Consider the following 44,708-nt stretch of genomic DNA (forward strand, 5'->3'; position numbering starts at 1 on the left):
TGTATCCATTCACTGCCTTGCCCAATAGCATAATTTCCGGCAGCACACGCTGTAGGGATTGTAGTAGAAGGCCCTTCCGCTCCCAGATGCCTGGATACACTGGCGGATATATAGGGTTCCGGGTGTGCAAAGATCGGTGGAGGCACCCTACTCGGGTGATTATTAATTCTAATATCGTGATCATCTTCAACTACGGATTGGTTTCCCATCGTCGTTCCTATGCATACACCAACTCTTGCTTTATCCGTAAATGACGTTATATTCGCATCATCTTTAGCCATTTGAGCCGCAGCAACTGCTAGCTGAGAAGTTCTGGCTAAGTTGTTGGCATGGGTACTGGACAGGAATCGAACGGGATTAAAGTCTTTAATTTCCCCCCCGCGAGTAACCGTGAAATTGCTTACATCAAACGCTGTAATCTCTGCTATTCCACTTTGTCCCTGACAAAGCTTATCCCAAAAATCCCGAACTCCCGCACCTGTAGGCGATACTACACCTAGCCCGGTTACTACAACTCTGTTAGCCATTATAAATCCCCCGCAAATTTTAATTTTCAATCCAGTTTCTGACTAACCATACTGACGACATCATTCAGAGTCTCCATTTCTTTGATGCGCTTTGCCGGTATAACCACTTTGAGTTTTTTCTCGATTTCATAAACAATTTCCAACGCCACCATGGAATCTACACCCAAATCCTCCACAAAATTGTCATCATCCGCGAATTCATCGATTTCAATAACGGCAGCGATCAGCTCTTTCAATTCATCTCTTAATTCTTTTGTTTCCATGCTTAAATCCCTCCAGGTATAAAATTCATTTATAATATTTATGAGCAAAACCGCCATCTACAGTTATTACAGATCCTGTTATATATGAAGCCTGATCTGATAATAGAAAACAGATTACATTTGCTACTTCCTCCGGGTCTCCCGCCCTTCCCAGAGGAATATGCCTTTCAGTAGATTGTCTAAATTTCTCACTCAAATCCTGATACATATCCGTATTGATAAAACCAGGAGCAACAGCATTAACCCTGATGTTGAATCTTGCTATTTCAAGCGCCAATGACCTGACCAATGCAATTTGACCAGCCTTGGAAGCTGCATAGTTGGCTATTCCAGGCATTCCAACCAACCCTGTTATTGAACTAACACACACGATTGAACCTGAACCTTGACGAATAAACTTATTGGATGCGGATTTCAGATAATGGAAGGTCCCCGTCAGATTAGTAGAAATCACCTCATTCCAGCTATCCTCATCCATCGTTACCAAATTACTATCTCTATTGATTCCAGCGTTAACCACTAAACCGTCCAGTTTAGCAATATCTTTGCGGACCGTCTCCAATACTTGGGAAGTGGTTGAAGAATCTGCTGCATCAGCTTGAATACACTCTATTTTTCCGCTTCCTTTTCCAGCGTGACCACACAATTCCTTTGCAGCAGCTTCATTATCTTTATAAGTAAATGTAACATTAGCTCCTTGTTCCGCCAGTTTTTTAACCGTTGCTCTTCCTATACCTCTCGATCCGCCTATTACTAAAAAATTTTTTCCGGTTAAAATTCTAATCCCCCCATCCACTTCAATGTTCCGCTAAATAGTCATAAACAACGTCCGGCATGGATAATTCCAAATCGGTAACAATATGCGAAGCTGAGACAACCTCAAGCACAGGAAGATCCGACAACGGGGCCAATGCATGGGCAAACAATTGCAGCCGGGCCGGGGCCGTCCAGGCACCATGAATCGTCACATTTTTGATTTGAGTACGCACCAGTCGGCATACCTTCTGTGTTCCATCATACTTCGGTACAATTTTGAGCATGAATGTCGGCTGGCAAATTTCTTGACGAGCCTGCTCCGGGTCGAGAGCCTGATGTTTATAACCCATTGTAGCCACGGCCACACGTAAAGACCCGTAGTCCAGAGTTCCAACTAATGTGTCCGAATCAATATACAATTGTGGAGAGCCCAGTTTTTTGGGGTATGCGCTGAGCTCACGTCCGGCCGCGATCGCAGGATGACTGTTAAGGTACATCGCGTGCTGGTACTCACCCTTCTCCCCATTGAAGCTCACCGGTATCAACTGACCGGCTTCTATATAGGTCCCCAAGCCAGTAACATCACCCATGTTCATGATCTCGAATTTGACTAAAGGCTCATCAATTTCAAGCGGCTCAGGCACTACACGTCTCAAGGCTTCCATATCCGTACGATATAGAATGTTCAGGTACTCCCGATTATGAAAGTAATAAGGTCCAACAGGAAAAGCAGGAGCCCCCAATGGGGTTGAAATTTGCTTGCGCACCTCATGCAGTTTCAATTTTTATATCCCCTTTCCTTTTGGAAGGATTCACTTCTCCCGCCTTCTCAATTTCCATAAAAATAACAACCTCGTATTTTTCTACAAAAATATCAACATTATTAATATTTTCTTTTGGGATATCTTCTATTAACTCTTGCATTTGTTCCTTATTTCGATAAATGAGCCACCAATCCAATGCAGCTTCCATATAAGCAATAGTGGGGGTATTCGGAAGCCAGTTGGCAATGAACAATCGACCACCGGGATTAAGTAAATTAAATAATTCGCTAGTCAGTTTTTTAGCAACTCCGTCTGGCAGATAATCAAATACACCAACGCTGTATATAAAATCAAATTGAGGAAGAGGTACTTCATTCATAATGATGTCAACCACAGAGGCAGGAATCGTTTCTCCAAAGCCCTTTATAATTTCTGCAGCAACCGAAAGAGCTTCCTGATCCTGATCAATTGCAACAAATTTTCCAATGCTTTTGTTCTTAAACGCAGCACTATCTTGTACTTCTCTCAAATGGCCACAAGCGACAGAGAGAATATAAGGATTCGTAACCCGTGCTGCTGTTTGATCAATCTTGCTGGAAAATGTACGTTGTCTTTCGCGAACAGCATCATTTCCACTACTTATGAGGTTAAATTCGTAGTTTAGAAGATGGGAAATGTCTGTTTTTCTTTCCTCGTAAGATGGGGGTGCTGCTTTATCAAAGTCATAGATGAAGTCCATCATTACGGGATCACCTGCATAACCGCGCGGTTTTTCAAAAGCTCGACGAGATAATGGTTCTTGTAAGAAAAAGCTATTTACTGCATGTTGACGATATTGGGCAATAAATTGCTTCCAATCTTCTTTTGAAGAATGTCTGCGTATGCTGTCTAAACCATGATAAAGGGCATGAAATGCTTCAGAGAAATGACCTTGATTAATCTTCATTTCCACATCATCAAGTAAATGATTTTTATCAACTTTGTTCATTTCCAGTTTTTCCTCCCAAGAAGACATTGCTTCAGACAACGGATATTACCTGACCGTTTCTCTCCAAATTGGATCGGACGTTTTCAGAAGAATTTCAGGAGACAGATGGCACAGCTTTGTGTTTTTTCACCTCCCTTGGCACCTCTCCTTAAACATTTCGTTACACAGATTATAAAATTATACCTTCACAAAAAAAATACCCATAATTGGGTATTTCTTTTATTCGATTATTGAGGAATCATGAAGATGTTCGTCAGAATATTTTAGGGAGGAATTCATGATGAGTAGTAAAAGAGTAGCTGTTATCACTGGAGGAACACGTGGCATAGGAGAGTGCACAGCTTATAAATTTGCGCAGGCAGGAGACCAAGTCGTTATAGCCGGTCGCAGCGAGGAGCATGGTCAAGCCGTGGTTCAAACCATTAAGTCAAACGGAGGAGAAGCGATTTTCGTAAGGACAGATGCTTCAAAATACGAGGATGTCGAAGCCTTGGTTGAAGCAACTGTTGAAACTTACGGCAGTATTGATGTGATGTTTAATAACGCCGGGTATGGTTCCTTAATACCATCATTATCAAATATGCATCTAGAGGAATACCATAAAACGATTAATGTAAATCAGCATGGTACGGCTTATGGAATTCTCGCAGCTGGCAAGAAAATGATAGAACTGAATAAGAGGGGCATCATCAACAACAACTCATCTGTATTCGGATATTTGGCAAGCCCTGGAACCTTTCCATATCACGCGACCAAAGGAGCAGTCAACATGATGACAAAATCTGCGGCGCTCGAATACGCCCCTTACGGTATCAGAGTCGTTGCAGTAGCACCGGGTTTCGTTGACACGGACTTAGTGTTGTCATGCTTGACGACGGACATGCCTCCTTTAAATAAGAATGCTGTTGTTTTGGTATAAATAGAACTGATACTTCCCCTCATCCCAAGCTACTCGCTTTAGGATGAGGGGAATATATTTTTTAACAAACAAAAATACCTATAAAAGGGCATTTTATGCTTATGTATTTCTGTGTGTATTTCTGTGTGTTATGAAAATTTCTTAAGAAAAGCCCCTTTATGATTGACTCTCGTTTTTGCATAGATTTTTTTGATAAAAGTACGGACCGTGCTTTCACTGATCCCATAAATATCCGCAATTTCAGGTACGTTTTTATTCTCCAGCCACCCATAGGCGATTTCTTTCTCACGGTTTGTCAGTTCATATTGATCAAAGAGAGAATAGGTCAGTTCTTTTTGTAGAACGGGGTCCTTTTGAGGTAATTTTTCTTCAATATTCCTTGCCAGATGTTCAATGAGGGGCAGTGCAAATGTAACCTCATGAAAATAGTGAAAACAGAGACTAAGATAGCCTATAATAACATTTTTTATTCGAATGGGCGTACAAACCCAGGACAACTCGGCAAACAATTTGTTGCTATGCTCGTCTCCAATGACGACAGAAACCGCTTGATGTTCCATGGATAATGATATGGCATTTATTCCTAAGTATTCCATCGCGAATGATGTGCCGTTTCTTATATTATTTCTTTCAAAATAACCTTTTAACGAATCGGTACCGTAATAATCGACAATGGTTCCATCCGGATTCGCAATCACAAGTAAAAAGGGTATCGACAGCATGTCGTTCATACTCCTGGTTTCCTCTTGCAGTAAATGCAGGATTTCTTTTCGTTCAATCAACCTTTCTTTAAATTCAGACATGCTGAGAATATTAGGAAAATGATCATTTACTTCCAGCAATATTCTTTGGTCCATTATTTTCCCTTCTTCCCTCTAAGAATAAGTGATTTATACTGAAATCGATCTCCTATTCACCGCTGCTGCCGAATCCGGAAGCTAATGGGAAAATGAAAAAGCCCCGTCTATTATTATGATTGCCATAACAAAATAGACGGAGGCTCCCGTCGTATTCGGCAACTGGCTGGCATAGTGATCTACGATCTCACCTTAGCCCCTATAGCTTTGCGTCGCCACCTTTCAGTGGGTTTACTATTATCGTACGAAATATGAAATTGTATGAAATACATAAAATTGTCGATTGGTGTAGTAATTCTCTATACCAGCTTACAAATAAGTATAGAAACCGACTTAAACAAAGGAAATACCCAGAATTGGGTATTTCCTTTGTTCGCTAATTGAGGAATCATGAAGATGTATGTCAGAATATTCAAGAAGGAGTTCCCGATGAGTAATAAGAGAGTAGCTGTTATCATTGGAGGAACACGTGGAATAGGAGAATACACTGCTTATAAGTTTGCACAGGAAGAAGACCAAGTCGTTATAGCTGGTCGCAGCGAGGAGCATGGTCAAGCCGTTGTTCAAACCATTAAGGCAAATGGAGGAGAAGCGATTTTCGTAAGGACAGATGCTATAAAATACGAGGAGATCGAAGCCTTGGTTGAAGCAGCTGTTGAAACTTATGGCAGTATTGATGTGATGTTTAATAACGCCGGGTATGATCCCTTAATACCATCGCTAGCAAATATGAATCTGGAGGAATACCATAAGACGATTAGTATAAATCAGCATGGTACGGCTTATGGAATTCTCGCAGCCGGCAAGCAACACATTGATGGATCCAAAGCAAATAGCTGATGCTGTATATATGATTTCATTGGATGAAGCCAGAGCTATTAACGGGAGTGTTCATGCTTGACGACGGATATGCCTCCTTCAAATAGGAGTGCTATTGTTTTGGCATAAGACAAACAATAGTGTATTTTCTTATTATTTTGCAATGCCATTTCATTACACCTCATAAAAGGAATTGTGTCTTTTTTCTTCACCGCAACGAGATAATTATCTGAGGGCTTTATCTTATCTGCATTTCTGCCCCCTGCTCATTCATCAATTTTTTCAACTTCTCTTCCGTGCCTGTATCCGGTGTATAGATGCTGCAGCGCAGATCATGCTCGCCATAAACCTGCAGCGACGTAAGCTCGAATACCATCTTGCCCGCCTTGGCATGTCTGAACTCCAGATGCACCTCCGGCGCGTAGCTCACTCGGCTCTGCTCCCACATTTGCTCAAAATCTGCAAAACGCTTCTTCATCTCCTCCAGAAAATGATCATACCATTCGTCTTCCACATACTGGCCATAGTACGAACGGAACATCGCAAGATAACCGCTGGCGAAATGCTCCCAGTTCACCGCCAATCTTTTGAACTCCCTGCGCGAAAAGAGCAATTCGATCATATTGCGTTCTTCCCGGGGAATCAGCTCAAAATCAAGAAATACATAAGCAGCTGCAAGGTTCCAGCCCACAATATGACAGGTCCGATCTGAAATAATCGCCGGGCAATAGCGCAGCTCGGTTATAATTTTGTCCAGAGAAGGAGTAATGAGCGGCACTTCCTGTTTTGCCAGATAGGATGCTGACAGCCCGGGTTCTAACGCGAGCGAAAACAGGTATTTTCGCTCATCGGCTGTTAGCTGGAGCGCTGTGGCCACACAATCCAGTACAGACGGGGACACCTTGATGTCGCGCCCCTGCTCCAGCCATGTATACCAGGTGGTGCTCACCCCTGCCAGCTGCGCCACCTCCTCCCTGCGCAGCCCTGGAGTTCTTCGTCTTGCGCCTCCCGGAAACCCGGCCCCTTCGGGAGAAAGCTTGGCACGCTGGGCCTTTAAAAAAGCGGATAACGCCTGCAGCCTGGTTTGGGAATTCATTCGCCTCTCTCCTTTTGCAACGATGTATAGAGTTATTATGGTAGTAATTATACTAGCATAAACTATATCTTGTAATAGGATAATTTTCATGACATTCTATCCTTATCTACAGAATTTATTCAGCTTCAGGGAGGTATCCTGTTATGGAAAAAGAAAGAGTCGTAATCACCGGTATGGGTGTTATTACGCCACTGGGCAATCATGTGGAAGCGTTCTGGTCCGGCCTTGTACGCGGGAAATCCGGAATTTCGCAAATAGATTCGCTGGATACATCAAAGCAAAAGGTGAAAATGGCGGGGATTGTACATGATTTCGATGCAAATGCGCTTTTTGGCACTAAAGAAGCCCGCAAAATGGACCGCTTCTGCCAGTTCGCTCTGGCCGCTGCGGATGAGGCCCTACAGCAATCAGAACTCAAGCTTGAAGAGATAAATAGGGAGCGGTTCGGGGTGTATGTCGGCTCCGGTACAGGAGGTATTCAAAGCCTGTTGAACCAGAGCGCCGTTCTCGCCGCACGCGGACCGGAACGGATCAGTCCCGTTCTGGTGCCCATGATGATTTCCAATATGGCAGCCGCCATGATTAGCATCAGGTATGGCGCGCTTGGCCCGTCCATGTCGCCGGTGACCGCCTGCTCCATTGGAAACACTGCTATTGGAGAAGCATTTTTCAACATCCAGGCCGGGCGTTCGGACATCATGATCGCGGGCGGCACAGAGGCGGCCCTAACGGATATTGCCCTGTCCAGCTTTGCCAATGCAACCGCCCTCTCCACCCGCAATGCCGAGCCTGAGCGGGCAAGCCGCCCGTTTGACGCGGAACGGGATGGATTTGTCATGGCGGAGGGGGCCGGCATCCTTGTTCTGGAATCTCTCTCCCATGCGCAAAGCAGAGGCGCCACCATTCTGGCAGAGGTGATCGGTTACGGGGCGAGTTCAGACGCCTACCATATGGTAGCCACCCCTCCGGACGGAAATGGGGCGGCCCGCGCGATGGTTGCTGCATTGTCCGAAGCCGGTATCTCTCCGGAACAGGTGGACATCATTAGCGCCCATGCCACGAGCACGCTGATCGGGGACCGCTCGGAGACCGCCGCGCTCAAGCAGGTATTCGGGGATCATGCTTACAATATGCCCGTCACTGCGAACAAGTCCATGACTGGCCATATGCTGGGGGCATCAGGCGCCGTCGAAGCGGTTGCGTTGGTGAAATCGCTGCAGGATGGCATCGTCCCGCCGACCATCAACCTGGAGACGCCTGACCCGGAATGCGACCTCGATTATGTGCCGAATCAGGCAAGGAAGGACGAGCTGGCGATCGGCATGTCCAATTCCTTCGGCTTTGGCGGGCATAATTCCGCTATTATTGTCAGAAAGTTTATGCCGTAATGTATCATCCTCAATGGCCGTCCCCTCCTAAAAATCTGGGGCGGTCTTCCTCTTTTTCCTCCTCCACTTTCCCTAGTTTTTGGCATGCAACATCTCAGTTAACAAAGTCCTAATGCCCTTGAAGCTTGGTATGAAATAAACCACATTGTTACAAGTTATATACAAACGGAATAGTGGAGGAAAAGGAAATGAAAACCAAGTTACAAATCGCTTGTATGACTGTGCTTGTCCTTGTTTTTATGGCCGCTGCTTCCCAAGCCTCTCCCGCACATTGGACCTATGAAGGCGATACCGGGCCGGAGCACTGGGGCGAGCTGGATGAAGATTATCTGGCATGTAAAAACGGAACACAGCAGTCCCCCATCGATATTAAACACTCCGAACTGACAGCTTCTGACACTATCCAGCCGATGGAGGTTCATTATGGCAAAACGGAAGCAAATATACAAAACAACGGATATACGATTCAGGTTGGTCTGAAGGATCACCAAAATTATATCGTCCTGGATGGAACCAGGTTTATGCTTGCCCAGTTCCATTTCCATCACCCGAGCGAGCATCAGATCGACGGGCAACATGCGGACATGGAGCTGCATTTTGTCCATAAAAGCGGGGATGGCAAAACCGCAGTGCTTGGTGTTCTGATCAAAAAGGGTGCTGAAAATAAGGCGTTCGAGAGCATATGGAGCAGCATGCCTGCCACGGAAACAGAAGAAGCAGTTGAGCTGGAAGACACCGTTGATCCCGCCTCCATGCTTCCGGCAAACCTGCATTCCATCCGGTACAGCGGCTCGCTCACGACACCGCCGTGCACCGAGGGTGTAAGCTGGATTGTACTGGACAACCCGATTGAAATGTCGCAAGCGCAAATTGACCAATTTGCAGCCATTTTTCCTGACAATCATCGTCCGGTACAGCCTCTAGGAGATCGTAAAGCAGTGAGCGTAGAGCACTGAATGGATATAATTGTAAGGATGAACCTCAAATAACCGGCCTTAAGTTCGAAGCCGGTTATTTGAGGTTTCCTGCGTTCTTTTATACGTCAAGACTGACTTCTTCCTTCACGAATAGCTCAAGCTCGGCAAAGCTTTGCTCTCCGATTTGAATCCGCACGATGGAATATACCCGCCGGGTCAGACTGGACATGAGCCTGTCCCCTGTACTGACGTCAAATTCCACTCTGTAATCACCCAATTTGTGAAATCCGCTGGACATATTGATCCATAATCTGCCGCCTTTTCTGCGCCCATTAACTTTCATTTCACCTTCACCCGACCTTCCCCGATGTTCTATTTTTTTATCGGCATACGGGCCGATTTTCATGTGCCTTTGGCCGAAATTTCCTCCATGCCCAAACATCCACTAAAGATATTTTGTTAGCGCCTATGCTAATGTACTCCTGTAACTGATATATCTACCAATCAAGGAAGTGAGATGACTCATGAAAAAACTGGTTACTGCCGCTTTAACGATCTCGACGCTTTTCTCTGCTGTTAGTTTCATAACTCCAAGTTCCGCTTCGGCCTCCGATTCCGCATTTGATTCCGCCCAGGAATTTTCTGCAACCAGCGGACGCAGCATCGTCAATACCGCCAAGTCCTATCAAGGCAAAGTTACATACAAGTTTGGTGTTCGCAATCCTTCCAGGCTGATCTTTGATTGCTCCTCCTTTACCCAATTTGTGTTCAAGAAGAACGGAATAGATCTGCCCTGGAGCTCCAAAGCCCAGGCCAAACGCGGGAAAGCAGTCAGCAAGAGCAAGCTGTCCGTCGGTGATCTTGTGATGTTCAGCGTGGACAAGCCCGGTAAAATCGATCATGTCGGCATTTATATCGGAAACGGCAAAATGATCAGCAACATGCCGCACAAAGGTGTTTCCATCGCCAGTATTAATACTGGTTACTGGGGCAGCCGCTATATTACTGGACGGCACTTTTAATTTTTAATATCCAGATATCCGGGGTGTCCCATAAGGTCCTTTGACCTGGGCACCCCTTTCGTATGCTGTACGGCTCCTGATATAACAAAAAAGAAGTGGTATTTTGTAATCCCGCTTCGTATTTTTTATATGGAACCGTTTTCTTCACAATGTTAATATAACCCTGAGGCAGCAACCATCAGATTCTTGAGAAGGATTTAAAGCGATCAGGGAGGCGACAACGTTATGGACTATATTTCAATTGAAGGAACTCGTAAACCGGTGTCACGGCTGATTAAAGGCTCCGATTATTTTACCCATGAAACCTATGATACGGCCGCGCGCAATCTGGATGCTTTTCTGGCAGCCGGCGGCAATACAATCGATACGGCTTATATTTATACCGGCGGTCAAAGTGAAGAAGTCATCGGCAGATATATGCAGGAAAAGGGAAACCGCGATCAGTGGGTGATTCTGACCAAAGGGGCGCATCATGATCAGAACGGGCCGCGTGTAAACCGTGCAGCCATTGATGCGGATCTGGCCCGCAGTCTGGAGAGGCTGCAGACATCCTCGGTAGAGCTCTACGCCCTGCACCGGGATGACCCCTCCGTCCCTGTGGGGGAGATCCTCGAAGCTCTGAACCGTCACATTGAGGCCGGAACGATTGAAGCCATCGGCGCCTCCAACTGGACATGGCAGCGGCTGCAGGAAGCGAATGAATACGCAGCGGCTCACGGATTGCAGGGCTTCTCCTTCAGCAGCCCGAACCTCAGTCTGGCCAAAGCCAATGAACCCTTCTGGCCAGGCTGTGTCTCTGCCGATCAGGAGACCTGCGATTGGCATGAACAGCAGCAGCTTCCGCTGTTATCCTGGTCTTCGCAGGCCAGAGGCTTTTTCACCGGGCAATTCACACCGGAGCGGCGGGATAATGAAGATTTGGTGCGCGTATTTTACAGTGACGATAACTGGGAGCGCCTCCGGCGCGCGGAGCAGCTTGCAGAGCAGAAGAATGCCAGCACCATTCAGATTGCCCTTGCGTATGTGTTGAATCAGCCGTTCCCAACCAGTGCGGTCATTGGCGCCCGCAACCCTGCGGAGCTGGATTCCTGTGCCGAAGGTGCGGAAATTAAGCTGACACAAGAGGAACTCGAATGGCTGGATCTGCGAAAATAAAGATTCCCCGCCAGTCTGGGCTGACGGGAAGCCAAATTGTGACCATATTGATCCCGGAAATTAAAACAGCGATCGCCCAGGACGAGAACAATCCCGGGCGATCGCTGTTTTAGTTAAACCAACGTGCTGAAAAATCTTGTGTATCCACTTGTCAAATGAACTTATTTGGAGTAATTTAAACTTATATAAACTTTATTTTAACCAAAACGAACATGAAGGAGACAGTAATTATGGAAAACCGCCACGCCTCTCATCCCAATGAAGTGAAAGCCTTCGACACGGAGCGCCTTCGACATGAGTATGTCATTGAGTCTTTATTTGTGCCCGGTGAGCTCAAGCTGGTCTATTCCCATGTCGACCGCTACATCATCGGCGCAGCCGTTCCGGTTCAGGAAGCGATAGAACTGAAAGCGGATTCCAAAACCATTGGCGCAGACACCTTTCTGGAACGCCGCGAAGTGGGAATCATTAACATCGGAGGCCCCGGTACGGTAACCGTAGACGGCAGCGATTACGAATTGGACACGCGGGAGTGCCTGTATGTAGGGCTGGGAGCTAAGGAAGTGCTGTTCAAGAGCAGCGATGCCGCCAATCCGGCCAAATTTTATTTGAATTCGACACCGGCCCACAAAACCTACCCAACGGCGAAAACAGGTCCTTCCGATGCGTTTAATGTTCATCTTGGAGCCATTGACCACTCCAATGAGCGGACGATTTATCGTTATATCCATGATAAAGGCATTCAAAGCTGCCAGCTCGTGATGGGCATGACCGTGCTGGAGCCGGGCAATATGTGGAATACGATGCCAGCTCATACTCATAACCGCCGTTCCGAAGTCTATCTGTATTTCAATCTTCCGGACGATGCCGTCGTATTTCATCTCATGGGAGAACCCCAGCAGACACGCCATGTCGTTATGCGCAATGAACAGGCAGTTATCTCCCCCAGCTGGTCCATTCACAGCGGCGTAGGCACTCATAATTACACATTTATATGGGGAATGGCCGGGGAAAACCAGATTTTCGAGGATATGGACGGCGTGGCCATGGACGAGTTAAGATAAAGTTTATACATTCTAGAATCTTAAGCAATAACAGAACGGATGACTGCTTTATGAACCCTCTAAGAAGATATGAGGTTATTATGGAGGTCCTGCTGCGTGACAAAGAAGTGACGGTCAATGAGCTCAGCGAGCGCCTGAATGTCACCGGCAAAACGATCCGTGAGGATCTTACCAAACTGGAGGAGCAGGGCTTCGTCGTGCGTGTCCACGGCGGGGCCATGCTGGCTAGCCGCGAGCAATACGGGATTCTGCCCGAGCAGGAATCGCAAATCAAGCACCTGTCCGAAAAAAAGAAAATCGCCGCTGCTGCCTCGTCACTCATCGTCGAGAACGATATTATCGCCCTGGACGGCGGCAGCACGACACTGGAAATTGCGAAGCAGCTGGGACCGGAATCAATCACGGTCATTACCAATGATGTATATATCATCAGCGAGCTGGCTCCAAAGGATCATATTCGCCTTGTTGTACCAGGCGGTTACCGTGTCCGCAATGTGCTTGCAGGTCCGGAAGCAGTGGCCTTCATACAGGGCCTGAATATCCGGAAAGTATTTATCTCTTCTACCGCCATCCACCCGGAGAACGGTTTGTCCGTGTATACAAGCGATCTTATTGATTTCAAGCGGGCGCTGATCGCGGTCTCCAAAGAGGTGTACGCCGCTGTGGATCATCACAAATTCGGACAGACTGCCCTGCGTACCTTCGCCCCTCTGTCGGATCTGACAGCCATTATTACGGACCGGATTCCGGATAGCGAGCAGGGCCAGCGTATTAGGGAGACAGGCGTCCGCATAATCAGTAACACCTGATTCTATCCATCCGACATCTGTATAAAGGAGTGTCATTATTATATGCAATGGTTTCAGCTTGAAGGAAAAACGGCGCTCGTCACAGGCAGCTCCGGCGGAATCGGGGAAAGTATTGCGATTGGTCTTGCTGAGGCGGGGGCCAATGTCGTTACCGTATCCAGATCAGGCAGCGAGCAAGCAGTTTCTGCCGTTCGTAATCTGGGAAGACAGGCGCTCGATATCAAGGCCGACCTCGGCAAAACCGACGGTATTGAGCAGGTGTTCACTGATGCCCTGAGCTTAACGGGAAACATTGATATTCTCGTCAATAATGCAGGCACGATTCGCAGAGCTCCAGCGGCAGAGCACAGTCTGCAGGACTGGAACGATGTCATCAATTTGAACCTCAACTCTATTTTTATCCTGTCACAGTTCGCCGGACGGCATATGATCAGCCGCGGCAGCGGCAAAATCATCAATATCGCCTCCATGCTCTCCTTCCAGGGCGGCATCAACGTTCCCGGATATACCGCGAGCAAGCATGGCATTGCCGGTTTGACGAAAGCGCTGGCCAACGAATGGGCGCAAATGGGTATCCAGGTCAACGCTATTGCGCCAGGCTACATCGATACGAACAATACGGCGCCCATTCTGCAGGACCCTGACCGGACACGTTCCATTACCGAGCGCATTCCGGCAGGACGCTGGGGCACGCCGGAGGATCTCCAGGGGCCTGCCGTATTCCTCGCTTCCGCTGCCTCCGACTATATGAACGGACATGTTCTTTGTGTTGACGGCGGCTGGATGGCCCGCTAACTCTCTGAATTACTGGTTTTAGAATAGAAAAAAGGTTTCCGCTGGCTTGAGTTAGCGGAAACCTTTTTTCTATTCCCAGTATTAAAGATAGGGGTTATTCTTCCAAAAATTGTTCATTCAGTTGAGCAAGCAATACAACCGCATCTGTGCGGGTAAGCTCATTATAAAGATTCGAAGAATCAGGTTTAAGGAACCCGACATTCAGGAAGTAATGGATGGCTTGCTGAGCATATCCCGGCACATTGTTCAATGCAGCGGCATTCAACGAGCTCATCTCTTGCGGGTTGGATATCCGCCCTTGATGATTCAAGTATCTATAGAACATCACCAAATAATCCAATTTGCGAATTTTGCCCGCAGGGTTAAACCTGCCGCTGCTTGTTCCGTTGACCAGACCAAGCTGATTTGCCGCGGCAATATCGTTGGCATAGTAGCTGTTCGGCTTGACATCGGCAAAGCTGGTCCCGGATTGGCCCGCAATGTTGAACAACCGGTTCAACATGATCACGGAATCCGCGCGGTTTAATTTGCCGTTGCCGTTGAACTTGCTTCCGTCTATACCTTTAATGACACCTTTGTCAAACATAGATTGAAGCGCATCGATCGCTTGGAATGAAGAGTCGATGTCGGTAAAGACCGATTCAACCGCTGTGCTTGGTTTTGCAGGCTGCTCATCGTCATCTGCCGGTGTAGTTTCCGGGTTGGTTTCAGACCCGGCGCCAGGCTTTGATTGTTCCTGTCCCGGTTTCGAAACTGAACCATTGCTCGAACTGCCACCCGAGGATGAATCATCCGAATCATCATCATTCGAATCATGCGGTTTCGGCGTTGTCGGCGTTCCCGGAGTTTCTGGAGTTTCTGGAGTTTCTGGTGTTGTCTTGGTGGTAATTTTAAAGTAAATCCGCTCGGTATTTTCCTGATAACCGCCGTTGAGCAGCAAGGTCACAAAATATTCGCCTGGCGCAATATCCGCCATGGTGGCTACTTTGCCCTCGCTGTTGTCATCCAATGTCAATTTACCGTCAGGCTGACTCGGCACATAGTCCCATTTTTGTGAAGCAGGACCGCCTGGACTTTCATCCTTCTTATAGATCCCGATCCAATCCGTCAGGCTTTGGGCACCTTTATAACTGACTGTAATCGGTTCGCCATGAGCGAAAACGTTTTTTTCCAGACTTATCGTCGCTTTTTCGATTTCTGGATCTTTCGGCAACTCCAAGTCATTGTAACTGCGCGGAGTTACGGTGAAAGTCGAAACCACAGCTCTGTGGTCGGATACCCAAGTATCCAATCCCACGTCGGCTTTAGTAAAGGAACTGGAGTTGCCTCCGGCAACCTGTTTCTCGCCATAGACTTGGCTGTTCTTTACAACAGCAGGGCCGTGACTGTATACATAATCGATCCGATCATACATTTCTGGATTCTTCCATTCCGTTCCTTCGGCAGCCCAAGTAATGGTAGGCTCCGCTACAGGATCGGAATGGACGACACGATAGGAATCCTGGAAACCAAGTTCCTCCAGCTTCTTGGATACCGGCCATTCGACAGTTTGACCACTATGGCGATTTTTATTGCCTTCAACCCAATCCAGGTGTGACGGAACGTTGAAATCGCCAGTGAGGAATACGGGCATTCCTTGCGCGGCCAAAACCGGGAGCTTGTTGAACATACTCTTCATTTCCGTCATATGATACATATTCTCGTTCTGCAAAACTGCTTCGACCGTTTTGCCCTCCTGGATATCGTATGGACCATAAGGCGAAGAAGACAAATGGATATTGCCGATGGCCACCGCTTTGTCCGGCACGACTTCGATCAGATAATAGTCATTCGCTTCATCAACCTCGATGATTGGATATTTGCTGATCAGACTGAGGTCGCTGCCAGATTTGACAGCCGCTTGATACCCGAGCAATTGCGCTGCTTTGACGACGATATCTCTGTCCGTTTCTTGAATGCCCGCCACATCGGCTCCGCTTTCACGGATGGCATTTGCGATATGCTGCGCGGCACCGTCAACGCCGTATTTGGATTTGACCGGTCCTTGCCAAATATTAAAGCTCATCACGGTCAAATCCACCTCGTCCGGGGTCACATATCCGGGAAGCAGCGCTCTCGCAAAGGATTGTGATTGCAGTCCTTCATGTTCGGAATAGGCCAGGAGTGAAGTAGCTCCTTCTGGCACGACGGTACCCGGTTGAAACGTGAACATGACATCCTTCTGATAAGCAGCGTATGTTACCGTGGTCACTTCAGGTACGCCAGGGAGCATACCGCTCGTTCCACCCCAATACAATTTATAATTTTGAATGACCTTATTGTTTGCAGGCGGTGTAATCGTGACATCACCGGTAATGTTTTTATCGCCGCCGATCACTGCGTCCAGAGACAGGCCGGAAGGTGCCGGCAGCGCTTCAATGGTAAACGAGGTACTTTCCTCAACTTGATAGCCGTCGTTAACCAAAAAACGAAGAGTATAGTCCCCCGGTTTCAAGGAAGAAGTATTGAATGTTAAGGTACCTTCTCCCGTTCCCGTATAATGCCACTCCAGGTAGTTTTTCAGATTATCATTGGAAGCTTCGTATACAGCTATCCAATCTTTTTCATTAACAGCTCCGGAATAGGTCACTTCAACACTTTCACCCTGCCAGTAAACGGGCTTGTTCGCAGCCATCGTATAATCGGCCGCATGAGCCTTTTGTGCAAATAGACCTAGCATCGGCAGGCTGAGGACGACTGCAAGCATGGCGCATATCAGACGACTAAATAATGATTTCACTTGAGACACAGTATGTTTCCCTCCCTTTCAGGTCCTTGTCATATTCTCTTAGTTGTTCAGGAAGATTCCTAGACATCTGTTTCTAGCTTAAAGTCGAATGCTCAAGTCAATATAAAATACAAGTGAATAAATTGTTAATTTTTCCGTTTATTTTGACCTTACGTAAAAAAGCAAAAAGCCAGCAGACACAAGATACGTGTTCGCTGGCTAAGTGGCTGTCGGCCGATAATCTGCCGTTATCCTCCTATTCTTGGCTGACTGGACCGACGGCCACCGCTTCGTCGGTTGGGGTTATCGGCTAGGTATTTTTATAACATATCGCGGATCAAAAACAGGGTACTCCACTACGGAGCACCCTGTTTTTTTTACTCTTCGGCAAATACATCCCACCTGCTCCGAAACTTCTCAAGTCGTGGATGGACGGTCTCCGGGCCGGTGGACAAGAGCAGTCTAAGCTGCACGATCCACTCTTCAAACGTGGAAAAGGAAGCGAATAAATTGGCCATTTCAGGAGTCATATAGAGAAAATACGGTGACGGATACACCTCGGTCAGATAACGCAAAGCAGTATCGATCGGTGTGTATTTTTTGCGTTTGCCGTCCCAATTCTGAATGCTGACTGTGGAATGACCGGAATCCAGCTTCCATTCCTCCAAACTTTTTTGCCGTTTATGAAAGGCGCTGACTGGCTCCTTCCACATTCGCCGAACCGTCTCTTCATGCAGCGGATACAGCACCAGCTTGGCAAAAGCACGCCGCTCAAAGGCCGTGAAAGCCCGCTCCAGTTCAGCATCTGTTACATCCTCAAAAGAGTCATAAAAAATCAGCGTCCCTTTGCGGCTCTCTTCAGGTGATTCATATCCGTAAGGAACTCTGATGTTTTGTCTTGCTGCCATCCCTTCTCCTCCTTTGCAGATTTCTTTCAAAAACTCGCTATTTATATAGTGTCCCTTTTAAACTCTACTGTAACAAAAACAGCTGTCGATTAACAAAAAATCCGCGCATAGGCGCGGATTTCCACTTTTCAAAATATTCGATTACCTATTTCAAATCGGAAAGCAGATTTTTCATTTTGGAATAATAACCGCTCACCCGGTCAACGGTGTAGTTGTACAGTAACTGGTTCTCCGCCAGCGCAGACATCTCCTTATCGATATCCACATTGTTTTTGTTGTTGTTCATTGTTGTGTTCTGATCTTCAACAACCTTAAACTCCACCTGATTGGAGGCGCTCGGCATGGGCAGATGTCTCGGGTTCGTACGCTTCAGGAGAAGCTGACCCCCTGAGCCGCTTTCCAGCTTGCGCTTCAGCTCTTCTTCAAATTCAACAGACTGGGCCTTGTAATACGGCGTATCGGCATTGGCAACATTGTTCGCGATCACGCGGTTTCTGGCATTCAGCGCGACCAGCAGGGACGCGTTCAGCTCATTATTATTGGAATGAATCATGGTGACCTTCTCCTCTTCATTACAGATCAAAAGAGACAAATATAAGTTCTTTATCGGCTCCTTCATTGCAAAAATGAAGAGCAAACACTGTGATTTAGAGAATTTTTTAAAAGTCTTAAAAAATTATCGTGGAAAACCGTACCTTCTCGCACTCCATACTGTAATCAATGCAAGCACCAGCAGAAGCCAGCAGTACCCCTGGAAAAGCCTGCACACTAACAAGCTCTACCAAAATACCGCCCACAATTCCACTAACGTTCGCCTGCATTTCCCTTATCGGAATCAACTGCTGAAGTAATCGGATATTGTTCCCCGTCCACTTCAACCGTGCTCCCTCCCTGAATGGAATAGTCTTCATTGAATGTAACCAATACCTTGTAAGGATAGGAAGGCGGCTTCGACCCGGTCTCGCTCTTTGACTGGGTGCCTTTTCCGTCCCCGTTCGAAGCATCCGGCGTCATCGGCTCAAGCAAAAAGTCTTTAAGTTCATGCCGGTTCCCCTCCGGGTCCGTGATGTTGATCGACTCCGGTTCAAATGTCTCCTGCCGTACGACGTCTGTGAATGCAAACAAAAGTTTTAACCCTTTCGCTGTTGAGCCTTCCTCTCTCGCCAGCAAAGTCACTTGTACTGCCGGAACCTCCTGCGGCGAGATCGGCTCCGTTTGCGTTATAGCGACGGTCGACGTATGATTCGTCTGGGCCTTCTGCAAAGAGGTGTCTTCCGGTTCCGGGCTTAACAGACCGGAGGCGAAAACGACCACTGCCGCAACCAGAGCGCCTGTAGCAAGCAATACCAGCAGCGCTCTGCCCTTGCGCAGCTTACGCAGCGTTTGCAGCAGCGGCGGATCGGTTGCCCGTTTCGCCTTATTGTAAAAGGCCAGGTAAGGACCTTGCGCCGGCTCGAAATGGCGCCGCCACAGCGATTTCTTGTGCAGGCCCTCCTTACCTTCCTCCTTGAAGAACACCATCAGGCTCTTCTGATAATCCGGATGGAAGCCTGTACGCGGGTTGCCGAATTCCGTATGCTGCTCGCTCCAGCGGATAAAGCGGCATACGAGCTCAGTGTCCCCTGCCCAGCTCCGCACATCCTTCAGCAGCGCACCGAAATTCAATACCCTGCTTCCTTTCTCCGGCAGCTCAATGTAAGCAGGAAGCAGCCTGGCATAATTTCCGTTTTGCAGCTCGGCTGGCAGCCAGCGCATGGCCCAGCCGCGCACATGCTCCCGTTCCTGCACCGCAAGCTCCATAAGCAATGATGGCTCCGGCTTCTCCGTTGTGAACCAATCATAGGCCGCCACAAATTCGACAGCCAGCGACTGCAGCCTTGGCGGGAGCTGGGCTACCCATGGTCCAAGATCGGGGCGGGTGCAGAAGCCCAATTGCTTCAGTTGGGCTGGCGTGATCTCCTGCAGCTTAACCTCCGTCAGCAGGAAACGCTCCCCCGCTTCAAAGAGCCTGTCCAGCAATGCTTCTTCAGCGGGTGTGCCGAGCCTTTCATGCATCATGTTCAACACACTTTGCTGAAAATGTACCGTTGCTTCGTGCCGCTGCGGCATGGAACGCAGCCGGTCCATGACCGCCGCTTCCGCCCGCTTCTGGAACTCCGGACGATTCAGCAGCTCAGGCTGAACTCTGCCCCAGTCCCGGATCAGGTCAAGCATATCCTGTACGTCCGCAGCCCTCGCAAGCTTCTGTTCAGCATAAGGAAGGAACAGCGCGTTCGTCAAGGCGCTTGTGCTGAGCACCTTATGTAAAAATGCCGCTAGAAGCGCCGGGCTGCTGTCGATAATTTGGCAGATCTGCGCTGTTATGTCCGTTCTTTTGGCGGAATGCAGATTGCTCAATGAGCGAATCAGATACTCGATCAGCTTGTTGCCGAGATACGAGGAATCGGCGTTGTAGTAATCCTTGAAGCACTTGACCACGTCCAGGTCTGGCAACGCTCCTTGTCTGACGGCGTCAAACTCACGGTCGAACGCGGCCAGAAACAGATCATTCAGCCTCATCCGCCGCCGCATTGCTTCCGGGCTGGTCAGGTATGCGTTCAGCCCTTGAAGTACCGACGCTTTAGTCCGTTGATACCACTCATTCTCGCCCCGCTCCATCCGGTAAAAGACGCTCAGCTCATCGTATCCCTGCAAGCTCAGCCCGCGCCCGGTTTCCATTCCGTTCAGCATCTGATCCGCGAACTTGAAGAATGCTTCAGGCGATTCTCCGCTTTTTACATGCTCCCACATCAACTCCAGAAATGGCCTTTCAGCCTCTTCAGCCTCTGCGTTCAGAATTCGTCCCTGCGGAAGGTCAAACACAAATTCCTTCTCAATATTCCGGTCTCCCGGACGCAAGCCGCCCTGAACCACAAACGTCAATTGAATACCTTTCCTGCTGGCAGGCTCCGCGGCATAGGTCAGGAAACCAAGTCTCTTTCTGAATGCGTAAGGCATATAGCCGTACAAAACAAACAGCAGCTTTTGGGCAGCAGCAGAGGTTTCCCCGGCCGGAACATTCAGCGAGACATATACCTTTTTGCGGCCGGACAGCGACATCATGACCGCATACAATAGTCTTTTGAAGGTCTGTTCATCAATATTCAGCTCGGAAAGCACGGATGCCGGGGTGACGGCGGGATATATCTTTTCCGCAGGCAGACGGTCCAGCTCGGGCAGCTCCATTCCCTGTTCGATGTCGTAGGAGTCCGCAAAGGCTGTATTCAGCCACTGCTTGTAATCTGCAGTCCCCTCTCCGTGTCCGGCAGGAATGACATAGTTATGCGTGAAGAATGCGCTTCTCAGGCCCGTAAAATCGGCAGCCTTATATAAGCTGCGCCCCAGCACGATATCTCCGTTCTCTGTCCGTACGAGGTGAACGGCATCCGGATAAGCCTTCTCGTCCTTCTCCCCACGCGAAGTCAGATCTGTCGGCGCATCATACATACACAAAGGATGCAGCACTTTCTTGATCCAGTTGTTCTCCAGCCCCTGCGATTTGGCAATCGTATCAAACCCTTCAGCAGACCGGAAAATGCCCTGCCTTTCACGGGTATACATCTGCTGCTGAATGGGCTTCAAACTGCTCAATGCAATTCTCTCCCCTCAACATACTTCAGTTTGTACAGCAGCCAGATGAAAGGCTCATCCACCCGGATCGGGCTGACCAGCCCCTGCAGCTTCTGATCCACCGGATTGCTGCCAAGCGCGGAAACGGCAAAATAAGCGGTGTCGGAAAAATAGACATCCATCGTGCCTTTGAACGGCCTGTCCACCTTCTCGATGAAACGCCGGATTTCACCGTCAATATTAGCAATCTCGGTCAGATCCAGATAATTGTGGTGCTCCATCGGGTTAAAAATATTGCTGTTGCTCTTGATATAAGTGCCTTCCTCATCGGCAAGCGCCGTCAGCATATCGCTTTTCGTCAGCACCACCGCGGTCGGAATATCCGTTTTCGTTTTGTCCTGATAGGCAATAAAATCACCGAACAGCGTCAGCACAACATCGCGGGGTTCATCGTATTGGGCCACAAATTCCCCGGGCTGACCGCCCAGGTTCAGCTTGATGCGCTCACGAATGGAGCGAATCTGCAGCGGATCGACCATGAACAGAATGCCTGCCGAATTTTTGATATGCTGGCCATGCAGACCGAGATAATCCTGATCCACCATGCCTTCACCAGCCACGTCAAAAAAGACCAAGGTCAGCGGCGCCTTCTCCTCATCCTTGAACACAAACTGGAAAATGAAAGGCTCCTGCATCTTCTCCTTTTGTGTGGACGAGAGCAAATCGCCCCGCTCAAACAGCGGCTCCTCGTACAGGGTGCGGAATTTGCGGCTGATCTCCGCGTTCAGCGGCATGCATGCGGCGCCGAAATGATCGGCGGTATAGTGCTGCAGCGTATGAATCAGCGAGGTCATGTAGACCGACTTGCCCGCCTGCGAAGCCCCGATAATGGAAATGATGTTGCTCGGCACCTTGCCGGCCGTGACCGGCAGCTCATTGTGGCAGTGAGGGCACAGACGGCGCCGGGTCAGCTCCCCGTAGCGGTCCGTCAGACCGATCAGCACATGATCGGAATACATGCGATGCTCCTCCGGCACATCATACGGATGAATCACCGCCTCCATCTCGTACACCTGGTCGAGGCCAAACCGCTCCCGGTATTTATTCAGCAGCTCGTCCTCACCAAGCGCAAAATCCTCATCATCCTCACGATGATGCGCAGCCCGGAAGACTACATCCTCCGGTGAAAATTTGCTGAAGCAATACGGGCAGACGATATCATAGAACAGCGGCCTCGGTTCAGGCTGCGGTTTCTTTTTGAAAAATTGTTGAAAAAAGCCCATACTTCCTCTCCTCTCATTCAGGAATCAGCTCGAACGTGCTCCCATACTTGCGGCCGTCGGTGAAAAAAAGACGCACATACTCGCTGGCACCCACCTCAATGGGTGGCAGCACATTTCTGCCGGCCGCAAACGGTCTGGTGAACGGATATACAGTTCCGTCCTCCTTGTCGAGCGGATACCCGCCCTCCTTCTTCACGTAGCAGAGCGCCTCCTGGGGAACCGGGATTTCGGCGGTGACGGTGATCCGGACCGTCTTGTGGCGGCTGAACAGGCCCTTCTTATGATCCACCGTGTAACGGATTTTCGCTTTGCCTGTACTGATTTCCGCGCTGTTGTGGCCGTCACTCTGCCGGATAAGCAGCATCTGCCCGTCTTCTGTAATGCTGGCGTATACCGTATAGCGAAGACGACCGATGCCTTCAATCCGATCCCGGAAGCTGCCTGCCGCCTTATATTCTTCACGGGTATACAGCTTGAGCCCCCCTGCCGCCGAAGCAGGAGGACCATCCGCCGTCTCTGCGTCCCGCTTTTCAATGTATACCGCCTGCACGCCTTCAGGCCACTGCCAGCGGAGCACTACATGGTTGTCATTCAGCCTGCATGACAGCTCGGATATGGCGGGCATGCCCGGCTGAGCTTCTCTATATTGCATAATTTATGCCCCCGTTTCCGTACCTAAAATCCTTTGCTGCTGCTGTTGCGGCGCGCATGGTCGAATCCTTCCCCGCCTCTGCCCGGGCGGGTCGACACTCCGCGGCCGTTGCCGCCGGATGATCTGCCATGATCGCGAATCGGCAGCACAAAAGAAAAAAGTGCAATAATGCCTGCCAGCAGCAGTGCCGCCAGCAGCCTGACGATGGGGTCCAGCCAGATGGAGCCATGCAGCCCGTTTTCCAGCAGCAATCCAGCCAGCAGCCCCGCCGGGATGCCGCCAATGGCGAAGTTCCGCGCCAAATAACGATTGTCGAACATGAGTCCAAGCGCAAGCCCGATCAATGCTCCGATCATGACCAAAGCCACTGTACGATAGATGGCCAGATAAGTGCTGTCCGCGTACATGCCGGTGCGCTCCGTCAGCAGCGTCCGGTCGCCAAGGCTGTTGTAAATCTCACCGAACACGAGCGAAAGCTGGCCTGCATCCGTTACGTCATAGTAGGTGCCGCCGGTCATCTGCGCAATCGCCTGCAGCAGTCCGACCCCACCGGCATCCGTCACGCTGAGGCCCACCGTATTGACCGCGATATTCCGCTCTGTATAAGGAGCAAGAGCAGTTGCCGTATCCAGATCACTATATCCGTCAGATAACAGGATGACCATGGCGCCATTATTGCTTTCCCCTTGGGCCTGGATTTGGCGCAGCGTCTCACTCAAGGCCAGATCGAAATTGGTCCCCGCATCCGTGCCTGGAATGTGGTCCAGCTTGTCATAGACAGCCTGCTTTTCGGCTTCCGTACCTACTGGTGTGAACGGCTGCAGCACCTCGGCCTCGTCACCGAACAGGACGACGGACACACGTTTGTCCCCGTTCATTTGGGCGATCATGCTTTTGGCGGCGGTGATGCGGTCATTGTTCGGATCGTTTTGTGCCATACTGCCCGAGTTGTCGATGACGAGAACCAGATCGTTCACCTTTTTGGCTCCCGCAGGATTGATTTGATACCCCAACTCCAGCAATGAACCTGCCGCAAAAAGCAGAACGAGCGTGGCAGGCACCAGCAACTTCCACGACAGCCCTGCATAGCGCTGCTTCCAGGACATCCCGTTCAGCTTCGGACTAATCAGCTCGGCGATCAGACAGAACAATCCGATACAGAACGCCATAACTCCGAAATAAACGCCGATGACCAGCCAATGCGGCCACTCGTCAAGAAAACGCAGCAGCAGGATTTCACCGATCAGAAACCCTGCCGCTCCCCCGATCAGACTGAACAGCAGCATAAGAAGATTTATTTTTCTCTGCATCATAACCCCTAACCCCTTTTCAATTAGTGAGTGTTCAAAAAGTCGTGATCAAAAGATGACTTTTGAACTACCTCTATTAGATCCGGCTTCGTACTTGCTCACCGCAGTTCAGGCAGCCGCCCCGCAGCGATCCCGTGCAGCTCGTATCCATTCGCGGAGTACGTCTCGTAATACGTCTTTCCGTTCCTGTACACCATCAAATCCTCCATATGAAAACCGCCCATCAACTGCAGCTTTTCTACCCCACTGCTGCGCTTTTCATGCACGAAGCCTGTCTTGTAGAGGCGGGATGAGTCATCCGCGCCCAGGGCGTAAGGCAGAAATTCACCTTCATAATCACCGAAAAAATACCTTTCTTCGTATCTGTGCTCATGCGTGTAGTCCAGCAGCCTCACATTGATTACCGCATTCTCTTCAAGCGTGCGGTACAAGCGCTTAAACAGCTCATCCTGAGGCACAATTTGACGATTGTCGTAATCCGAGGCAACGTTGGCGCGCCGCAGCAGTTCTTCCTCGAACGTCTGCTTGAACGGCTCCGCGCCCAGGATCAGGCTGTGGCAGGTCAGGATGAGTCTGTCCACCAGCCCATCCGTTCCGCTGCCCAGCAGCTCAGCGGGCGAACCCATAAACCGCTCCTCGAAAAGCACCTGCTTGCCCCGCTTATTCTCTATCTCTTTCATGATTTCTGCGGCCACATGTTCATAATACTCGAACAGATTCTGGCCCGTATATTGATCTGCCAGGCGGATGCTGTCTTCGGCAGCCGTCCGCAGCTCCAGCTTCACCTGCTCCAGCTGCGCAGCCAGCGCTTTCGTCTGCTTGTGCAGCCGCTCCAGTGCAGCCTCGCAGCGGCGGAGGGCCTCAAGCTCTGTGTGCAGCCGCAGCATATGCAGTTTGTGGCTATAGACCGTCTCCGTCAAGTAACGGATCAGATTCCGCGTGTTGTGCTTATCCATCAGCGGCAACCGCTGAAAAGGCTGATCCTCGGCGGAGGCGGCATACAGAGCTTCCAGCTCCGCACTGCTGACGGCGAGATCATTCGCCGTATCGCGGACCAGATTCCTCACCGCGCCGAGCACACTGCCCGCAGCCTGCTCATCCGTCCATTCCAGCAGCTCGTAAATGCCCGCCTCCGCGCCTGCCACGGAAAGAGACGTTCGGCTGCGCAGCCACGCTTCTGCATCGAAGGAACGAAGCCGCTCAGCAGCAGCCTCCTCGAAATTTTGCCTGAAGAACTTACGGCAGCCCTCGCCAAACAGCGCTTCCTCCGCTTCCTGCAGCGTCATTCTCTTCAAGGCCGCGTACCCGATGCCGGAAGTCATAAGACCCATCATATCCCTGATCGCTGACGGCTCCGGCACAAGGCTGTTCAGCAGTTCCGCCCGGTCCGGGGCGTCGAGGCCGAAATAGGTCAGCTTATCGCGGCTGCTCCAGTCCCGGCCGCTCTTCATTCGCTCCAGCAGCTGTGTGTAGAAATGATACAGCACCGTCAGCGCAATGGATTCATTGGGCCTTTTCACCCGCGCAAAACCTGCCGATACATATCCGGCCCGGCCTGAGTCGGTCATGATGTTGTTCTTGAACGATGTATTGTTGTACCCGCCATCCTGCGGCCTGTATTCTTCCGCTACCCTACTGCGGTTCTTGAGGAGCTGGATATGGCAAATCATTTCGCAGTTCTGGCGCAGCTCATCAGGAACGATCATACCCCGTTCATTTTTGTCCGAAAGCAGGTAGACCAGATCGAACAGCGGAGCCGGTGCATGCTGCACCTGAATCGCGAGCCGCTCCTCCGTCATGTGTAAGGGAGCGGAGAACGTGAACCCGGGACTCTGCAGCCATTCCAGCTCACGCAGGAACGCCACGTTGATGGCGCTGCTGTAACCGAACTGTTCTTCAGGACTCTCCTTCACCAGAACATATAAATCCGTTTGCACCGACTTGAAGGATTGGCCCAAAATATAATCCGCCAGCAGCGTGACTTCGGCCACCACGGCGTTCAGCGGATCATCAGCGCAGGTGATGACGGACAGGTGCACCCTCTCAAAGGACGAATACAGCTTCCCGTATTCCGCCAGTTGCCGGCTGGCCTGCCGCAGCAGGGCATTCAGCCGTACAAGCTGTTCTTCATTGTCGTAAAAGGCCCGGTATAATCCGCTTCTCCTCGCTTTGTCATCCAGTCCGTCAAACGGTGGAATCAAATGCCCGAGCACCCCGCCAGATGTATGTAGAGCTTCAGCCTGGGCAGCCACATGGATATAGGCAACCCCCGCGCTGTTATCCCATTTGCGGCTGTTGATTTCCATTACCGTTTGCAGCGCCGGGCCGCACCGGTCCCCGATAAAGAGAAACACAGCGGGGTAATGGATGCTGCTGCGCCCATCCCCACTACCGATCAGTTGCTCTTCCGCACGGGCGTAAGTCTCTGCAAACTGGTTCAGCTTCTCTCTCATGGCCTACTTCAGCCTTCTGCGGATATCGTTAAGCTTGCCCGCCATTTCTTTATAGAAGGCATACAGCTCCTCACCGTTCGCAAGCTCTACCCGCTCATACTGCAGTTGGTCGCGCCCTTCTGTAAATGCAGCGGCCAATTCGTCGAGCTTAGCCAAGAGAGGCGTGATATCCTCTGAAGATGTCATTTCAGCATCGCGGCGTGAAGCTTTGCGCAACAGTACAGCACGGTGCTTCTCATCCAGTGCGCGGAAATTGCTGAACACTTCATACTCCACATAGCTGCGGCTTTTCAGTACATTGGCGAACGGCTCCCAGGCATCCTCCTCCGGATCGCGGTCATACACATACAGCGCTCCTTTTTTGGTTATGGTGCCCGTATACAGCGCTTCAATGAACTGGTCCAGCCACTTCTCCTCGTCCTGGAATTTGTCCAGCACGGCGCCCAGTTCCGCCACTTTCGCCTGGATGCTTTCGCGCTTCGCCAATTCATCGCGCACAACACGTGACAACTCAGGGGAACGAATCAGATTCTCCTGTGCCAGCTCTTCGTTGATACTGCCAAAGATATCCTTCACATACTCGGTCTCCAGCCCTTCGGACAGCAGCCTTTTCAGAGAATCAAAGGCACGCTTCACTTCGCCAAGGTTCGGTTTCGCTTCCTGAAGGCGCATATCATAAGGGGCAAGCATGGCGTTCAGGTCCAATGGGCGTGTCTTCGCCACTTCATAACGGTTGCTTGTGTTCTTGTCGTCCCCTTTCAGGCGGATGATGCCTGCCGCCGATGCGCGGGCAAATTCCCCACGCACGCGTGCATTGTACTGTTGAACACGCGGATTAACGTAAACATCTCCCCAGGACTTTTCCGGAATGGGCGACGGCAAGAACGTCCAGTTGTTGCGGGCCGTCTGCACGAGATGGCGTCCGATGCCTTCGCGGTCGAGAATCGTTTTTTCGTAGCTTTCTTCATACACCTTGAGCGGCGTGTACACGAACAGCGGCACCCCGTTGCGCGTATTCAGCCAGAAAATGCGGTTTTTGACCTCGCTCTCCTTGATCGTAAAATGGGACTTGCCGACCGCATTATTCTGATAGTTGCGAATTCCCTTCAGAATGCCCGGCGCCTGCACCGGAACGGATACAAAACCCCAGGAAGGGAAGTACAGATTGCCGGAACTGTTGCTCAGATGGAAGACCGGAACGGCATCGTCATCGAGACGGCTGGCAATATGGCGTTCCACAAACTTCTCCACCGCTTCGTCCTGGCCGTATTTCATCATCAGGAAGTCTTCCATGGAGCGGGTGATCAGATCGCCGAATTTTTCGGTCAAAAAGTCGGAAATGGAGCTGACAATGTCGATTTCCTGTTCCTTGACCCATTGATTGGAGTGTGTGAGCAGCTCCTGGGTGAAATCGCGGATCAGATCGTCCCCGTCGCGCTTCTCCATCATTTTGGAAACCACGGCCGCAATATCCGGCACGCTGACCAAATTCCAGTAGTAGGTTTTGTTGCCCCGATGATCGGTCTGCTCTTCCCCGTTAATGAGGATGTCACCGTTCTTGGAGAAGATTGCGCTCAGGGCGTTCAGAATCTCGGAATATACATTATAAATGCGGCTGTTCTCCTGATTCAGCAGATCGTACAAATCCTCGTAAAATTCAATCAGCTGCTCCGTGCGCTCCACATCGGCGCGCAGCCAATATTCATTGATTTTAGCTTCAATATAAGCGTTTTTCTTCTTATCCTTGGAGACAAAGGCGCTTTTGGCGTCGCCCATTTTGTCATCAGCCTGCTCGCGCGCGGTTTCGATATCGCGCGGAATCCGGTGCAGGCTCTCGCGCAGCGTCTCAATGTAAGACAGCAGCATTTTCAGCAGACAGAAGCCTTTCTCCGTATAAATAAGGCGGGATACATAAAACGGTCCTTGCTCCGGATGCAGGAACATGCGGCGGATCTGATCCGTGAACTGACCCACAATTTCGCCGGGCAGCTGCTTCTTCGCCTTGATGTATTCCTCGCGTGCCCGGGTCAGGAAATTTTGCTCCAGCTCGGTGTCCATGTTGACGACCTGCATTTTAATGACATTGCTGTAGCTGAGCCGCTCGCTATTCTCATAACCCGGCAGCGGCTCGGGAACGCGGGATTCAAAGTTTTTGATCATGCTGTCGAGATCCACGCCCAGCTTGCGCGCAAATTTCTCCACTTCCTCCTGGCCGGGGGCCTTCTCGAACATTTTCTCCATCTTGCCGAACAGACGGTAAGCGAGATATGTCGTCATTTCCTCCACCGGCAGCACGGCGGACGAGGCGCCGATGATGTTGTACTCATAGTTGGCCGGATATGCCCGGTTCATCTGCGCAATGTTGGTGCGGATATTGCTGATATAGTCATGGATGGCGAACTCTTCGCCTGACTGTTTTTCCTCGCTGGCCATGAAGTTCGTAATATTTTCCGCCGTCACGTTCATGCAGTAATCATAGGCGTTCTCCAGCAGCTTGCCCTCTGTGTTCGTAGCCGAAATCAGGTGACAAAGATTAAACGGTGGCAGCGGGGAATTCACCGTCAAAATGTTCCCGTACTGCTGCCTGAAACGTTCACCACGGCTATCCACATTCATCCAGTAGTCCAACTCTTTCAGTGCGGCGTATCCGTTCTTCTTGATATACTCGCGGGTATGCTCACTCAGGCTCTTATTCGCCAGATTGACATCCGGCGTGAACAAGTAACCAAGGGTGTTCACCCGGTCGATGCCTGCGGAGCCATAATCCCGTTCGATAATGCCCCTTACGATGTATGAAATGTCCAGGAATGTGCCGCTGCCCGTCCCTCCGGACAGACCGGAAAGCAGAAACACCATCAGCTTTTTGTTCGTGCCGACAGACAGTGTTTTGATCTTCTTGTCGATGCTCTGCACCACCTGGTTAATCTTGGTGAACAGCAGCAGTCGTCCGGCCTGACGCACACCGGCAGCACCGTTCATGCCGTCGGTAATGCTCAGCTCTGGCGACAGCCACTCCGTTATGTACGGCTCGAGAATGCTGCGGTTCTGCAGCAGACCGCCGATCTCTGCATTGGACAGCAGCACGAATTCATTAATCGGATCAAGTCCGATGCCCTTGTACTTTTTGTTCCGGTCCTGCTCATTCGTTTCAAAGGCGAGAAATTCAACATTATCCGGCTTGTCGAACTTTTTCTTGGATACCGGATCCTCCGGCAGCTTGAAGCGGCGGTTGATCTGGTATTTCAGGCGCAGCAGGGCATCAATGCCCGTGCCGCCCAGACCGATGATCAAAATCGGATTATCGATCGTGTCCACCCTGATCTTCTCGCTGACGATACCGCCGCCGAGCGATACGTCCAGCTGCTGGATATGCTCTCTCACTACTGGTTTCATCTTCTCTACCCCCTGGATATATTTGTGGAATAAATGCTTGGATCAATTATTTTAATAAATATGGGTTTATTAGCTGTTGACCGACAAATACTCAAGCAATATCGTTTTGCCTGCGCTGCCGAGGGGAATCGTCAGTCTGTCGCCGTTCTTCAGCTCAATTCCACGCGATGCATCGATGGCTCTGCCGGATTTCTCCACCGTCAAATCGCCCGTGCTGCGCACCGTCAGACGGTCGCCGCTGACTGGAGCAAATACAATTTTCTCCGTCCCGGTAAATTCGGGAGCCAGCTGCAGCAGCTGGTGCAGGTTGAATTTGCCGTGGAAGCCGTTCAGCTTCTTGTACTGTGGGTACGATTTCTCGCCCGTATTTTCATCCCTTACCTCAACGACCATTTGTCCCACAAAACCTCTAGTTGCTTTCTTGAAATACTTCCAGATGAAAAAGGCCGCAGCTAACAGGATAAGAACAATAATTCCCATCAGGACCGCCGGAAGCCATAACCCCGCTTTGCTATTACCCGCTTCGGCCGATGCAGACGAGCTGCCAGATGCCGCTGCCCGGATGGTCAACGGATCGGTTTCACGGAAGAAGCTTGCGTCCTCTGCCCTTACTTTTAATTCATAATTGTGATCCTCCGGAATTTTGAAGGTGCCGCTGAAGGAACCGTTCTGATTGTCCAGCTCCATTTTGTCCATCTTGCCTGTATCCAGATCCGTAATGTTCAGCACCGCGCTCATGCCTTCATAGAGCGAGCTGTCCTGCAGCTGCTGCTCTCCGCTTGTCAGGTAGGCATTGATGTTGATGCTATCGCCCTTCCCGTAGTCCTGATCGGGAATCTGATTCATAGAAATGCCCAGATCGTAGTTAAATACTAGATTGATATCGATCTTGTCCTGGCTGACACCCTTAACCTGCAGCTTCCAATCCCCGGCCTGCGGCTTCAGCATCTTGATGAGCGAGTAGCTTTTAGACTTCGAGAGCAAAATATCATTTGCAGGAATTTGTCGTGTCTTGCCCTTGGGATCTACGAGCCGCGCATCGACAGGCTTCGAGGACATGATGGAAATATTGGCTTCCAGCACATTTTCATTCGGTACGTTCACGGTTACGTCCTGGTACTGCCCGTTCCCGGTCATGGACTGCAGGGGAACAACATTCAGATCCAGATTGCTGGCGAAAATCTCGCTCAATATCCCTGGCAGATCGTCCGCGTTGCTGGTGATGAAGGACTTGCCGCCCGTCTCTTTGGCGATGCTCGCCAGCGACTCTTTGTTGAGCTTGCCGTCGGCATTCAGGCCGATCGTATAGATCGGGATACCGTTCTTCTTCGCCTCCGCAACTGCCTGCTGCATATCCTGCTGTGAATCCGCATCGGTGCGTCCTGTTTGTTCATTCAAATCGTTGTTGCCGTCAGCCAGCATCACAATCATGGGCGCATGTCCGGCTTCCGCCCCGTCCTGCAGCAGATTTACCGCTTCCTTGATCCCGACGGAGGTATCCGTATATGCGCCGCGGTTCAAACCGTCAATAAATTCCTTTAGCCCGGTCTTGTCTTCCTGGGATTTTACAGTCAGCAAAGCCTTCTCCCGCTGGATGACATCCGTATAGGCTACAATTCCCACTTTATTGTCCTGTTGGGACAGCATGTCTATGAACATTTTCATCGCTTCATTGCCGATTTTGTCGGGATCGCTCGTATTCATGGAATTGCTGACATCAACCGCAAGCACCGCATCCACCTGTGAAGCGGAGCTTGCCGCGTTAGCCTTCAAAGGCAGCATTCCTGCTACAGCTGCCGCGAGCATCAGCAGCGACAATATTCTGCATGTTATATGCCTGAATCGACTTCTCATCTCTGTACCCCTTTACCCATAGTTCTATAGTTGTACTATGCTTCTCTTAAATTTTGATGAAATGAAAATGAAAATTAGCTGAAAAGTACCCTCCCTCTGTCGGACAGCCTTCTGCAAACATGCCGGCATTTTACCATTAAACAGCAGCAATGATATAATTATAGCGCAATCCATGCCGCAAATTATGAAAAAACTGACACCATTTCACGTTGGAAAGGAATGCATATGATCTCTTACGGATGTCTTGCCGTTTTGTTTCTTTTTGTCATGATCAAGCTGCTAAACTACTATTTTCATAGAAAAAAGGCGCATTCGCTCGAACAAATCGACACCGAGCTGCTGACCGCTTTGAACCGCAGGAGTGAGCGCCCATGAAGACTCAGAAGCAGCCTGTCCACTTCCGGCCGTTCGTCAGAACACGTTACGCCTTGCAAAAGCTGCGCATTTGCACACACTGCGGCAGCTTCACCGCTTTATGGGAGGATCAATGCCCATCCTGCGGAAGAAGCACACTCATCTCCGTACAGGAGATGGCGAACCGCAAAACCTTCCGCTATTTCGGTAAAGATCTGTTCATCGGCCTTGTGATCGCCAGCGCGGCCATTTATTTCAGCACCTCGACAGAGCAGACGCTGTTCGTAGCGGCAGGCTCTCTGGCGCTGCTGTTACTTCTCTGGGCAGTGCAGCGCGGGATCAAGCCTTTTGAGCAGAGACGGCAGCTGCGGCGGCTGTTCAAATACCGTTTCGAGGATCTTGAAGAAGGCTTGACCCGCAACCGTGCCGAAGCGGTTGCCCACAGGCAAACCGATGAGCTGCTGTGCTACGAAATGCTGCGCGAGGTCGGCGTATTGCTCAGGGATGACCGGATGAAGCTGCAGCAGATCGCACTGCTGCAATCCTTTGTTTTGCGGTCTGATATGGATCTGATCCTGGACGGTCTGCTGCTGAAGAGCTTTGAGCCGCTGCTAGCCGAATATATTGGCGAGATCGCCAAAATCAAGCGGGAGTTGATCAAGGAGAAAACGCTCCGCTACGTCACCTTCTACGAGAACCGGATCCTGGACATGCCCGGCGGTGAACACATCCTGATCTACGTTGCCGGTGCTGCCGTCCGCTTGAAGAAATATGTAGTGGCACATGCCAAATTTATTTACAGATATGCCCGCAAGCTGCCTGAAGACCGCTTTCTGCGGCTGCACAAAATTGTTACGACCAACCCGTACGAGCCATTTGGCGATCTTGCCGATGAAGTAAAAGACATTTACCGTCTGCGTTATGAGCACGGGAACGGGATCTATTGAACGAAGGCCTGCGGCCTTCTATCTCTAGACGTATCGGGAAAGCTTTTCCCCTGCAAATAAAATCAAATTTTTTCAAAAAATCAGAACGAAAAAACCGTTACAAGCTGTTTTATGAGCATGTAACGGTTTTTTTATAAACTGAGACTATCCTCGTTCCCCATCGGTATGGATTTCCACCGTCCTGGTTGCGGCGTTCCAGTTGATCTGCAAGCCGAACGCCTCAGCAGCGACTCTGAGCGGGATATAAACTGTGTTCTTGATATTTAATGGCTGCACTGCCGATTGCTTGCCATCAATCCATAAGCTGATTTGCCCGTCCGCTCTTTTCACTGTTGCGGCTGAACTTGTGCGAATAAGAACACTTCTGGTTGTTTCGTCCCACTGCAAATCCTGCTCAACCAGCTTGGCAGCAACTCTGACCGGAAGATAAGTCATATTTTTGTGAACCACCGGTTGAGCTGATGGTTCGGTAAGCACTGATCCATCTAATGAAATCGACACAGGACGCACAGGTGAAATGGTTACTTGTTGGAAGGATGTCATACTTGAAAAATTCACTGCCACGGTAACGCTCCCCGAAGGAATTGGTTTCATCGTTCCGTCAACCGCCTTGCCGTAGGCCGGAAGTGTAAACTCGAAATCATACCGTCCGAATCGGAGTTCATCCTGATGGATCAATAAGGATCCCCGGCTTGGATAGTATAAGCCATCTACTGATTCCAGGGACGAGAACTCTCCCCCTGTCGGCGCCAGAAAAACATAAATGGGTTCGGCTTCACTTGCTCCGTCACTGCCTTTCACATGCACCTTTTCATCAATCTTCATTTTTTCCGGGCTTATGGACGTGCTTTCTCCTGTAACGAGCAGGCTTTGCAGCAGATCGTGGATCTCCTGATTTTCAAGGATTTTGTACACTTCTCCGTAAGCCATGCCCACACGCTTTGTACCCTCTGGATAAAGTACCACTGATTGGCCGTTCTTCAATTCCACCAGCATATCTGTGTCGAAAAAGGATTCAAAGGGATCCAATTCCTCTTTTACTACTGCTGTCTTGCCTTTGCTCCACACGGTACTCATGATCTGGCTGACTTTAGTCAATTTTTCACGGTCCTCCGGTCTTGCCGCAAACAATGGCTGGTACATAACATCCGCATGACTTGCACTCGTTCTTAGCAGATTGCCGGTTTGGAACATGCTCGTATCCACAGCCGCAGCTGCAGCATAAGCTCTTTCACCGGACGATAACGGAGAAATCAAACCGGTTAACAATACTCCAGCCATCAGAATTAGCTTTTTTAACATGATTGCCCTCTTCCTTCCGTTTTAACATGTCAATAAGACTGCCCTTCACAATGCTTTAAACGATATGAAATGGTAAAAGTTTCTTTGCTTCAACCTTTAAATTACATGTATGAAAGCGCTGAACAATTTGGCGTAATAGAGTTGCTTGTTATTGAAAATAGATGAACTCAACAGAGAAGATATTTTAAAAATAAAATAGGTATTGCCTAAAACGTGGTTTAGGCAATATAATTTGCGTAGAGGCAAAAGTATTTGGCCGGTGCATTTTTTTAAAATAAAATTTTCCCTAAGGAAACATCTATGCTTAAGGTGAAAATAATAGAAATCAGATTCAGATCATCAAAGGTGGGATAAACTATGAATGAAAATGTCGCTGTACAACAGCAGTCTTCTGCCAATCATGCAACAGTTCAATCTGCACATGCTGCTTTAAGCGGCAAAACTCAGGGATTAAAAAGATTATTGCCGTTCCTCGGACCAGCCTTTATTGCGGCCATTGCTTACATTGATCCGGGAAACTTCGCAACCAATATCGCAGGAGGTTCGAAGTACGGTTACCTGCTCCTGTGGGTCGTGCTGCTTTCCAATTTGATGGCGATTTTAATTCAATCCATGTCAGCCAAATTAGGGATTGCAACCGGAAAAAATCTGCCTGAGGTCGCTCGTGAGCGGTTTTCGAAGCCAGTTTCATTCGGACTCTGGATTCAGGCTGAACTGGTCGTCATGGCTACGGATCTCGCTGAGTTTATCGGTGCATCTTTAGGCTTGTATTTACTGTTCGGTATTCCCATGCTTCCTGCTGCATTAATTGCTGCTGTCGGCTCTTTTGCCATTCTGGAGCTGCAGCGGCGGGGATTCCGTTCGCTTGAGGCGGGCATCACCGGCATGCTGTTCATCGTTGTGCTGGGCTTCGTTGCTCAAATCTTTTTTGCCAAACCTGAAATTGCGCCAATCCTGCAAGGATTCTTTGTCCCCCAATTCCAGGGGGTAGACAGTATCCTGCTTGCGGCTGGTATTCTGGGTGCAACTGTAATGCCGCACGCGATCTATCTGCACTCCGCACTGACACAGCGCAGAATCGTGGGCAAAACGGAAGCGGATCGGCGCAAAATCTTCCGTTTTGAGTTTATCGATATCCTGATCGCTATGTTCATTGCCGGAGCCATCAATGCCAGCATGCTGATTGTATCTGCCGCATTGTTCTTCAAAAATGGATTAAATGTTGAAGATCTTGATGTGGCATTTCAGGGGTTCCATAATTTAGTTGGTCCTGTTTCGGCCATACTTTTTGGGGTCAGTCTGCTTGCTTCCGGTTTATCCAGTTCATCGGTAGGTACCATGTCCGGCGACGTTATTATGCAAGGTTTTATTCAGAGACGTATTCCTTTGTATCTCAGACGCTTCATTACGATGATCCCGCCGCTTGTCATCATCGCGTTTGGCGTCAATCCAACCTATGCTCTGGTTATGAGCCAGGTCGTGCTGTCATTCGGGATTGCGTTTGCATTAATTCCTTTGATTATGTTTACAAGCAATCGTCAATTGATGGGCAGCCTGGTTAACCGACGCATCACAACCATTCTTGGCTGGTGTGTGGCCGTATTGATCATCGCATTAAACTTGTTTTTACTGTATCAGACGTTCTTCGGTTGATGTAGATATACAAACGTTCGAGCATCAAGACACCTTGCATTAAGGGGCTATCCCATTAAGTCATCTTCAATGACTTATGGGGTGGCCCCTTAATTTTGGCAATAAATCGTCCATCTTGATTGGGCAGTTCATCAAACTGCTGCAGATGCGCTTCATGCATCCGTAAGATCTCCAACGGTAAGACACGTAACTTTCATCCCATGTCCCCGCCGTAGGGCAAGGTGACTCATGTGGACTTCAATCTCGTGAAGAATTGAGGTAAGAACTTTGTTTTCTTTTATAACTGCTTAATGCTAACAAAATCGTTAATCCACCAAGCGAACAAAACGCAAATAGCAGGAAAACCTTACTATATCCCGAATGTAATACTAATCCAATTAACCCGTTGCTTAATGTTCCTGTGACCATTAAAATGCTGAAAAACATTGACGTAGAGAAGGCCGTCTTTCCTTCGAACAAGCTCTGGATATAGATCATTACACTTATAAACAATATTACCGTATGAAAAGCACCTAGTATTTGCAAAGCAAAAAGAACGTAAATATTAGTCGATATCGATAGTAAAGCAAAATATAAGATTTCTGAGATAATCCCAATATAAAGCGTTCTTTCCGTCCCTATCTTATCAACCATCTTCCCTACAATAATAAAAAAAGGGATTTCAAACACAACAGAAAACCCAAGCAATGCACCTATAACCCATGTCTCGTAACGTTCGTTTACATACAAAGTTAACAAAGGGTTGATTGATTGAATCCCAGCATATATTAATACTGTAAAAATAATTACCCCGACAGTTAAATAAACGCTTCTAATTCTAATCGATTCCTTTTTCTTATTCTTTATTACTTCTTTTTTTGGAGTAATTTTTGTGCTATCATGTATTAGGTAGCGAATTAGTAACAAAAGTAATAAATAGCACATAGCGTATAAAATAAAAAAAGTTCTATAAGACATAATTGAGATTAGCATCGTTCCAACCCAAGGGCCGAGTATAAAGCCAACAGAAATAGCTCCTCTGATTATTGAATTTATTATCCCTGAGTGGTTTTCATCACCATTAGCTTTTATTTTATCATCTAAAATAGCAAAGGTTATTCCACTAGCTGAGAGTTGAGTTATCCAACTAGCGATAATAATAACAGTTATATAGGGGAAAAAGGCGTACAATACATTTCTTATTATAGATAAACACATAGATAATTCAAAAAAAAGCTTGCGCTTACCCAGTTTATCAGAAAGAGAACCGACGAAAGTATTAATAACAGCGTTACCCAATCCAATAACGGACAATAAATAGAACACATGAGAAACAGACACATGCACTTCATTCATTACCCAAAGCGGAAAAACCGGAACAATGATAGCAGATAGTAATCCTTGCAGTACATTTATTAGACTTAAGTAAACATAGTCCTTATTACTAAAAATGATAGAAAAAGATTTCTTCTTTGATATATAAGTTTCCATTTGCTCCTCACCAACCCCCTCAAACTTATTCAACATTTAAATCTAATCCTATGAGGTTAAATATGAACATACATCAATCATTTGATAACAATAAGATATGGGAACCTCTCTATCGTGAATATGTCTCCGCATATCCATGGGAAATTGATTTATTTTACAGCAAGCCTGTGCGAAGATTGAAACATTTACACCATTTTGGATCGGCCGCGCTGTTTAGCCCGATTGTTCACTCCAGGTACGAGCACACCTTAGGTGTCTGGGCGCTGACTGCGAAGCTAATGCCTGATCATCCAGAGTTAAGGATCGCCTCGATCTTACATGACGTTGGACATTTACCGTTCTCTCATGCAGTCGAAGAAAGCTTACAACTAAGTCATCATAATTTAACCGAAGAGTTAATTTTCGGTAAAATAATAGGTACTATTTTGAGGAAATATGGATTTGATCCTGGTACTATAATAGATTTACTTAATAGAAATAGCGCACTTACCAGTAAAACAAATTATTTAGGGCTAGATCATTTAGATAGCTTCATGCGCGATACATTTAATGCCGGGAAATATAATATCACCCCCTCAGAACTGCTATCCCAAATCGAAATTAAGAATAACTATGTAAACACAAACATGGAATCCGCAATGCACTTGGTTGATTTAATATTTGCTGAACACGAAATCATGTTTAACCCCATTTTCCTTGCCATGGACAAGATACTATCACTAGCCCTTGGCGCTATGATTCGTGAAACGAGTTTCTCGAAAACATCATTTCAATCCATGGTTGATTATGAAGTCTTATATTTATTGAACCATACTTCTTCATCTGAAGTTCAAAAGTATGTATATTTATTAAATCATCCACAACTTATCCAGATAGACACACAAAGACTTGATTGTTCAATAGAAATAGAAGCACGTAAAACCTACAAAAAAGAACCTCTCGTAGACGGGCGTTCATTTCTGGAAATAAATGAAATTGCTAAAAGAAAATTTGAAGATATAGATCGCATTACAACCCGTTTTTTCATAACAATATAAAATGATCCCCTGAAAAAGGGGATCAAGCTTTTTATACCCTCTCTCCTAAATAGTTCGTGTTCCACCTTCTTTCAATAATAAACTCATACAGCCCATCGTTAAAAGAGAGATCTTTCGGAAGATCAGAAAACAGTTTTACTTCTTCCGTTTCAAATCCCCCAGTTAATTCTTCCCGCTTATCTACTTGTGCCGTAGTGATAATGGTGATTTCTCCATGAGGAAGAATGTAATATCCCTCATACTTAATGTCTTTTATATTTGACCCTGATTCTTCCCTAGCCTCTCTAATGGCCGTTTCAGCAAATGTTTCATTTAATTCACGTGTTCCACCAGGAAATTCCCATCCTCTATTTTTGTTTTTTACAAGAAGCCACTTCTGATCCTGTCTCAACACGACCAAAACTGAGTGGAATTCCTTCGGTTCTATTTCATCGAAATAGACTTTAATGCCATCTACGTTAAAATACATAAGGTTCGACTCCTTCTCTTTCCACTAATTTTTTGTTTGTCATGAGGGTTTACGGGCAAAAGCATATAGGTACCAACCGAATTTTTTATTGATTTTGATGGCCTGCCCTGTCCAGTTACGCGTTCTTGCAAATGTAAGAACGTCAACAAAACCGCAATTTTTTAACAATCTGGACAATTGAGAAGGGGTCATCTCTTTTTGATAACCATAAGGCCATTTCCCAAACATTTGCTTGACAATTCGATCGATGGGACCGATTGAAAAAGCATTCGGGATAACGATGATTGACCATCCTCCAGGTTGTAAAACTCTATAATTCTCCCTGAGGTCAATTGAAGGATCATCTGAATGCTCTAGTACACCAAAATTTAATGAGTAATCAAAGAAATTGTCTGGATAATTCGTTTCTTGAGCCGTCCCAAACGAATACGTACTGTTTGCATTCCACTTTTGAGCCATTCCTTGTGCGGATTTTACAGCAGTCATCGAAGAATCAATACCATGTGACTCAAGACCAAATAGCTTGCTCAAAATAAGGCAAACTTGACCTGCCCCACAGCCTACATCGAGAATTTTTTTGCCCGGAATAAAAGGAACAAATTTATTTATTATCGATATTTTCTCCATTCCTCTGAAAAAACGATAATCACCCTGAGCATAAGGCAAATCATTTTTCCAAACGCCATCCCATGAAGCAATTGAAGCTGACCGGTTCATAATTTAGTCTCCTCTCGTGAACTTTTGTCCCACGGATTACCTTGGGAAAAGTCATATTTCTCTCTGATTTTATTTAACATTTCTTCTTTCCTTTTATCTCTTTTATAAATAGCATTTTTGTAAATTTCAATAATTTGTTTAGTCAAATTATTCCAAGTATATTTATTAGTTGAATTTATTGCACCTTGTTTTAGGTGATCATAACCTTCAGGATCAGTAGCTATCTTAATCATCTCATCTGCTAGTGTTACATGATCCCTAGGCCGCACTAACAACCCATTTTCGTTATGCATTATAGCCTCAGGTATTCCCCCGACTGTTGTGCCTATTATCGGAATACCAGCTGCAAACGCTTCCAAAATAACGGTACCAAGACCTTCACTATGAGATGGTAATACTAACACATCTGAAGCTGATAAATACTTAATCACTTCATAGTGAGGAATCTCTCCGATCAGATGTACATTTTCTTTCAAATCATGCTGACTGATAAACTCATCAATTTCTTGACTCATCTGCCCCCTTCCTACAATAATGAGCCGACAATTTGGTTGCTGCTTTACCGTTTCTTTGAACGCTAAGAGCAGTTCCCGTAAACCCTTTTCGACCGATAAACGGCCCACAAAAACGAATGTAAACTCGGATTCTAATTTTAACTTTTTTCGTATTTCTTCTGCCTCCTTAGTTACTATCTCAAAACTAGTCCCATCTGGAATTATTTCGATAGATGCATCATTTATGGAAATATGTGTGCCTTCGAAAATTTCAGTAAACTCTGACGCAAGAGCTTTTGATACTGAAATAATGGTAGATGGTAAAGTTAATCCAACTAATGAGGAGTAATACTGGAAGTCACGCATTAAAAAAGATTGAATCTCATAACCATGCAATGTAACTACATAAGGAACATCGTTTATAACCTTGTTAATTGCAGAAGCAAGCATTGCACATGGATAGTGAGCATGAACTATATCAATCTCATACTTATAGGTAACTTCTAAGAGCATATTTATAAGTAGTCGAGCACTTGAGTTTCCATCCAGTATATTTGCTGGCAGTGGCCCAGCAGAATGATGAACCACATTACCTAGATCAAGGCATTTGTTTACTTCACCTAACGAAATCACGTGTACTTCATGCCCCTCATCTGCCAAACACTTCGCCATAGAACTAACATGAATGCTGGTGCCACCGATTGATTTTAACTGCTCAAGAATGATACCTATTTTCATGAAAATTTCACCTTCCTAGATTATCTATATAAGTTCCATGAAAGAATTCACGGAAACGTTACAGCAAACTGGCTTCTACTCTGTGATTCATAATGATCCGATGTGGAAACTCCTAACTTGAACTTATATAGACTGGAATTAAAATTCAACAAAAACAATGATTAAATTAAATTCTTTTGCGATTTCCTTTAAACGCTCGATGCCTACCAACCTATACGAGTCATCTGTAAACTTTTTAATGTTACCATAAAGAAACACTATCTGCTTTGAAATTCTCTGCATTTCTAATAAAATATCTTTTAATAGTCTTTCGCCTAGCACAAGAACAAAATCAGACATTATAACGAGTTCAAAATACTTATTTTCAAAAAATGTATCACACCCTAATAGATAATGAATGGAACGATCCTTGTATTCTTCATTAAATCTTTTAAATACCGTTTTGTTATGAACAAAAATATGTGTAGTATACAACAAACTAGTAATCGGGATATCATCAAATCCTAGCAAAAGCGAATGGCCGGGATTAACCGAGAGACATTCTGATACTTTTCCTAACACTGATGCTGGATAAACTGACTGAAAGGCATTGGAAATGACGAATGTATTTAACTTTGCTAAGATATGGTTATAGTAGAGGCCGTTATACAGATAAAATAACTCAGTTTCAAGAGTATAAAATTTTTGATGCATCTGCTTCCTATTACTGATGCTCTTCTTTTTAGCTTCTTGTTTAGCCGTTGGATGGGGTATATGAAACCCAAAGGCTTGTCTTTCTGCCATAAATATTGCATCTTTCAAATACAATCGATAACTAAAATCTTGATCTTCTACACCCCAACCAAAATAGGATTCATCGTATCCTCCGATCTCCGTTGCCAGTTGTCTTGAAACCGTTACCATCGCGCCCCATGCTAAAGTCCACGGAGCAGGTAATTTGCCCAGATCATCACCAACTGCATCAAATATCGATTCTCTGACATCTACCCATGATTGACTTTTCTTCCATGTGCGAGTATGTTCCTGAAGGTTATAGGGGGTTAATGTTTCTATGTAATCAATAATGTTTTCCTTTGAATCTTCGAGTATTAATCCGTATACGTTATGTACCAACACTAATTTATTGAGATTTCCATTTTTATATATATTCATAATCTTTTCCGAAAAATCAGCTGGCACTAAAATACCAGAATCCATAAAACAGATAATGTCTCCTGATGCGATGTTTAACCCAGCATTCCGAGCGCGTGATAAATTCGAACCACTATCACGAGGCAAATATACGTGGATTAAATTCTTTATACTTTTTTGAACGTCTAAAATATACTCAGCCGTTCTATCTGTTGATCCATCATCTACAATTATTACCTCTAGCTCGAAATCTTCAGATTTTATTACTTGTTCGGATAAAAACAACAGTCCTTTTAGCAACAAATGATCACGATTATAAGTAGGTATCACTATAGACAATTTCATCGAATGTTTCCTCCCATCTTCATGTAGTATGCCAATTTTCTAATTTTGATAAGCAATAATTTTTCACTTTTATTTACAACCCAGTACTGGAGACCAACTTTAGAGGAGAAAAGAAAGTCGAGTGTGCTGGCACTCAGCCGAGTCGAGCGGCGTTCTTAGCCAATCCCGTTATTCACTTTGTTACGCACCGAAACAAGGTTCCTAGTTAAATCAAATTGAGTTCTGGTTTAGTATCATAGTCCGTCGCTTGTTGAAACGAAACAGCTTCAAGACCACCTTGGATCTGCAAAAGCAAATCTTTCAATTTATCGCCTACTTCAATGAAACCATGGCCAAGCCCTTCAAGTGGACATATAAGGGTAAAACTCTCTGTATCTAGATGTTAGATTTTTCCGAGAAACAGCACTAGTGATGGATTGCCATGAACTCGAACCCTAGACCGCCTGATTAAGAAGCCAGATGCTCTGCTCTACCAACTGAGCTAACAACCCATGTTCTCCATAACTTCTTATGACTTCACTTCTTTACTTACAAAAATCAAATAAGCTTTAATTGCAAAACGACTCAGCTTTATGATAGCCATTATATGATAAATGAACACTAAAATAAAGGTATTATGCCAAAAAATCCAAAAAAATAATTTCAAGCCAAGTTTGACATAAGAATGTTCCAGTTGTAGGCGTAGCAAGGATTTGCGACCCTTGGGCAACCCATTTTTGTCCCCACAACGAGGGTTTCCAAGGTTTTCGCGAGTAGGATACCGGTCAAACGCTCTTGTTCTTCCATCATTTTGTGATCATGATGGAGTTCGTTGAATGACCTTTAAAACCGACAAGTTTCAACTGATAGAATTAATTTGTTTTCTCTGGCGAATCCAATACAACCAGCTTTCCGAAGCATCATCTCCATCGTGTTTCTTAGCAAGTAAGCCAGAACGCATACACTCACATAAGCTTTCACTCGTTCAGGACGAGTGAGGTGGATAAGCCGTAAAGAAAGTTGGTATTTCATTTCCCGAAACGCTTCCTCCACCTTGTTTTTCTCATGGTACTTTGGAATGACTTGTGCTGCTGGAATAGTAGAATCATTCGTTATAAAGCAGGTTATCCCATCCAACTTTCTCAGTTCCTATTCTTTGGCTTGATCCGAGGCTAGCCGACAATTGGAAAGATTGGACGATGTGGGTGCTCCCATCCTGACCCTCAGCCCGGTTAAAGGGTAATTTATAATGGCAAAGGTTTCATCAAAGAATATTATTTTGCCTAGACAAAAAGAAGATACAATTACTATTGATGCTGCTTCACCTCAGGCAACAGCATTACCATGCGGTACACGCAAACCACCTGGGAGTTACACATATGGATCGCATGATAATGAAAACAATATTACCGGAACATCGAGGGGCAAGGTTTTAGGGACAGGAAGAGAAACAAACTTCACGGACACGTATGGGGAAAACGGCTCTTCGCTATTTGTTGTGGAATGCTAGATAATAGAGCTCTATTGATAGCTTGTTAGATTCACAGTCATTTTCAAAGGTTTGTCCAAGAACAAATCTAAAATCGGACAAGGGAACCAGATCGGCTCGAATTCTGAATTGTTCTCCATCTAATGCATAATTCTCCTTGTATGGGGGTAACCTGTGTAGTGGACAAGGGAATCAGGTTGGCGAGATGAGCGGGT

At 47.4% G+C, this 44,708-nt stretch carries 40 protein-coding genes and 1 riboswitch (1 of these 41 only partly in view); of the genes, 15 read left to right on the forward strand and 25 right to left on the reverse strand.

Going from position 1 to position 44,708, the window contains the following annotated elements:
* The 5 genes in view from ACE5LO_RS02335 to ACE5LO_RS02355 are tightly spaced (at most 26 nt apart) and all read right to left on the reverse strand, a layout consistent with a single transcriptional unit that may run on beyond the window.
* A protein-coding gene (locus ACE5LO_RS02335) for a beta-ketoacyl-[acyl-carrier-protein] synthase family protein (RefSeq protein WP_375518465.1) crosses the window boundary here: on the reverse strand, positions 1-527 show its start. 694 nt of this gene lie to the left of the window's left edge; the window shows 527 of its 1,221 coding nt (coding positions 1-527); the start codon lies at positions 525-527; its stop codon lies off the left edge, out of view.
* Between the two features lie 26 nt (positions 528-553).
* Positions 554-790, reverse strand: a complete 237-nt coding sequence (locus ACE5LO_RS02340; protein WP_375518466.1) for an acyl carrier protein — start codon at positions 788-790, stop codon at positions 554-556.
* Between the two features lie 25 nt (positions 791-815).
* Positions 816-1,586 carry an SDR family oxidoreductase gene (locus ACE5LO_RS02345; protein ID WP_375518467.1) on the reverse strand — a complete coding sequence of 257 codons (771 nt, stop codon included), beginning with the start codon at positions 1,584-1,586 and terminating at the stop codon, positions 816-818.
* Position 1,587: 1 nt separating this feature from the next.
* Positions 1,588-2,328 (reverse strand): acetoacetate decarboxylase, encoded by a 741-nt coding sequence (locus ACE5LO_RS02350; protein WP_375518468.1) that lies wholly within the window; start codon positions 2,326-2,328, stop codon positions 1,588-1,590.
* Positions 2,315-3,298 carry a class I SAM-dependent methyltransferase gene (locus ACE5LO_RS02355; protein WP_375518469.1) on the reverse strand — a complete coding sequence of 328 codons (984 nt, stop codon included), beginning with the start codon at positions 3,296-3,298 and terminating at the stop codon, positions 2,315-2,317. Before ACE5LO_RS02355 ends, ACE5LO_RS02350 begins: the two co-directional genes overlap by 14 nt.
* A 280-nt stretch (positions 3,299-3,578) precedes the next feature.
* On the opposite strand from ACE5LO_RS02355, the gene ACE5LO_RS02360 reads away from it, so the two are divergent.
* Positions 3,579-4,217 (forward strand): SDR family NAD(P)-dependent oxidoreductase, encoded by a 639-nt coding sequence (locus tag ACE5LO_RS02360; RefSeq protein WP_375518517.1) that lies wholly within the window; start codon positions 3,579-3,581, stop codon positions 4,215-4,217.
* 128 nt (positions 4,218-4,345) lie between these two features.
* Here the strand turns inward: ACE5LO_RS02360 and ACE5LO_RS02365 are convergent, their stop codons facing one another.
* Positions 4,346-5,074 carry a LuxR C-terminal-related transcriptional regulator gene (locus tag ACE5LO_RS02365; protein ID WP_375518470.1) on the reverse strand — a complete coding sequence of 243 codons (729 nt, stop codon included), beginning with the start codon at positions 5,072-5,074 and terminating at the stop codon, positions 4,346-4,348.
* 154 nt (positions 5,075-5,228) lie between these two features.
* A riboswitch (cyclic di-GMP riboswitch) is annotated at positions 5,229-5,320 on the reverse strand.
* A gap of 183 nt (positions 5,321-5,503) precedes the next feature.
* Between ACE5LO_RS02365 and ACE5LO_RS02370 the strand changes: the two genes are divergently transcribed.
* On the forward strand, positions 5,504-5,914 hold the full coding sequence (locus tag ACE5LO_RS02370) for an SDR family NAD(P)-dependent oxidoreductase (RefSeq protein ID WP_375518471.1): 411 nt from the start codon (positions 5,504-5,506) through the stop codon (positions 5,912-5,914).
* Between the two features lie 217 nt (positions 5,915-6,131).
* On the opposite strand, the gene ACE5LO_RS02375 is transcribed toward ACE5LO_RS02370, so the two are convergent.
* Entirely contained in the window at positions 6,132-6,989 is an 858-nt protein-coding gene (locus ACE5LO_RS02375) for a helix-turn-helix transcriptional regulator (protein WP_375518472.1), read from the reverse strand.
* A gap of 143 nt (positions 6,990-7,132) precedes the next feature.
* Here ACE5LO_RS02375 and fabF point away from each other — a divergent pair, with 143 nt between their 5' ends.
* Both fabF and ACE5LO_RS02385 read left to right on the forward strand, forming a co-directional pair.
* Complete coding sequence (fabF, locus tag ACE5LO_RS02380) at positions 7,133-8,377, forward strand: beta-ketoacyl-ACP synthase II (RefSeq protein ID WP_375518473.1); 1,245 nt, start codon at positions 7,133-7,135, stop codon at positions 8,375-8,377.
* Between the two features lie 188 nt (positions 8,378-8,565).
* On the forward strand, positions 8,566-9,333 hold the full coding sequence (locus ACE5LO_RS02385; protein WP_375518474.1) for a carbonic anhydrase: 768 nt from the start codon (positions 8,566-8,568) through the stop codon (positions 9,331-9,333).
* 79 nt (positions 9,334-9,412) lie between these two features.
* Here the strand turns inward: ACE5LO_RS02385 and ACE5LO_RS02390 are convergent, their stop codons facing one another.
* Positions 9,413-9,637 carry a hypothetical protein gene (locus ACE5LO_RS02390; RefSeq protein ID WP_375518475.1) on the reverse strand — a complete coding sequence of 75 codons (225 nt, stop codon included), beginning with the start codon at positions 9,635-9,637 and terminating at the stop codon, positions 9,413-9,415.
* Between the two features lie 181 nt (positions 9,638-9,818).
* Between ACE5LO_RS02390 and ACE5LO_RS02395 the strand changes: the two genes are divergently transcribed.
* From ACE5LO_RS02395 to kduD, 6 genes are all read left to right on the forward strand, one after another.
* Positions 9,819-10,316 (forward strand): C40 family peptidase, encoded by a 498-nt coding sequence (locus tag ACE5LO_RS02395; RefSeq protein ID WP_375518476.1) that lies wholly within the window; start codon positions 9,819-9,821, stop codon positions 10,314-10,316.
* Between the two features lie 225 nt (positions 10,317-10,541).
* Positions 10,542-11,471: an aldo/keto reductase gene (locus tag ACE5LO_RS02400; RefSeq protein WP_375518477.1), complete on the forward strand. Its 930-nt coding sequence runs from the start codon at positions 10,542-10,544 to the stop codon at positions 11,469-11,471.
* On the forward strand, positions 11,450-11,584 hold the full coding sequence (locus ACE5LO_RS02405; RefSeq protein WP_375518478.1) for a hypothetical protein: 135 nt from the start codon (positions 11,450-11,452) through the stop codon (positions 11,582-11,584). The genes ACE5LO_RS02400 and ACE5LO_RS02405 overlap by 22 nt, the downstream gene beginning before the upstream one ends.
* Positions 11,585-11,701: 117 nt before the next feature.
* Complete coding sequence (kduI, locus tag ACE5LO_RS02410) at positions 11,702-12,535, forward strand: 5-dehydro-4-deoxy-D-glucuronate isomerase (RefSeq protein ID WP_375518479.1); 834 nt, start codon at positions 11,702-11,704, stop codon at positions 12,533-12,535.
* 50 nt (positions 12,536-12,585) lie between these two features.
* Positions 12,586-13,344 (forward strand): DeoR/GlpR family DNA-binding transcription regulator, encoded by a 759-nt coding sequence (locus ACE5LO_RS02415; protein WP_375518480.1) that lies wholly within the window; start codon positions 12,586-12,588, stop codon positions 13,342-13,344.
* A gap of 42 nt (positions 13,345-13,386) precedes the next feature.
* The gene (gene kduD / locus ACE5LO_RS02420; protein ID WP_375518481.1) at positions 13,387-14,139 is read left to right on the forward strand and encodes a 2-dehydro-3-deoxy-D-gluconate 5-dehydrogenase KduD; all 753 of its coding nucleotides are present in this window, start codon (positions 13,387-13,389) and stop codon (positions 14,137-14,139) included.
* Between the two features lie 94 nt (positions 14,140-14,233).
* Here the strand turns inward: kduD and ACE5LO_RS02425 are convergent, their stop codons facing one another.
* From ACE5LO_RS02425 to ACE5LO_RS02470, 10 genes are all read right to left on the reverse strand, one after another.
* Positions 14,234-16,927, reverse strand: a complete 2,694-nt coding sequence (locus tag ACE5LO_RS02425; RefSeq protein WP_375518482.1) for an endonuclease/exonuclease/phosphatase family protein — start codon at positions 16,925-16,927, stop codon at positions 14,234-14,236.
* Between the two features lie 356 nt (positions 16,928-17,283).
* The gene (locus ACE5LO_RS02430) at positions 17,284-17,814 is read right to left on the reverse strand and encodes a hypothetical protein (protein ID WP_375518483.1); all 531 of its coding nucleotides are present in this window, start codon (positions 17,812-17,814) and stop codon (positions 17,284-17,286) included.
* 145 nt (positions 17,815-17,959) lie between these two features.
* Entirely contained in the window at positions 17,960-18,367 is a 408-nt protein-coding gene (gene flgB / locus ACE5LO_RS02435; RefSeq protein ID WP_375518484.1) for a flagellar basal body rod protein FlgB, read from the reverse strand.
* A gap of 251 nt (positions 18,368-18,618) precedes the next feature.
* The gene (locus ACE5LO_RS02440) at positions 18,619-21,444 is read right to left on the reverse strand and encodes a GAP1-N2 domain-containing protein (protein WP_375518485.1); all 2,826 of its coding nucleotides are present in this window, start codon (positions 21,442-21,444) and stop codon (positions 18,619-18,621) included.
* Positions 21,441-22,706 carry a TRAFAC clade GTPase domain-containing protein gene (locus ACE5LO_RS02445; RefSeq protein ID WP_375518486.1) on the reverse strand — a complete coding sequence of 422 codons (1,266 nt, stop codon included), beginning with the start codon at positions 22,704-22,706 and terminating at the stop codon, positions 21,441-21,443. The genes ACE5LO_RS02440 and ACE5LO_RS02445 overlap by 4 nt, the downstream gene beginning before the upstream one ends.
* A 13-nt stretch (positions 22,707-22,719) precedes the next feature.
* On the reverse strand, positions 22,720-23,358 hold the full coding sequence (locus ACE5LO_RS02450; RefSeq protein WP_375518487.1) for a beta-mannanase: 639 nt from the start codon (positions 23,356-23,358) through the stop codon (positions 22,720-22,722).
* A 23-nt stretch (positions 23,359-23,381) separates the two neighbouring features.
* The gene (locus ACE5LO_RS02455) at positions 23,382-24,671 is read right to left on the reverse strand and encodes a vWA domain-containing protein (RefSeq protein ID WP_375518488.1); all 1,290 of its coding nucleotides are present in this window, start codon (positions 24,669-24,671) and stop codon (positions 23,382-23,384) included.
* Between the two features lie 95 nt (positions 24,672-24,766).
* Positions 24,767-27,121 (reverse strand): transcription initiation factor TFIID, encoded by a 2,355-nt coding sequence (locus ACE5LO_RS02460; protein WP_375518489.1) that lies wholly within the window; start codon positions 27,119-27,121, stop codon positions 24,767-24,769.
* 3 nt (positions 27,122-27,124) lie between these two features.
* The gene (locus ACE5LO_RS02465) at positions 27,125-30,514 is read right to left on the reverse strand and encodes a tubulin-like doman-containing protein (protein WP_375518490.1); all 3,390 of its coding nucleotides are present in this window, start codon (positions 30,512-30,514) and stop codon (positions 27,125-27,127) included.
* A gap of 69 nt (positions 30,515-30,583) precedes the next feature.
* Positions 30,584-32,368 carry a vWA domain-containing protein gene (locus ACE5LO_RS02470; RefSeq protein ID WP_375518491.1) on the reverse strand — a complete coding sequence of 595 codons (1,785 nt, stop codon included), beginning with the start codon at positions 32,366-32,368 and terminating at the stop codon, positions 30,584-30,586.
* Between the two features lie 225 nt (positions 32,369-32,593).
* On the opposite strand from ACE5LO_RS02470, the gene ACE5LO_RS02475 reads away from it, so the two are divergent.
* Together ACE5LO_RS02475 and ACE5LO_RS02480 are read left to right on the forward strand one after the other, a co-directional pair.
* A complete protein-coding gene (locus ACE5LO_RS02475; RefSeq protein ID WP_375518492.1) occupies positions 32,594-32,743 on the forward strand; it encodes a hypothetical protein in 150 nt (49 codons plus the stop codon).
* Positions 32,740-33,669: a hypothetical protein gene (locus tag ACE5LO_RS02480; RefSeq protein WP_375518493.1), complete on the forward strand. Its 930-nt coding sequence runs from the start codon at positions 32,740-32,742 to the stop codon at positions 33,667-33,669. The genes ACE5LO_RS02475 and ACE5LO_RS02480 overlap by 4 nt, the downstream gene beginning before the upstream one ends.
* Before the next feature lie 144 nt (positions 33,670-33,813).
* On the opposite strand, the gene ACE5LO_RS02485 is transcribed toward ACE5LO_RS02480, so the two are convergent.
* Positions 33,814-34,971 (reverse strand): copper amine oxidase N-terminal domain-containing protein, encoded by a 1,158-nt coding sequence (locus tag ACE5LO_RS02485; protein ID WP_375518494.1) that lies wholly within the window; start codon positions 34,969-34,971, stop codon positions 33,814-33,816.
* Positions 34,972-35,328: 357 nt separating this feature from the next.
* On the opposite strand from ACE5LO_RS02485, the gene ACE5LO_RS02490 reads away from it, so the two are divergent.
* Complete coding sequence (locus tag ACE5LO_RS02490) at positions 35,329-36,624, forward strand: Nramp family divalent metal transporter (RefSeq protein ID WP_375518495.1); 1,296 nt, start codon at positions 35,329-35,331, stop codon at positions 36,622-36,624.
* A gap of 237 nt (positions 36,625-36,861) precedes the next feature.
* Here ACE5LO_RS02490 and ACE5LO_RS02495 read toward each other — a convergent pair whose 3' ends face one another.
* Positions 36,862-38,130 carry an MFS transporter gene (locus tag ACE5LO_RS02495; protein WP_375518496.1) on the reverse strand — a complete coding sequence of 423 codons (1,269 nt, stop codon included), beginning with the start codon at positions 38,128-38,130 and terminating at the stop codon, positions 36,862-36,864.
* A gap of 26 nt (positions 38,131-38,156) precedes the next feature.
* On the opposite strand from ACE5LO_RS02495, the gene ACE5LO_RS02500 reads away from it, so the two are divergent.
* Complete coding sequence (locus ACE5LO_RS02500) at positions 38,157-39,131, forward strand: HD domain-containing protein (RefSeq protein WP_375518497.1); 975 nt, start codon at positions 38,157-38,159, stop codon at positions 39,129-39,131.
* A gap of 31 nt (positions 39,132-39,162) precedes the next feature.
* Here the strand turns inward: ACE5LO_RS02500 and ACE5LO_RS02505 are convergent, their stop codons facing one another.
* From ACE5LO_RS02505 to ACE5LO_RS02525, 5 genes are all read right to left on the reverse strand, one after another.
* Positions 39,163-39,600 carry an NUDIX domain-containing protein gene (locus ACE5LO_RS02505; protein ID WP_375518498.1) on the reverse strand — a complete coding sequence of 146 codons (438 nt, stop codon included), beginning with the start codon at positions 39,598-39,600 and terminating at the stop codon, positions 39,163-39,165.
* A gap of 39 nt (positions 39,601-39,639) precedes the next feature.
* Positions 39,640-40,317, reverse strand: a complete 678-nt coding sequence (locus ACE5LO_RS02510) for a class I SAM-dependent methyltransferase (RefSeq protein ID WP_375518499.1) — start codon at positions 40,315-40,317, stop codon at positions 39,640-39,642.
* Positions 40,314-41,549: a glycosyltransferase family 4 protein gene (locus ACE5LO_RS02515; RefSeq protein ID WP_375518500.1), complete on the reverse strand. Its 1,236-nt coding sequence runs from the start codon at positions 41,547-41,549 to the stop codon at positions 40,314-40,316. Before ACE5LO_RS02515 ends, ACE5LO_RS02510 begins: the two co-directional genes overlap by 4 nt.
* Before the next feature lie 138 nt (positions 41,550-41,687).
* A complete protein-coding gene (locus tag ACE5LO_RS02520; protein WP_375518501.1) occupies positions 41,688-43,025 on the reverse strand; it encodes a glycosyltransferase family 2 protein in 1,338 nt (445 codons plus the stop codon).
* 822 nt (positions 43,026-43,847) lie between these two features.
* A complete protein-coding gene (locus tag ACE5LO_RS02525; protein ID WP_375518502.1) occupies positions 43,848-44,141 on the reverse strand; it encodes a transposase in 294 nt (97 codons plus the stop codon).
* A 112-nt stretch (positions 44,142-44,253) separates the two neighbouring features.
* Between ACE5LO_RS02525 and ACE5LO_RS02530 the strand changes: the two genes are divergently transcribed.
* Entirely contained in the window at positions 44,254-44,514 is a 261-nt protein-coding gene (locus ACE5LO_RS02530; RefSeq protein WP_375518503.1) for a hypothetical protein, read from the forward strand.
* Positions 44,515-44,708: the final 194 nt, after the last annotated feature.

Origin of the sequence: Paenibacillus medicaginis (assembly GCF_042138635.1) — a bacterium.
Taxonomy (GTDB): domain Bacteria; phylum Bacillota; class Bacilli; order Paenibacillales; family Paenibacillaceae; genus Paenibacillus; species Paenibacillus medicaginis.

Bases quoted from the DNA above. Each gene is read 5' to 3' on its own strand.
- ACE5LO_RS02340 (WP_375518466.1), bottom strand. From the start codon at position 790: ATGGAAACAAAAGAATTAAGAGATGAATTGAAAGAGCTGATCGCTGCC.
- ACE5LO_RS02355 (WP_375518469.1), bottom strand. From the start codon at position 3,298: ATGAACAAAGTTGATAAAAATCATTTACTTGATGATGTGGAAATGAAG.
- ACE5LO_RS02360 (WP_375518517.1), top strand. From the start codon at position 3,579: ATGAGTAGTAAAAGAGTAGCTGTTATCACTGGAGGAACACGTGGCATA.
- ACE5LO_RS02365 (WP_375518470.1), bottom strand. From the start codon at position 5,074: ATGGACCAAAGAATATTGCTGGAAGTAAATGATCATTTTCCTAATATT.
- ACE5LO_RS02370 (WP_375518471.1), top strand. From the start codon at position 5,504: ATGAGTAATAAGAGAGTAGCTGTTATCATTGGAGGAACACGTGGAATA.
- ACE5LO_RS02375 (WP_375518472.1), bottom strand. From the start codon at position 6,989: ATGAATTCCCAAACCAGGCTGCAGGCGTTATCCGCTTTTTTAAAGGCC.
- fabF (WP_375518473.1), top strand. From the start codon at position 7,133: ATGGAAAAAGAAAGAGTCGTAATCACCGGTATGGGTGTTATTACGCCA.
- ACE5LO_RS02385 (WP_375518474.1), top strand. From the start codon at position 8,566: ATGAAAACCAAGTTACAAATCGCTTGTATGACTGTGCTTGTCCTTGTT.
- ACE5LO_RS02390 (WP_375518475.1), bottom strand. From the start codon at position 9,637: ATGAAAGTTAATGGGCGCAGAAAAGGCGGCAGATTATGGATCAATATG.
- ACE5LO_RS02395 (WP_375518476.1), top strand. From the start codon at position 9,819: ATGAAAAAACTGGTTACTGCCGCTTTAACGATCTCGACGCTTTTCTCT.
- ACE5LO_RS02400 (WP_375518477.1), top strand. From the start codon at position 10,542: ATGGACTATATTTCAATTGAAGGAACTCGTAAACCGGTGTCACGGCTG.
- ACE5LO_RS02405 (WP_375518478.1), top strand. From the start codon at position 11,450: ATGGCTGGATCTGCGAAAATAAAGATTCCCCGCCAGTCTGGGCTGACG.
- kduI (WP_375518479.1), top strand. From the start codon at position 11,702: ATGGAAAACCGCCACGCCTCTCATCCCAATGAAGTGAAAGCCTTCGAC.
- ACE5LO_RS02415 (WP_375518480.1), top strand. From the start codon at position 12,586: ATGAACCCTCTAAGAAGATATGAGGTTATTATGGAGGTCCTGCTGCGT.
- kduD (WP_375518481.1), top strand. From the start codon at position 13,387: ATGCAATGGTTTCAGCTTGAAGGAAAAACGGCGCTCGTCACAGGCAGC.
- ACE5LO_RS02430 (WP_375518483.1), bottom strand. From the start codon at position 17,814: ATGGCAGCAAGACAAAACATCAGAGTTCCTTACGGATATGAATCACCT.
- flgB (WP_375518484.1), bottom strand. From the start codon at position 18,367: ATGATTCATTCCAATAATAATGAGCTGAACGCGTCCCTGCTGGTCGCG.
- ACE5LO_RS02445 (WP_375518486.1), bottom strand. From the start codon at position 22,706: ATGGGCTTTTTTCAACAATTTTTCAAAAAGAAACCGCAGCCTGAACCG.
- ACE5LO_RS02450 (WP_375518487.1), bottom strand. From the start codon at position 23,358: ATGCAATATAGAGAAGCTCAGCCGGGCATGCCCGCCATATCCGAGCTG.
- ACE5LO_RS02455 (WP_375518488.1), bottom strand. From the start codon at position 24,671: ATGATGCAGAGAAAAATAAATCTTCTTATGCTGCTGTTCAGTCTGATC.
- ACE5LO_RS02460 (WP_375518489.1), bottom strand. From the start codon at position 27,121: ATGAGAGAGAAGCTGAACCAGTTTGCAGAGACTTACGCCCGTGCGGAA.
- ACE5LO_RS02465 (WP_375518490.1), bottom strand. From the start codon at position 30,514: ATGAAACCAGTAGTGAGAGAGCATATCCAGCAGCTGGACGTATCGCTC.
- ACE5LO_RS02470 (WP_375518491.1), bottom strand. From the start codon at position 32,368: ATGAGAAGTCGATTCAGGCATATAACATGCAGAATATTGTCGCTGCTG.
- ACE5LO_RS02475 (WP_375518492.1), top strand. From the start codon at position 32,594: ATGATCTCTTACGGATGTCTTGCCGTTTTGTTTCTTTTTGTCATGATC.
- ACE5LO_RS02480 (WP_375518493.1), top strand. From the start codon at position 32,740: ATGAAGACTCAGAAGCAGCCTGTCCACTTCCGGCCGTTCGTCAGAACA.
- ACE5LO_RS02485 (WP_375518494.1), bottom strand. From the start codon at position 34,971: ATGTTAAAAAAGCTAATTCTGATGGCTGGAGTATTGTTAACCGGTTTG.
- ACE5LO_RS02490 (WP_375518495.1), top strand. From the start codon at position 35,329: ATGAATGAAAATGTCGCTGTACAACAGCAGTCTTCTGCCAATCATGCA.
- ACE5LO_RS02495 (WP_375518496.1), bottom strand. From the start codon at position 38,130: ATGTTGAATAAGTTTGAGGGGGTTGGTGAGGAGCAAATGGAAACTTAT.
- ACE5LO_RS02500 (WP_375518497.1), top strand. From the start codon at position 38,157: ATGAACATACATCAATCATTTGATAACAATAAGATATGGGAACCTCTC.
- ACE5LO_RS02505 (WP_375518498.1), bottom strand. From the start codon at position 39,600: ATGTATTTTAACGTAGATGGCATTAAAGTCTATTTCGATGAAATAGAA.
- ACE5LO_RS02510 (WP_375518499.1), bottom strand. From the start codon at position 40,317: ATGAACCGGTCAGCTTCAATTGCTTCATGGGATGGCGTTTGGAAAAAT.
- ACE5LO_RS02515 (WP_375518500.1), bottom strand. From the start codon at position 41,549: ATGAAAATAGGTATCATTCTTGAGCAGTTAAAATCAATCGGTGGCACC.
- ACE5LO_RS02520 (WP_375518501.1), bottom strand. From the start codon at position 43,025: ATGAAATTGTCTATAGTGATACCTACTTATAATCGTGATCATTTGTTG.
- ACE5LO_RS02530 (WP_375518503.1), top strand. From the start codon at position 44,254: ATGGCAAAGGTTTCATCAAAGAATATTATTTTGCCTAGACAAAAAGAA.